At 67.3% G+C, this 53726-nt stretch carries 57 protein-coding genes and 1 pseudogene (1 of these 58 only partly in view); 31 read left to right on the top strand and 27 right to left on the bottom strand.

Going from position 1 to position 53726, the window contains the following annotated elements; all coding sequences use genetic code 11:
* Positions 1 to 448 carry the 3' end of an AEC family transporter gene (locus OCUBac02_RS01925; RefSeq protein WP_173043244.1) on the top strand. 470 nt of this gene lie to the left of the window's left edge, so the window shows 448 of its 918 coding nt (coding positions 471-918); the start codon falls outside the window, past its left edge; its stop codon occupies positions 446 to 448.
* 4 nt (positions 449 to 452) lie between these two features.
* Here OCUBac02_RS01925 and gluQRS read toward each other — a convergent pair whose 3' ends face one another.
* Positions 453 to 1334, bottom strand: a complete 882-nt coding sequence (gene gluQRS / locus OCUBac02_RS01920) for a tRNA glutamyl-Q(34) synthetase GluQRS (RefSeq protein ID WP_173043243.1) — start codon at positions 1332 to 1334, stop codon at positions 453 to 455.
* Positions 1335 to 1419: 85 nt separating this feature from the next.
* Between gluQRS and OCUBac02_RS01915 the strand changes: the two genes are divergently transcribed.
* Positions 1420 to 2064, top strand: a complete 645-nt coding sequence (locus OCUBac02_RS01915; RefSeq protein ID WP_173043242.1) for a DNA-3-methyladenine glycosylase family protein — start codon at positions 1420 to 1422, stop codon at positions 2062 to 2064.
* Positions 2065 to 2178: 114 nt separating this feature from the next.
* On the opposite strand, the gene OCUBac02_RS01910 is transcribed toward OCUBac02_RS01915, so the two are convergent.
* On the bottom strand, positions 2179 to 2958 hold the full coding sequence (locus OCUBac02_RS01910) for an HpcH/HpaI aldolase family protein (protein ID WP_173043241.1): 780 nt from the start codon (positions 2956 to 2958) through the stop codon (positions 2179 to 2181).
* Between the two features lie 208 nt (positions 2959 to 3166).
* Positions 3167 to 3490 (bottom strand): DUF1476 domain-containing protein, encoded by a 324-nt coding sequence (locus OCUBac02_RS01905; protein WP_047580921.1) that lies wholly within the window; start codon positions 3488 to 3490, stop codon positions 3167 to 3169.
* 321 nt (positions 3491 to 3811) lie between these two features.
* Here OCUBac02_RS01905 and purC point away from each other — a divergent pair, with 321 nt between their 5' ends.
* The 4 genes from purC (at position 3812) to purQ (ending at position 6261) form a co-directional block, all read left to right on the top strand.
* The gene (gene purC / locus OCUBac02_RS01900) at positions 3812 to 4606 is read left to right on the top strand and encodes a phosphoribosylaminoimidazolesuccinocarboxamide synthase (RefSeq protein ID WP_047580920.1); all 795 of its coding nucleotides are present in this window, start codon (positions 3812 to 3814) and stop codon (positions 4604 to 4606) included.
* 41 nt (positions 4607 to 4647) lie between these two features.
* Positions 4648 to 5235 carry a hypothetical protein gene (locus tag OCUBac02_RS01895; protein ID WP_173043240.1) on the top strand — a complete coding sequence of 196 codons (588 nt, stop codon included), beginning with the start codon at positions 4648 to 4650 and terminating at the stop codon, positions 5233 to 5235.
* Between the two features lie 84 nt (positions 5236 to 5319).
* Positions 5320 to 5562, top strand: a complete 243-nt coding sequence (purS, locus tag OCUBac02_RS01890) for a phosphoribosylformylglycinamidine synthase subunit PurS (protein ID WP_047580918.1) — start codon at positions 5320 to 5322, stop codon at positions 5560 to 5562.
* A 3-nt stretch (positions 5563 to 5565) separates the two neighbouring features.
* Positions 5566 to 6261 carry a phosphoribosylformylglycinamidine synthase subunit PurQ gene (gene purQ, locus OCUBac02_RS01885; RefSeq protein ID WP_173043239.1) on the top strand — a complete coding sequence of 232 codons (696 nt, stop codon included), beginning with the start codon at positions 5566 to 5568 and terminating at the stop codon, positions 6259 to 6261.
* 173 nt (positions 6262 to 6434) lie between these two features.
* Here purQ and OCUBac02_RS01880 read toward each other — a convergent pair whose 3' ends face one another.
* The 4 genes from OCUBac02_RS01880 to OCUBac02_RS01865 all read right to left on the bottom strand — a co-directional run bounded on the left by OCUBac02_RS01880 (position 6435) and on the right by OCUBac02_RS01865 (position 8404).
* A complete protein-coding gene (locus OCUBac02_RS01880) occupies positions 6435 to 7028 on the bottom strand; it encodes a DsbE family thiol:disulfide interchange protein (RefSeq protein ID WP_173043238.1) in 594 nt (197 codons plus the stop codon).
* Positions 7025 to 7210 (bottom strand): heme exporter protein CcmD, encoded by a 186-nt coding sequence (ccmD, locus tag OCUBac02_RS01875; RefSeq protein ID WP_173043237.1) that lies wholly within the window; start codon positions 7208 to 7210, stop codon positions 7025 to 7027. Before ccmD ends, OCUBac02_RS01880 begins: the two co-directional genes overlap by 4 nt.
* Positions 7207 to 7968: a heme ABC transporter permease gene (locus tag OCUBac02_RS01870; RefSeq protein ID WP_047580676.1), complete on the bottom strand. Its 762-nt coding sequence runs from the start codon at positions 7966 to 7968 to the stop codon at positions 7207 to 7209. The genes ccmD and OCUBac02_RS01870 overlap by 4 nt, the downstream gene beginning before the upstream one ends.
* Positions 7969 to 8077: 109 nt before the next feature.
* Complete coding sequence (locus OCUBac02_RS01865) at positions 8078 to 8404, bottom strand: hypothetical protein (RefSeq protein ID WP_348521642.1); 327 nt, start codon at positions 8402 to 8404, stop codon at positions 8078 to 8080.
* 119 nt (positions 8405 to 8523) lie between these two features.
* On the opposite strand from OCUBac02_RS01865, the gene OCUBac02_RS01860 reads away from it, so the two are divergent.
* Complete coding sequence (locus OCUBac02_RS01860) at positions 8524 to 8751, top strand: hypothetical protein (RefSeq protein WP_047580678.1); 228 nt, start codon at positions 8524 to 8526, stop codon at positions 8749 to 8751.
* 5 nt (positions 8752 to 8756) lie between these two features.
* Here OCUBac02_RS01860 and ccmB read toward each other — a convergent pair whose 3' ends face one another.
* Together ccmB and ccmA are read right to left on the bottom strand one after the other, a co-directional pair.
* On the bottom strand, positions 8757 to 9425 hold the full coding sequence (gene ccmB / locus OCUBac02_RS01855) for a heme exporter protein CcmB (protein ID WP_173043236.1): 669 nt from the start codon (positions 9423 to 9425) through the stop codon (positions 8757 to 8759).
* A gap of 175 nt (positions 9426 to 9600) precedes the next feature.
* A complete protein-coding gene (gene ccmA, locus OCUBac02_RS01850; protein WP_173049252.1) occupies positions 9601 to 10200 on the bottom strand; it encodes a heme ABC exporter ATP-binding protein CcmA in 600 nt (199 codons plus the stop codon).
* Between the two features lie 257 nt (positions 10201 to 10457).
* Here ccmA and acnA point away from each other — a divergent pair, with 257 nt between their 5' ends.
* From acnA to OCUBac02_RS01795, 11 genes are all read left to right on the top strand, one after another.
* Positions 10458 to 13157: an aconitate hydratase AcnA gene (acnA, locus tag OCUBac02_RS01845; RefSeq protein ID WP_173043235.1), complete on the top strand. Its 2700-nt coding sequence runs from the start codon at positions 10458 to 10460 to the stop codon at positions 13155 to 13157.
* A 204-nt stretch (positions 13158 to 13361) separates the two neighbouring features.
* Entirely contained in the window at positions 13362 to 13643 is a 282-nt protein-coding gene (locus tag OCUBac02_RS01840; RefSeq protein WP_047580420.1) for an acyl carrier protein, read from the top strand.
* A gap of 128 nt (positions 13644 to 13771) precedes the next feature.
* Positions 13772 to 14236 carry a 3-hydroxyacyl-ACP dehydratase FabZ family protein gene (locus OCUBac02_RS01835; protein ID WP_047580419.1) on the top strand — a complete coding sequence of 155 codons (465 nt, stop codon included), beginning with the start codon at positions 13772 to 13774 and terminating at the stop codon, positions 14234 to 14236.
* Entirely contained in the window at positions 14233 to 15366 is a 1134-nt protein-coding gene (locus OCUBac02_RS01830; protein WP_173043234.1) for a beta-ketoacyl-ACP synthase, read from the top strand. The genes OCUBac02_RS01835 and OCUBac02_RS01830 overlap by 4 nt, the downstream gene beginning before the upstream one ends.
* A 10-nt stretch (positions 15367 to 15376) precedes the next feature.
* A complete protein-coding gene (locus OCUBac02_RS01825; protein ID WP_173043233.1) occupies positions 15377 to 16657 on the top strand; it encodes a beta-ketoacyl-ACP synthase in 1281 nt (426 codons plus the stop codon).
* Positions 16654 to 17400 (top strand): SDR family oxidoreductase, encoded by a 747-nt coding sequence (locus OCUBac02_RS01820; protein WP_173043232.1) that lies wholly within the window; start codon positions 16654 to 16656, stop codon positions 17398 to 17400. Before OCUBac02_RS01825 ends, OCUBac02_RS01820 begins: the two co-directional genes overlap by 4 nt.
* Before the next feature lie 55 nt (positions 17401 to 17455).
* Positions 17456 to 17707: a CopG family ribbon-helix-helix protein gene (locus tag OCUBac02_RS01815; protein ID WP_047572887.1), complete on the top strand. Its 252-nt coding sequence runs from the start codon at positions 17456 to 17458 to the stop codon at positions 17705 to 17707.
* Positions 17704 to 17988 (top strand): type II toxin-antitoxin system RelE/ParE family toxin, encoded by a 285-nt coding sequence (locus OCUBac02_RS01810; protein WP_173043231.1) that lies wholly within the window; start codon positions 17704 to 17706, stop codon positions 17986 to 17988. Before OCUBac02_RS01815 ends, OCUBac02_RS01810 begins: the two co-directional genes overlap by 4 nt.
* A gap of 15 nt (positions 17989 to 18003) precedes the next feature.
* On the top strand, positions 18004 to 19026 hold the full coding sequence (locus tag OCUBac02_RS01805; RefSeq protein ID WP_173043230.1) for a zinc-binding dehydrogenase: 1023 nt from the start codon (positions 18004 to 18006) through the stop codon (positions 19024 to 19026).
* Positions 19027 to 19180: 154 nt separating this feature from the next.
* Positions 19181 to 20116, top strand: a complete 936-nt coding sequence (locus OCUBac02_RS01800; RefSeq protein WP_173049250.1) for a lipid A biosynthesis lauroyl acyltransferase — start codon at positions 19181 to 19183, stop codon at positions 20114 to 20116.
* 68 nt (positions 20117 to 20184) lie between these two features.
* Complete coding sequence (locus tag OCUBac02_RS01795) at positions 20185 to 20952, top strand: DUF1223 domain-containing protein (protein WP_173043229.1); 768 nt, start codon at positions 20185 to 20187, stop codon at positions 20950 to 20952.
* Positions 20953 to 20966: 14 nt separating this feature from the next.
* On the opposite strand, the gene OCUBac02_RS01790 is transcribed toward OCUBac02_RS01795, so the two are convergent.
* The 3 genes from OCUBac02_RS01790 to OCUBac02_RS01780 all read right to left on the bottom strand — a co-directional run bounded on the left by OCUBac02_RS01790 (position 20967) and on the right by OCUBac02_RS01780 (position 23033).
* Complete coding sequence (locus tag OCUBac02_RS01790; protein WP_173043228.1) at positions 20967 to 21572, bottom strand: TPM domain-containing protein; 606 nt, start codon at positions 21570 to 21572, stop codon at positions 20967 to 20969.
* Entirely contained in the window at positions 21572 to 22339 is a 768-nt protein-coding gene (locus OCUBac02_RS01785; RefSeq protein ID WP_348521641.1) for a TPM domain-containing protein, read from the bottom strand. Before OCUBac02_RS01785 ends, OCUBac02_RS01790 begins: the two co-directional genes overlap by 1 nt.
* Positions 22340 to 22430: 91 nt before the next feature.
* The gene (locus OCUBac02_RS01780) at positions 22431 to 23033 is read right to left on the bottom strand and encodes a LemA family protein (RefSeq protein WP_047572869.1); all 603 of its coding nucleotides are present in this window, start codon (positions 23031 to 23033) and stop codon (positions 22431 to 22433) included.
* Between the two features lie 124 nt (positions 23034 to 23157).
* Between OCUBac02_RS01780 and ggt the strand changes: the two genes are divergently transcribed.
* Positions 23158 to 24894 (top strand): gamma-glutamyltransferase, encoded by a 1737-nt coding sequence (ggt, locus tag OCUBac02_RS01775; RefSeq protein ID WP_173043227.1) that lies wholly within the window; start codon positions 23158 to 23160, stop codon positions 24892 to 24894.
* Positions 24895 to 25020: 126 nt separating this feature from the next.
* Here ggt and OCUBac02_RS01770 read toward each other — a convergent pair whose 3' ends face one another.
* From OCUBac02_RS01770 to OCUBac02_RS01760, 3 genes are all read right to left on the bottom strand, one after another.
* Entirely contained in the window at positions 25021 to 25500 is a 480-nt protein-coding gene (locus OCUBac02_RS01770) for a hypothetical protein (RefSeq protein WP_173043226.1), read from the bottom strand.
* A 3-nt stretch (positions 25501 to 25503) separates the two neighbouring features.
* Positions 25504 to 26730, bottom strand: a complete 1227-nt coding sequence (gene rlmN / locus OCUBac02_RS01765) for a dual-specificity RNA methyltransferase RlmN (RefSeq protein WP_173043225.1) — start codon at positions 26728 to 26730, stop codon at positions 25504 to 25506.
* 226 nt (positions 26731 to 26956) lie between these two features.
* On the bottom strand, positions 26957 to 27556 hold the full coding sequence (locus OCUBac02_RS01760) for a hypothetical protein (protein WP_173043224.1): 600 nt from the start codon (positions 27554 to 27556) through the stop codon (positions 26957 to 26959).
* Between the two features lie 185 nt (positions 27557 to 27741).
* Between OCUBac02_RS01760 and OCUBac02_RS01755 the strand changes: the two genes are divergently transcribed.
* A complete protein-coding gene (locus OCUBac02_RS01755) occupies positions 27742 to 28716 on the top strand; it encodes an NADPH:quinone oxidoreductase family protein (RefSeq protein WP_173043223.1) in 975 nt (324 codons plus the stop codon).
* Between the two features lie 111 nt (positions 28717 to 28827).
* Here OCUBac02_RS01755 and OCUBac02_RS01750 read toward each other — a convergent pair whose 3' ends face one another.
* On the bottom strand, positions 28828 to 29163 hold the full coding sequence (locus tag OCUBac02_RS01750; RefSeq protein ID WP_244639062.1) for a YkvA family protein: 336 nt from the start codon (positions 29161 to 29163) through the stop codon (positions 28828 to 28830).
* Positions 29164 to 29381: 218 nt separating this feature from the next.
* Here OCUBac02_RS01750 and OCUBac02_RS01745 point away from each other — a divergent pair, with 218 nt between their 5' ends.
* Positions 29382 to 30167: an SDR family NAD(P)-dependent oxidoreductase gene (locus OCUBac02_RS01745; protein ID WP_173043221.1), complete on the top strand. Its 786-nt coding sequence runs from the start codon at positions 29382 to 29384 to the stop codon at positions 30165 to 30167.
* Between the two features lie 116 nt (positions 30168 to 30283).
* Here the strand turns inward: OCUBac02_RS01745 and OCUBac02_RS01740 are convergent.
* The 4 genes and pseudogenes from OCUBac02_RS01740 to ftsY all read right to left on the bottom strand — a co-directional run.
* Positions 30284 to 30985, bottom strand: a pseudogene (locus OCUBac02_RS01740) (RES family NAD+ phosphorylase); the annotation flags it as partial.
* On the bottom strand, positions 30982 to 31395 hold the full coding sequence (locus tag OCUBac02_RS01735; RefSeq protein WP_047580319.1) for an MbcA/ParS/Xre antitoxin family protein: 414 nt from the start codon (positions 31393 to 31395) through the stop codon (positions 30982 to 30984). The pseudogene OCUBac02_RS01740 and the gene OCUBac02_RS01735, both read right to left, overlap by 4 nt.
* A 200-nt stretch (positions 31396 to 31595) precedes the next feature.
* Positions 31596 to 32219, bottom strand: coding sequence for a septation protein A (locus OCUBac02_RS01730; RefSeq protein ID WP_173049246.1), 624 nt, complete (start codon positions 32217 to 32219; stop codon positions 31596 to 31598).
* Between the two features lie 8 nt (positions 32220 to 32227).
* The gene (gene ftsY, locus OCUBac02_RS01725; protein WP_173043220.1) at positions 32228 to 33508 is read right to left on the bottom strand and encodes a signal recognition particle-docking protein FtsY; all 1281 of its coding nucleotides are present in this window, start codon (positions 33506 to 33508) and stop codon (positions 32228 to 32230) included.
* Positions 33509 to 33578: 70 nt separating this feature from the next.
* Here ftsY and OCUBac02_RS01720 point away from each other — a divergent pair, with 70 nt between their 5' ends.
* Positions 33579 to 34328, top strand: a complete 750-nt coding sequence (locus tag OCUBac02_RS01720) for an RluA family pseudouridine synthase (protein WP_173043219.1) — start codon at positions 33579 to 33581, stop codon at positions 34326 to 34328.
* A gap of 142 nt (positions 34329 to 34470) precedes the next feature.
* On the opposite strand, the gene OCUBac02_RS01715 is transcribed toward OCUBac02_RS01720, so the two are convergent.
* The 4 genes from OCUBac02_RS01715 to OCUBac02_RS01700 all read right to left on the bottom strand — a co-directional run bounded on the left by OCUBac02_RS01715 (position 34471) and on the right by OCUBac02_RS01700 (position 37304).
* Positions 34471 to 34767, bottom strand: a complete 297-nt coding sequence (locus OCUBac02_RS01715; RefSeq protein WP_047580255.1) for a 4a-hydroxytetrahydrobiopterin dehydratase — start codon at positions 34765 to 34767, stop codon at positions 34471 to 34473.
* Positions 34764 to 35336 (bottom strand): RNA 2',3'-cyclic phosphodiesterase, encoded by a 573-nt coding sequence (gene thpR / locus OCUBac02_RS01710; RefSeq protein ID WP_173043218.1) that lies wholly within the window; start codon positions 35334 to 35336, stop codon positions 34764 to 34766. The genes OCUBac02_RS01715 and thpR overlap by 4 nt, the downstream gene beginning before the upstream one ends.
* Before the next feature lie 208 nt (positions 35337 to 35544).
* Positions 35545 to 36600, bottom strand: a complete 1056-nt coding sequence (locus OCUBac02_RS01705) for an NADP(H)-dependent aldo-keto reductase (protein WP_173043217.1) — start codon at positions 36598 to 36600, stop codon at positions 35545 to 35547.
* Between the two features lie 95 nt (positions 36601 to 36695).
* Entirely contained in the window at positions 36696 to 37304 is a 609-nt protein-coding gene (locus tag OCUBac02_RS01700; RefSeq protein WP_197933302.1) for an arylesterase, read from the bottom strand.
* 180 nt (positions 37305 to 37484) lie between these two features.
* Here OCUBac02_RS01700 and OCUBac02_RS01695 point away from each other — a divergent pair, with 180 nt between their 5' ends.
* The 4 genes from OCUBac02_RS01695 to OCUBac02_RS01680 all read left to right on the top strand — a co-directional run bounded on the left by OCUBac02_RS01695 (position 37485) and on the right by OCUBac02_RS01680 (position 42419).
* Entirely contained in the window at positions 37485 to 38186 is a 702-nt protein-coding gene (locus OCUBac02_RS01695; protein ID WP_173043215.1) for an ABC transporter ATP-binding protein, read from the top strand.
* A 2-nt stretch (positions 38187 to 38188) separates the two neighbouring features.
* The gene (locus OCUBac02_RS01690; RefSeq protein ID WP_173043214.1) at positions 38189 to 40774 is read left to right on the top strand and encodes an ABC transporter permease; all 2586 of its coding nucleotides are present in this window, start codon (positions 38189 to 38191) and stop codon (positions 40772 to 40774) included.
* Positions 40775 to 40992: 218 nt separating this feature from the next.
* Complete coding sequence (locus OCUBac02_RS01685) at positions 40993 to 41775, top strand: Bax inhibitor-1/YccA family protein (RefSeq protein ID WP_047580891.1); 783 nt, start codon at positions 40993 to 40995, stop codon at positions 41773 to 41775.
* Positions 41776 to 41882: 107 nt separating this feature from the next.
* Positions 41883 to 42419, top strand: coding sequence for a GNAT family N-acetyltransferase (locus tag OCUBac02_RS01680; protein ID WP_173043213.1), 537 nt, complete (start codon positions 41883 to 41885; stop codon positions 42417 to 42419).
* Between the two features lie 84 nt (positions 42420 to 42503).
* Here the strand turns inward: OCUBac02_RS01680 and OCUBac02_RS01675 are convergent, their stop codons facing one another.
* The gene (locus OCUBac02_RS01675; protein WP_047580889.1) at positions 42504 to 42872 is read right to left on the bottom strand and encodes a DUF2794 domain-containing protein; all 369 of its coding nucleotides are present in this window, start codon (positions 42870 to 42872) and stop codon (positions 42504 to 42506) included.
* A 541-nt stretch (positions 42873 to 43413) separates the two neighbouring features.
* Positions 43414 to 43962: a peroxidase-related enzyme gene (locus tag OCUBac02_RS01670; protein WP_173049244.1), complete on the bottom strand. Its 549-nt coding sequence runs from the start codon at positions 43960 to 43962 to the stop codon at positions 43414 to 43416.
* A gap of 181 nt (positions 43963 to 44143) precedes the next feature.
* Between OCUBac02_RS01670 and OCUBac02_RS01665 the strand changes: the two genes are divergently transcribed.
* Positions 44144 to 48976, top strand: coding sequence for an NAD-glutamate dehydrogenase (locus OCUBac02_RS01665; protein ID WP_173049242.1), 4833 nt, complete (start codon positions 44144 to 44146; stop codon positions 48974 to 48976).
* A 174-nt stretch (positions 48977 to 49150) separates the two neighbouring features.
* Positions 49151 to 49348, top strand: coding sequence for a Trm112 family protein (locus tag OCUBac02_RS01660; protein ID WP_047580901.1), 198 nt, complete (start codon positions 49151 to 49153; stop codon positions 49346 to 49348).
* Between the two features lie 120 nt (positions 49349 to 49468).
* Here OCUBac02_RS01660 and OCUBac02_RS01655 read toward each other — a convergent pair whose 3' ends face one another.
* Positions 49469 to 50719 (bottom strand): ubiquinone biosynthesis hydroxylase, encoded by a 1251-nt coding sequence (locus OCUBac02_RS01655; RefSeq protein ID WP_173043212.1) that lies wholly within the window; start codon positions 50717 to 50719, stop codon positions 49469 to 49471.
* 123 nt (positions 50720 to 50842) lie between these two features.
* On the opposite strand from OCUBac02_RS01655, the gene tesB reads away from it, so the two are divergent.
* The 3 genes from tesB to OCUBac02_RS01640 all read left to right on the top strand — a co-directional run bounded on the left by tesB (position 50843) and on the right by OCUBac02_RS01640 (position 53659).
* Positions 50843 to 51709 (top strand): acyl-CoA thioesterase II, encoded by an 867-nt coding sequence (gene tesB, locus OCUBac02_RS01650; RefSeq protein ID WP_047582658.1) that lies wholly within the window; start codon positions 50843 to 50845, stop codon positions 51707 to 51709.
* Positions 51710 to 51947: 238 nt separating this feature from the next.
* Positions 51948 to 52286 (top strand): P-II family nitrogen regulator, encoded by a 339-nt coding sequence (locus tag OCUBac02_RS01645; protein WP_173043211.1) that lies wholly within the window; start codon positions 51948 to 51950, stop codon positions 52284 to 52286.
* A gap of 26 nt (positions 52287 to 52312) precedes the next feature.
* Complete coding sequence (locus OCUBac02_RS01640) at positions 52313 to 53659, top strand: ammonium transporter (protein WP_047582651.1); 1347 nt, start codon at positions 52313 to 52315, stop codon at positions 53657 to 53659.
* Positions 53660 to 53726: the final 67 nt, after the last annotated feature.

Genomic DNA, 53726 nt, shown 5'->3' with positions numbered 1-53726 from the left:
CAAGCGCCTGTTCACGCATCCGATCATCATCGGCATCATCCTCGGATCGGCGGCAAGGCCGGTGATTCATGTCATTCCCACGCCGGTCTGGACGCTGGTCGATCTGCTCGCCGGCGCGGCGGTGCCCTGCGCGCTGATTAGCCTCGGCATCGCGATGCGCCGCTACGGCCTCGAATCCGGCCTCGCCCTGCCGGCGGTCCTCAGCGGATTGAAGCTCGGCCTGCATCCCCTGCTGGTCTATTGGCTGGCGACGCGGGTCTTCGAGATGCCGGCACACTGGTCGGGCGTCGCCGTGCTGTTCGCCGCCTGCCCCTGCGGGATCAACGCCTATCTCTTCGCCGAGCGCTACCGGCAGGGCGTGGCCGACGCATCCAGCGCGATCACGCTCTCGACCCTGCTCTCACTCTTCACGACCGCCGCCTGGCTGACCTTCCTCGGCGTCGGCTGAGCCCTCACGCGAAGCCGAGCCGCCGGCGGATCTCCGCCGCGGTGACGCCGTCGGCGCGCAAGGCGGCCAGGCTTTGCGACTCCCGGCTCTTGGCGAGCTTCTGTCCGTCATCGCCGAGGAGCAGGCGGTGGAAATGATAGAAGGGCGTCGGCAGGCCGAGCAGGTGCTGCAGCAGCACGTGAACATCCGTCGCTGCTTCCAGGTCACGGCCGCGCACGACATGGGTGACCCCCTGCAAAGCGTCGTCGACGGTGACCGCGAGATGATAGCTCGTCGGCACGTCCTTGCGGGCCAGCACGACATCGCCCCAGCGTTCGGGTGCGATCGATACGGGTTGCCCGACATCCCCGTCATCGAAAACCGTATAGCTCAGCGGCTGCCTGATCGCGGCGAGCGCGGCCGCCATGTCGAGCCGCAGCACATGCGGCTCCCCCGCCGCGATGCGCCGTGCCGCCTCGATGGAGCCGAGGCCCTTGCAGAGGCCGGGATAGAGCGGGGCGCCGTCCGGATCGACCGGCCAGGGCTGGCCGGTTGCAGCTTCACGCGCAACAACCGCGTTTCTGATCTCCTGCCGTGAACAGAAGCAGGGATAGATCAGCCCGCGCTGGCGCAGACTTGCCAGCATTTCGGCGTAATCGCCGAAATGCGCCGACTGCCTGCGGAAACCGGGTTCGAACGGGATGCCGAGCCAGTCCAGATCAGCCTCGATCCCCGCGGTGAATTCCGGCCGGCAGCGCGTCAGGTCGATATCTTCGATCCGCAGCAGCAGGCGCCCGCCGAAACGACCCACCAGCGCCTCGTTGGTCAGGGCCGACAGCGCATGGCCGAGATGGAGCCGCCCGTTCGGGCTCGGCGCGAAGCGGAAAACGGGTGGAGCGGGCGGCATCGCTCCTGTCTAGGCATTGCGCGCATCCGCGCCAAGCGGCTCCTTGCTGACGAAAGTCGTCGCCTCTGCCATCGATAGCGGGATCATGATCGAGAGAATCACATCCAACGCCGATCTCGAAGAGGGCATGGCGGCGCTGGTCGCCCTGCATCCGGACTGGCAGCCGATCGTCGCGCGCACCGGCCTGCCGCCGCTCAGGCTGCGCGAGGGCGGCTTTCCCGGCCTCGCCGCGATCATCGTCTCCCAGCAATTGTCGGTCGCAAGCGCGCGCGCCGTCTGGAACCGCTTCGCCGGAGTCTTCGTGCCGCTGACGCCGGAGCGTGTCCTGGCTGCGAGCGATGACGACATGCGCCTCTCCGGCCTGTCGCGGCCGAAGCAGCGCACCTTGCTGGCGCTCGCAAGCGCCCTTGTCGAACGGCGCTTCGCCTTCGAGACGCTCGACCATGCCTCGCCCGAGGAGGTTCATGCGCAGATGACGGCGATTTCGGGCATCGGCCCCTGGACGGCCGATGTCTATCTGCTGTTCTGCCTGGGTCACCGCGACGGCTTCGCCGCCGGCGACCTCGCCATCCAGGAAGCGGCGCGCCACGCCTTCGGACTGGCGGCGCGCCCGAAGCCGGCCGAACTCCAGGCGATGGCGGAGGCGTGGCGGCCCTGGCGCGGCGTCGCGGCGCGATTGCTCTGGGCGGATTATGCTCTGCGGAAGCGCCGCGAGGGCATCAACGCCTGAGCGCATCACGCCTTCAGTAAGCGGGGCGGATCATCCCGGACGCAGCGCAGCGGAGATCCGGGATGACGGCGCGTTTCCTCGCCAGAACAGGAAGCGAGGCGACATGAACCGGGATCAGCCCCGCGTGATCTTCAGCGCCGTCTGCGCAGCCGCCTTCAGCATCCCGGAATCGCTCATCACCGTGACCATGCGGGCGCCCATTTCGAGGCCCTGCTTGGCGCGCTCCGCCGTCGCGCAATAGAAGGCGACCGGCTTGTTCACCGCCGCAGCGCGGGCGACGACATGCTTCAGCGCTTCGTCGACCTCGCGCGCGGTGGCGTCGACCTTCGCCCCGCCGGAAAGAGCTATCGACAGGTCGGACGGCCCGACGAAGAGCGCATCAATCCCATCCAGCGCCAGGATGTCGTCGACGATCGCCATCGCCTCGCGCGTCTCGATCATCGCGAAGGTCATCGAGAAGCTGTTGGCGGTCTTGAGATAGCTGTTCTGATCCAGGCCGGAGGCGCCGAGCCCGCCATAGCTGCCCCAGCTCCGCTCGCCCATTGGCGGGTACTTGGCATGGGCCGCGAAGCGGCGGGCATCCTCCATCGTGTTGATCATCGGCGCGATGACGCCGGAGACGCCGCTGTCGAACAGCTTCGAGACGTTCTGGAACTCGCCGACCGGAATGCGCGCGATCACCGGCTTGCCGGCGGCATTGATCAGCGGGATCGCGCGGATGACCTCGCCCAGCGTGATCGGCCCGTGCTGCATGTCGAGCGTGATCGCGTCGAAATCCTCCTGCGCCAGGGTCGCCGAGACGGAGGGGTCGGGCAGGCCGCACCAGGCCGAGACAACGCTGTCACCCCGAGCGAAACGATCGGCAAGGGAAGCAAGGACGGTGGGCTTGGCCATGATGCGTTCATCCGTGTCTGGCCGCATTTCGGGCGTTGCGGCGGTCGCTGCAGGTTGAACAGTGTCAGGCTGGAAAAGCAAACGGGCGCCCATGCGCCCGTTTCAAAGACGTCCTGCGTCAGCCGGGATACTGGAGCATCGGCCCGAGAAGTGGCATCCGGTTTTCGGACAAAGCCGATGCTAAAGCAAAAAAGCCGGCGATGAGCGCTCAGCGGCCGGCCTGGATGTCGTCGGCTGCCTTGATCAGCAGCTCGGTCATCACGGTGCGGATCTCGGTATCGGCGACGGTGACGCCGGCAAGCGCGAAGTCGTTCTTCACCTTGCGCACCACGTCCTCGTCACCGGCTTCCTCGAAATCGGCCACGACGACCGACTTGGCATAGGCTTCCGCGTCAGTGCCGCTCTTGCCGAGCTTCTCGGCAGCCCAGAGCCCGAGCAGCTTGTTGCGCCGGGCCGTCGCCTTGAAGCGCAACTCCTCGTCATGGGCGAACTTGTTCTCGTAGGCGTCCTTGCGCTGGTCGAAGGTCGTCATGCGGCGTCCATGTCCTTGTCTGAGGCGATATGCGGCCCAATCATATAGGCTGCCGGCGAGGCAAGGACCAGCCTCCATCGCGCCCGCTTCAGCGCTCTTTAAGCCTGCGGCGGCCGCGAAACGGCGATTTGTTGCGTTTGGGGCCGAGACGCTCCATATAGCAGGCGCGAGGGCGCCCCCGGCGCTTCCGCATGCAACCGGCTCCGTTACCGCCGCCTGGATTCGTCGCGCACGAGCCCGGCCGGCCGGTGGCGCCGGACAAGAACAGAACAGGGGCCAGATCCCGCCGCGACCCCATCGCGTCCAGAGAAGGGCCGACCTTTGGATTTCCTCAAGCCACGGTACATACCCATGAATCGCCGCCGTCGCATTTACGAAGGCAAGGCGAAGGTCCTCTATGAAGGACCCGAGCCCGGTACGCTGATCCAGCACTTCAAGGATGACGCCACCGCCTTCAATGCCAAGAAGCATGAAGTGATCGACGGCAAGGGCGTGCTCAACAACCGCATCTCCGAGCACATCTTCTCGAATCTCAACGATATCGGCGTGCCCACGCATTTCATCCGCCGGCTGAACATGCGCGAGCAGCTCATCCGCGAGGTCGAGATCATCCCGCTCGAGATCGTCGTGCGCAACATCGCCGCCGGCTCGCTGGCGACCCGGCTGGGCCTCGAGGAAGGCACCCAGCTCCCACGCTCGATCATCGAATTCTACTACAAGAACGATGCGCTGAACGATCCGATGGTCTCGGAAGAGCACATCACCGCTTTCGGCTGGGCGACGCCGCAGGAGATCGACGACATCATGGCGCTGGCCATCCGCGTCAACGACTTCCTCTCCGGCCTCTTCCTCGGCGCCGGCATCCGCCTCGTCGACTTCAAGATGGAGACGGGCCGCCTCTGGGAGGGCGAGATGATGCGCATCGTCGTCGCCGACGAGATCAGCCCGGATTCCTGCCGTCTCTGGGACATCAAGTCCAAGGACAAGATGGACAAGGATCGCTTCCGCCGCGACATGGGCGGCCTGATCGAAGCCTATTCGGAAGTCGCCCGCCGCCTCGGCATTCTCGGCGAGAACGAGAATCCCGGCCCGACCGGCCCGCGCCTCGTGCAGTGAGCGCCATCGCGCAGCCATTATCGCGCATGTCACGGGAGCGCATGCGCTCCCGTTTTCACGTCGCGGCCCTGCTTCTTGCCGGCAGTCTTCTGCTCGGTGCCTGCTCGCATCATTTCGGACCGGGTATCGCCGATCTGCCGGCCTCACAAGGCTGGCAGCCCTTGCCGATCGGCTCCTGGGTGCTGAATGACGGGCTCGAAGCCCGCTCGATGGTGTTCTGTCCGCGCGACACCTGCACGCGGCAGGGCTTTGCCGCCGTCATCGCCCTTCAAGGCGAACAGGCCCGCGGCATGGAAAAGGCCCTGTCGGAAAGCCCGGCCAGCCTCGGGCAGGCCTTCGCCCGGCTGGCGGCAGCGAAAGCGGCGGAACGCCGCAAGGCCCAGCGCAAGCTGAAGAAGAAGCCCGATGCGAAACCGGAAGCCCGCAGCGCGACCGATATCGCCCGCATCGATTCGAGCGAGGCCAAGGGCGTGCTCGTCACGATCCGCTCGCTCGACACGGTCGGCCGTCAGGCCGTCACCGCGATCCTCTATGGCCGCGAGGCCGACCGTCTCGTCCTGGCGCTCGCCGTGAGCGAGACCGCCGAGGCCGCCCGCCGCGACGCCGAGGCCGCCTGGCGCGGCCGCTGATTCACGTGAAACGGCGGGAAACGGTTGAGCCCACGGTGATTCACGGCTAAGGCAGCCCGTAACAATCCGCGTCCGGAGAACCCCATGAAAGCCCGCGTCACCGTCACCCTGAAGAACGGCGTGCTCGATCCGCAGGGCAAGGCGATCGAAGGCGCGCTGAAGTCGCTCGGCATCGCCGGCGTCGATTCCGTCCGCCAGGGCAAGGTCTTCGACATCGAGCTCTCGGGTTCGGACAAGGCCGCCGCCGAGGCCGCCCTCAAGGCCGCCTGCGACAAACTCCTCGCCAACACCGTGATCGAGAACTACCGCGTCGAGATCGGAGCCTGAGCGATGAAAGCCGCCGTCATCACCTTTCCCGGCTCCAACCGTGACGGCGACGTCGCCAAGGCGCTGAAGCAGGCCGGCGCCGAGGTCACCCATGTCTGGCATGCCGATAGCGAGCTGCCGGCCGGGACCGATCTCGTCGTGCTGCCGGGCGGCTTCTCCTATGGCGACTATCTGCGCACCGGCGCCATCGCCGGCCGCGCCCATATCATGGACGCCACCCGCGCCCATGCCGCCCGCGGCGGCTACGTGCTGGGCATCTGCAACGGCTTCCAGATCGCCTGCGAGGCGGGGCTCCTGCCCGGCATCCTCGTGCGCAACGCCCATCTGAAATTCGTCTGCAAGCGCCAGCACCTCAGGGTCGAGCGCAACGACACGCCCTATACCAGCGCCTATGCCAGGGGCCAGGCGATCGATGTCTGCATCGCCCATGGCGAGGGCAACTACATCGCCGATGCCGAAACGCTGGCCCGCCTCGAAGGCGAAGGCCTCGTCGCTTTCCGCTATGCGGATGCCGAGGGCAACGTCACCCCGGCGGCGAACCCGAACGGCTCGCTCAACAACATCGCCGGCATCTATTCGCCCGGTTTCAACGTGCTCGGCCTGATGCCGCACCCGGAGAACCTGATCGATTCGCTGGTCGGCGGCACTGACGGGCGCGGCCTGTTCCAGAGCCTGGTCGGTTCCAAGCGCGCGGCCTGAGGCGCACCTTCCCTGCTCCCCCTGCGGGAGAAGGTGGCTCGGCGAAGCCGAGGCGGATGAGGGGTCGCACAAGCCTCTCCGATCGGTGCACAACCAACCACAAAAAGATTCAGCGCAGCGCGACCCCTCACTCCAGCCCTCTCCCGCAAGGGGAGAGGGGGAGGTCGCGCCCTTCAACGCGCCTTCAGCGCCCGCCGCAGCAGCTTGCTCGCCGCATTCTGGTCGAGCGGGCCGACATGCTTTTCGAGGATATGTCCGTCCGGTCCGATGACGAAGGTCTCGGGCACGCCATAGACGCCCCATTCGATCGCCCCGCGCCCGGCGCGATCCACGCCGACGGCCGAAAACGGATTGCCGAGCGCGCCGAGGAAGCGGCGGGCATTCTCGGCCTCGTCCTTGTAGTTCATCCCGACCAGCGCGACCTTGCCCTGCTTCACCGCATCGGTCTCGGCGAGCCCCATCAGCACGGGATGCTCCACCCGGCAGGGCGCGCACCAGCTCGCCCAGACATTGACCAGCGTCGCCTTACCCACGGCGAGATCGGCGTTGCCGAAGGCGAGCACCGGCTTGCCGTCCCGCTGCAATCCCTCCAGCGGCGCGAGCGTGATCGCTGGCGCGACACGCCCGATCAGGGCGGAGGGCACCTTGCTCTTGTCGCCGGAAAACAGCCCGATGCCGAAGACGACTGCGAGCAGGCCGAAAATGATCAACGGCGCGAGGAAAACCAGCGGCGAGCGCCGCCGCGGCGCGGCTTCGATCTGGCTCATGCCGCCTCCCGGCCCGAGCGGCGGCCGGCGCCGCGGCGCTCCAGGGCATCGAGCGCGCGCTTCTGGGCGGCGTGATCGCGCAGGATCGCCAGCGTCAGCCCGGCGAGGACGAGCGTCGCTGCACCGTAGGAGGCCAGGATGAAGCCGGCATGCGGCCCGATTCCGTCGAGAAAGCCACTCATGCCGGCGCGCCCTGCGCCGCCAGCCGGTCGAGCCGCTCCGCCTCGAGGATCGTCAGGGTCCGCACGCGCCGGCGCATGATCTCGGCGCGCATCGCGACCATGTGGAGCGACAGCGCCATCAGCGTGAAGCCGATGGCCAGGATCAGGAGTGGCCAGAGCATCGAGGGATGGATCGTCGGCCCGCCCATGCGCAGCACGGAGGCCGGCTGGTGCAGCGTGTTCCACCAGTCGACCGAGAACTTGATGATCGGCACGTTGACGAAGCCGACCAGCGTCAGGATGGCGACGGCGCGCGCCGCGCGCGAAGGATCGTCGAGCACCCGCCAGAGTGCGATCAGGCCGAGATAGATCAGCAGCAGCACGAGCATCGAGGTCAGGCGCGCGTCCCAGACCCAATAGGTGCCCCACATCGGCTTGCCCCAGAGCGCGCCGGTGACCAGGCAGATCAGCGCGAAGCAAGCACCGATCGGCGCTGCCGCCTTCTGCGCGACATCGGCGAGCGGATGGCGCCAGACCAGCGTGCCCAGCGCCGAGAGCGCCATCATCGAATAGAACATCATGGCGAGCCAGGCGGCCGGCACATGGATGAACATGATGCGGATGGTCTCGCCCTGCTGGTAATCGGCCGGCGCCTCGAACCAGGCGAGATAGAGCCCGGCCACGATCAGGAGCGTCGCGGTCGCGGCGAGCCACGGCAGCAGCACGGCCGAGAATCGCATGAAGCGCGTCGGATTGGCGAGGTCGATCAGGCTGGCCATGATGCCGGCGATGTCAGTTGCGGGGGCTTGAGCGCCATGGCGAGAGCTTTAGCAATCTCGACGGGTTCCAAGCAATGGATGCCGACAGGCTGCGACAATCACGCTTCGGCTAGTTCCCGTCCTCGGCGGTGGACGCATCGGCCCCACCCTTGTCGACGATGCCGAACTGCTTGGATCGGACCCCTTCTCCGGCGAGGTCGAAACCCTCGGCCGCCAGCCCCCGCCGCAGCAATTCGCGCACGGCCGCTGCCCTGCTCGGCATGCGCTTGGCGAAACGCCAATCCTCCAGGGCGCGCAACTCCTCCTGGCTGAGCATGATCTGGAGGCGTTCGCCGCGTTCGTCGGACGACATCTTTGGTGCAGCCGCATCAAAATGAGTAAGCGACGATAACAGTGCCGGGCGCTGCGATGCAAGCAGTGCCCCAGATGCCGCCATCGGAGTCTCTTCCTGCAACTTGTTACTTTGCTAAAGTACTGAAAATATTACTCTTTTATGCGATCTGCCATTGCATCGGCCATCGGCCTGCGCTAACCTGGCAAGCAGGAGGATCGACCATGTTGATCAAGCTGTCGGAAGACATGCAGCGGGCCGTCGAGATGAAGGTGCGCAGCAGGATCGACGAAGTGCCCGTTCTCGACGTGAATGCCACCGCCGAGGAAATCCGCCTCGTCTTTGCCGAGCGCAACGTCGCGCATGAGGATATCGCGGCATCCGTCGCCAAATACGCGGCGCAGTGCGGCCACCCCGTCGAATTCGTCGCGCTGGCGCCGCAGCGCGACTGAGGCGTCTATTCTGCCGACCTGAGGGCAGCGGCGGCAGCCACGGTGCCGACCACGATCGCACCCAGCGAGATCGCGCAGAGGATCAGGAACGGCGTCAGGAAAGGCACGGTGCCGCCGACGGCGGCATTGGCGGCGGAAACACCGAAGATCAGCACCGGCACCGTGAGCGGCGCGACCAGCACCGGCACGATCAGACCGCCCCGCCTGAGGCTCGCGGCCAACGCCGCCCCACCCGCCCCGATGAAGCTCAGCGCCGGCGTGCCGACCAGGAGCGTCGCGACCAGCGGCAGCACGCCTCCACCCGGCAAGGCGACCAGCAACCCGAGCAGCGGCGAGACCAGCGCCAGCGGCAGCCCCGTCGTCAGCCAATGCGCCAGCCCCTTGGCCAGCACGGCGAATTCCAGCGGCAAGGCCGAGGCGCGGATCAGGTCGAGCGAGCCGTCCTCCTCGTCGCTCTGGAAGAGCCGGTCGAGCCCGATCAGCACGGAGAGCAGCGCGCCGAGCCAGAGGATCGCCGGCCCGATCCGTGAGAGCAGGTTGAGATCGGGCCCGAGCGCGAAGGGCACGAGCACGACGAGCGTCAGGAAGAAGACGAGCGCGAGTTCGCCGCCCCCGCCGGCACGGCCCGCGACGGCAAGGTCGCGCTTCAGGATGGCGAGGAAGGCGCGATTCACGGCACCTCTCCGTCATTCCGGGGCGCCCCGCAGGGGCGAGCCCGGAATCCAGAACCGACACCGCCGACTGGAGCACCGCAGCGGCACAGCTTTCCGGGATGCATCCTGCGGCTCTGGATTCCGGGCTCATCGCGACGCGATGTCCCGGAATGATGGCGGAGGACCGGGCGCATCATCACGGCCCGATCCTGACTTCGCGCGCGCCCTCGATCCCGAGCGGACCATGGGTCGCGGCGAGGATCGCGCCGCCCTCGGCGAGATGATCCCGCATCAACCCGGCCACCATCGCCTGAGAACCCATATCGAGCGCCGAAAGCGGCTCGTCGAGCAGCCAATAGGGCCGGCGCGACACGAGAAGCCGCGCCAGCGCCACGCGCCTACGCTGCCCAGCCGAGAGATAACCGGCGGGCAATTCCGCGGCATGACCGAGTCCGACGACGGCGAGCGCCTCCTCCGGCGTCGCGGCGGCATCGCCCAGCACATCCCTTGCGAAGGCGAGGTTTTCGCGGGCCGTCAGCGCCGTCTTCAGCCCGTCGCGATGCCCGACCAGATGCGACATCTCGGCAAGATCGGTCTCGTCCTCGACGCCCTCCAGCCGGATGCTGCCGCCATCCGGCCGCAGTTGCCCGCTGAGCATCGCGATCAGGCTCGACTTGCCGGCACCGTTGCGGCCGGTCAGCGCGATCGCCTCGCCAGGACGAAGCACAAAGCTCAGCCCCTCGAAAATCAGGCGGCCGCCACGGCGGCAGACAAGATTTTCGGCGTGAAGGCTGATCGGCGGGAGGAGAGCGGGTTTCAAGCCAGTGCTGCCGCAGATGCGTTCGAGCTCATTTCGTCCATACCCGGGGCAAACCCTAGCGCGCTTCTTGGAATTGCTCTATAGAACCGGCGGCTACGCCGCACGCCGATCCGGCGCGGGGCTCGGGCACTCCCGAGGCGGCGCGCGCGTCATGCGCATTAGGCCTTCGAACGGCGGTGTCCGCAAGGGCGCTCCGGTCGCGACCGCAACCCCTTGATCAGGATCAAGCCCGAATGGCCTCGCTCGACTCGTTCAAAGCCCGCAAGACGCTCACCGCCGGCGGCAAGACCTACACCTATTACTCCCTCCCCGATGCCGAGAAGAACGGCCTGCCCGGCATCTCCAAGCTGCCCTTCTCGATGAAGGTGCTGCTCGAGAACCTGTTGCAGTTCGAGGATGGCCGCTCCGTCACCAAGGCCGATATCGAGGCCTTCGTCGCCTGGCTCGACGACAAGGGCACGGCCGGCAAGGAGATCGGCTTCCGCCCGGCCCGCGTGCTGATGCAGGACTTCACCGGCGTTCCGGCCGTGGTCGACCTCGCCGCGATGCGCGACGGCGTGAAGGCGCTCGGCGGCGACCCGCAGAAGATCAACCCGCTCGTGCCCGTCGACCTCGTCATCGACCACTCGGTCATCGTCGACGAGTTCGGTACGCCCAAGGCGCTCTCGCAGAATGTCGAGCTCGAATACGAGCGCAATGCCGAGCGCTACAAGTTCCTCAAGTGGGGCCAGGGCGCCTTCGACAATTTCCGCGTCGTCCCGCCCGGCACCGGCATCTGCCACCAGGTCAACCTCGAGTACCTCGCCCAGACCGTCTGGACCCGCAAGGAGACCATCGACGGCGTCGAGGTCGAGGTCGCCTATCCCGACACGGTCGTCGGCACCGACTCGCACACCACCATGGTCAACGGCCTCGCCGTCCTCGGCTGGGGCGTCGGCGGCATCGAAGCCGAGGCCGCGATGCTCGGCCAGCCGCAGTCGATGCTGCTGCCGGAGGTGATCGGCTTCAAGCTGACCGGCTCGCTCAAGGAAGGCATCACCGCGACCGACCTCGTGCTGACCGTCACCCAGATGCTGCGCAAGAAGGGCGTCGTCGGCAAGTTCGTGGAATTCTTCGGCCCCGGCCTCTACAACCTGACGCTGGCCGACCGCGCGACCATCGCCAACATGGGCCCGGAATACGGCGCGACCTGTGGCTTCTTCCCGGTCGATGCCGAGACGCTGGACTATCTCACCACCACCGGCCGCAAGGCGGACCGCATCGCGCTGGTCGAGGCCTACAGCAAGGCTCAGGGCCTGTTCGCGACCCGCGAGACGCCCGATCCGGTCTTCACCGACACGCTCGAGCTCGATCTCTCCTCGGTCCAGCCCTCGATGGCCGGCCCGAAGCGTCCGGAAGGCCGCGTCGATCTCTCGGCCGTCAAGGCCGGCTTCGCCGCCGCCATGGACACCGATTACAAGAAGGGCGCCGAGATTGCGCGCCGCGTCCAGGTCGAGGGTGAAGACTTCGACCTCGGGCACGGCGACGTCGTTATCGCCGCCATCACCTCCTGCACCAACACCTCAAACCCCTCGGTGCTGATGGCGGCGGGCCTGCTCGCCCGCAACGCGGTCGCCAAGGGCCTCAAGGTCAAGCCCTGGGTGAAGACCTCGCTGGCCCCCGGCTCGCAGGTCGTCGCCGAGTACCTCGCCAAGTCCGGCCTCCAGACCGATCTCGACAAGCTCGGCTTCAACCTTGTCGGCTTCGGCTGCACCACCTGCATCGGCAATTCCGGCCCGCTGCCGGCGCCGATCTCGAAGACGATCAACGAGAAGGGCCTGATCGCGGGCGCCGTCATCTCCGGCAACCGCAACTTCGAAGGCCGCGTCTCGCCGGACGTGCAGGCGAACTACCTCGCTTCGCCGCCGCTGGTCATCGCCTATGCGCTCGCGGGCTCGGTCCAGATGGACCTGACGACGCAGCCGCTCGGCCAGGGCTCGGACGGCAGGGACGTCTATCTCAGGGACATCTGGCCCTCCAACAAGGAGATCCAGAGCTTCATCCGTGAGAACGTCACCCGCGCGATGTTCGAGGAGAAATACGCCGACGTCTTCAGGGGCGACGCGCATTGGCAGGCGGTCGACGCCCCCAGGAGCGAGACCTATGCCTGGGACGACGATTCGACCTATGTGCAGAACCCGCCCTATTTCCAGGGCATGGGCAAGAAGCCGGCCGCGATCGGCGACATCAAGGGTGCCCGCATCCTCGGCCTGTTCGGCGACAAGATCACCACCGATCACATCTCCCCGGCCGGTTCGATCAAGGCAGCCTCTCCGGCCGGCTCGTACCTGACCGAGCATGGCGTCGCGGTGGCCGACTTCAACCAGTACGGCACGCGCCGCGGCAACCATGAGGTGATGATGCGGGGCACCTTCGCCAATATCCGCATCCGCAACCACATGCTCGGCCCGAACGGCCGCGAGGGCGGCTACACCATCCACTACCCGACGAAGGAAGAGCTGCCGATCTACGACGCGGCGATGAAGTACCAGGCGGAGAAGGTGCCGCTGGTGATCTTCGCCGGCGTCGAATATGGCAACGGCTCCTCGCGCGACTGGGCGGCCAAGGGCACGAACCTCCTCGGCGTCAAGGCGGTCATCGCCCAGAGCTTCGAGCGCATCCACCGCTCGAACCTGGTCGGCATGGGCGTCGTTCCCTTCACCCTGCAGGAGGGCACGAGCTGGGCCTCGCTCGACCTGAAGGGCGACGAGATGGTCACCATCCACGGCCTCGCCAACGTCAAGCCGCGCCAGATGATGGAAGCCGAGATCACCTATGCCGACGGCTCGGTGAAGAAGGTACCGATCCTCTGCCGCATCGATACGCTGGACGAAATCGACTACTTCAAGAACGCCGGCATCCTGCATTACGTGCTGCGCGGCCTCGCCGCCTGAGCCAGAGAGCAGCGACAAGACAGCTTATGGCCGGCGCAAGCCGGCCATGACGCATGGGGGACGCCTCCCGGTTGTCCTCGCGCCCGCCGCAGTGTAAGGGGGCGGTTCAGTCATCCTCGGTGGCGACTTGGGGCAGGCGCAGGGCGATATCCCGCGCTCGGATGTCGTCCGCCATCACCGATACCAGACGGGAGCACCCGCAGCATGTCCGCCACGTTCGAGACGGTCGCCGGCATCATTTCCGAGACCTGCGATATTCCGCGGGAGAAGATCACCCCGCAGAGCCACGCGATCGAAGATCTCGGCATCGATTCCCTGGCCTTCCTCGACATCGCCTTCGCGATCGACAAGGCCTTCGGCATCAAGCTGCCGCTCGAGCAGTGGACGCAGGAAGTCAACGAGGGCAAGGCCCCGGCCGAGCAGTACTTCGTGCTGGAGAACCTCTGCAAGCGCATCGACGACCTCGTCGCCGCCAAGAAGGCGTAACAGCCTTCCGCCGCCGCCGGGCTTGAGCCGGCGCGCGGCTCCCGATAGAGCATAGGGGCCGTTGCGCGGATCGACCGATCCGTGTCGCGGCCTTGCGCCGTTCTGGCGCTCATCACATCAAGGATCGCATGCGCCTCGAATATTTCGACATGATCGACAGGGTCGTGACCTTCGATCCGTCGCAGAAGCGCATCGTGACGCGCTCCACCGTCCCCGCCGAGAGCCCGGTCTTCGAGGGCCACTTCCCCGGCCACCCGCTGGTGCCCGGCGTGCTCCTGACCGAGACGATGGCGCAAGCCTCGGGCTATCTCCTGCTCGGCCTCAACGGCCTCTCGCAGATGCCGTTCCTGATGACGGTCGACAAGGCGCGCTTCCGCACCTTCGTCGAGCCCCGCACCGAGCTGGAAGCGAGCGCCGAGCTGGTGATCGAGGGCTCCGGCTACGCCGCGACCAAGGTGAAGCTGACCAGCGAGGGCAAGCCGATCTGCGATGCCGAACTGCGCTTCCGCCTGATGCCTTTCCCCGCCGATATGCGCGCGCTGATGCTAAGCCGCATCGAAGCGATCGGCCTGACGCCGGAGCCTGCCCCATGAACCGCCGCGACGTGGTCATCTCCGGCATCGGCATCGCCTCCAGCCTCGGCGAAGGCGTCGAAGCCCATGCCGCCGCGCTCGCCGCCGGCGGCCCACCGGTCGTCGATACCGAGAGCTTCAAGCCCTATCCGCTCCACCCGCTGGCGCCCTTGGAGCTCGACCGGCAGATCCCGAAGAAATCCGACCAGCGCCAGATGGAGCCCTGGCAGCGCCTCGGCGTCTACGCCGCCGGCCTCGCGCTCGATTCCGCCGGGCTGAAGGACGATGCCGAGGCCAAGAGCGCCCTGCAGGTCATCGTCGCGGCCGGCGGCGGCGAGCGCGACCATGCCGTCGATGCCGCCATCCTCGAAGGCCTGCGCGGCGCCAATGAGCCCGGCGCCTTCCTCAACGAGCGCCTGATGGGCGATCTCAGGCCGACGCTCTTCCTCGCCCAGCTTTCCAACCTGCTCGCCGGCAATATCGCCATCGTCCACGGCGTCACCGGTCCGTCCCGCACCTTCATGGGCGAGGAGCAGGCCGGCGTCGACGCGATCCGCACCGCTCATGCCCGCATCGCCTCGGGCCAGTCCGACCTGATGCTGGTCGGCGGCGCCTATAATGCCGAGCGCCGCGACATGCTGCTGCTCTTCGAGCTCGGTGGCTATCTGCATCGCGACGATTTCCAGCCGGTCTTCGCGCGCGGGAATGCGCCCGGCCTGATCACCGGCAGCGCCGGTGCCTTCCTCGTGCTGGAATCGGCCGAGCGTGCCGCCGCCCGCGGCGCCAAGGCCTATGCGAAGCTGAGCCACACTGGGGCCGCCCGCAGCCGCCGCGAGGCCGGCACCGTCCAGGCGGCCCTGACGACGCTGCTCGGCGGCTTCGGTCCGATCGGCAGCGACGCGCTCGCCATCTCCGCCGCGACCGGCTGCGCCGGCATTACCGGCGAGGAAGCAGCCGCCATCGCCGCGGCAGCGCCTTCCGCCAAACGCATCGCGACCGGCGATCTCGTCGGCCACGGCGTCGAGGCTGCCTTCCCGGTTTCGGTGGCGCTGGCGGCAATCGCCCTGTCAGCCGGGCAGGCCGGGGAAGCGATCGTCACCGGCGCCGGTCACTGGCGTGGCGAGGGCGCCGCGCATCTCGTTCAATCGTGAGGTTGAAGCCATGAGCACGCATCGCGACGCCAAGGGCCGTCCGCTCGTCGCCGTCACCGGCCTGGGCGTCGTCACCTCGCTCGGCCAGGGCAAGGAGACCAACTGGCAGGCCCTGACCGCTGGGAAATCCGGCATCCACCGCATCGACCGCTTCCCGACCGAGGGCCTGAAGACCAGCATCGGCGGCACCGTCGATTTCCTGTTCGACGGCCCATTCACCGCGCCTCAGCTCTCCGAGAAACTCGCGACGCTCGCGGCCGAGGAGGCTGTCGGCCAAAGCGGCATCGGCTCGGCCGGCGATTTCCCCGGCGAGCTCTTCATGGCCGTCCCGCCCGTCGAAATGGAATGGCCGCAGAAGCAGGAGATGGCCCAGGCCACCTCCGGCGAAGCGGATTACGACGGCCTGCTGCGCACCGCCGCCACCGGGAAATTCCGGGCGATGCACGAGCTCTTCGTCTTCGGCGGCGTCGCCGACCATATCGCCGACCGGTTCGGCACCAAAGGCTCGCCGATCTCGCTCTCGACCGCCTGCTCCTCCGGCGCGACCGCGATCCAGATGGGCGTCGAGGCGATCAGAAGGGGCGATACCCAGGCCGCTCTCTGCATCGGCACCGACGGCTCGATCCACGCGGAGGCGCTGATTCGCTTCTCGCTGCTCTCGGCCCTCTCGACCCAGAACGATCCGCCGGAAGGCGCGGCCAAGCCGTTCTCCAAGAACCGCGACGGCTTCGTCATGGGCGAGGGCGCGGGCGCGCTGGTGCTGGAGGATTACGACCACGCGCTGGCGCGCGGCGCGACCATTCTCGGCATCGTCGCCGGCTGCGGCGAGCGCGGCGACGGCTTTCACCGGACACGCTCCAGCCCGGACGGCAAGCCCGCGATCCTCGCCATGCAGGACGCGCTGGCCGATGCCGGCCTGACGCCCGACGATGTCGACTACATCAACGCCCACGGCACCTCGACGCCCGAGAACGACAAGATGGAGGCGATGAGCTGCGCCGCCGTCTTCGGCGAGCGCATGGCCAAGCTGCCGATTTCCTCGAACAAGTCGATGATCGGCCACACGCTGACGGCGGCCGGCGCGGTCGAGGCGGTGATCTCCTTCATGACCATCGCCAACGGCACGATCCCGCCCACGATCAACTATGTGAACCCCGACCCGGCCATCGCGCTCGACGTCGTGCCGAACACGGCCCGCAAGGCGAAGGTCCGGACGGTAATCTCCAACTCCTTCGGCTTCGGCGGCCAGAACACCTGCCTCGTGCTGACGGCGCCCCCGGAGGCTGCATGACCAAGATTCTCGTTACCGGCGGCGCGAAGGGCGTCGGCGCCGCGATCGTGCGCGCGCTCGCAGCCGCCGGCCACGATGTCGACTTCACCTTCCGCTCCTCCGCCGACCAGGCGAAGGCGCTGGCGCAGGAGATCGCCGCGAGCCATCCCGGCCGCGCGGTCATCGCTCTGCCGCTCGACCTCTCCGACAAGGATGCCCTTGAAGCATTCTGCGAGGCGCGCGAGGGCGAGAGCTATTTCGGTCTCGTCCACAATGCCGGGCAGCCCTACGATTCGCTCGCCGCGATGATGGCGCAGGACAAGGCGGAAGCGGCGATGCAGGTCAATTTCTGGGCCTTCACCCGCCTGGCCAAGAGCCTGATGCGTAACATGATCCGTGCCCGTGGCGGCCGCATCGTCGCGATCGGCTCGGTCGCGGCGCTTCGTGGCAATCCCGGCAACGCCGCCTATGCGGCGTCCAAGGGCGCGCTGATCTCCTATGCCAAGACGCTGGCCGTCGAGACCGGCAAGCGCGGCGTCACCGTCAACGTGATCGCGCCCGGATTCGTCGATACCGACATGATGGCGCCCTACGCCGCCTATCGCGACAAGATGCAAGCGCAGATCCCGGCCGGCCGCTTCGCCAGGCCGGAGGAGGTCGCGGGCCTCGCCGCCTTCCTGATGAGCGAGCCCGCCGCCTATATCAGCGGAACCGTGCTGCCGATCGACGGTGGCCTGACCGCCCAGCTCGGCGTGCATCGCTGAGTTCGACCGGACTGCCATTCGTGCTATGGTTCATCTCGAACCGGAGTGAACCGACATGACGGCAGCCTTCACCATCCGCCTCGACGACGAGATGCTGGCCAAGCTAGACGCGCTGGCCGCCGACACCGACCGCTCGCGCAACTGGATCGCGGCAAAGGCGATCCAGGACTATGTCGAGCTGAACGCTTGGCAAATCGCCAAAATTAAGGAAGGCATTGCCCAGGCCGATCGTGGTGAGTTTGCGACCGAAGAGGAGCTGGATGCCATCGAGGCGGAGCTGCAAGCGCGGATTGACGCCGCTCGATGAAGCTGATCTGGACGCCTCGCGCGAAAGACGATTTACGCGAGATTGGCCATCATGTCGCTGATTTCAATCCGGCTGCGGCGCTTGCCCTGGCCCGAAAGCTCCGGCTTTCCGCCAAGGCGCTAGGCGATTACCCCGCCATAGGCAGGCCAGGCCGTGTCGAGGAAACGCGCGAACTCGTGGTCTCCGGCACGAACTATATCATGCCTTACCGCGTCCGCGATGGCCGTGTCGAAATTCTCGCTGTTTTCCATACCTCCCGGCAATGGCCGGATACGCTCTGAAAGACCGATCCCCTCATGCGTTCCCTCCAGCTTCATGGCGACCGTGACCTCCGTCTCGAGGAGATCGAGCCGCCGCCGCCGCCCGCTCCCGGCGAGGTGCAGATCCGCATCAAGGCGGTCGGTCTGAACTATCTCGACCTCTGGGGCTTCCGCGGCATGGCCTTCGCCAAGCGCAAGATGCCGCAGGCGGCGGGCGTCGAAGCGGCCGGCGAGATCGTCTGCGTCGGCGAGGGCGTGACCGGCTTCGCACCGGGCGATACCGTCACCGCCTATGGCGCCGATACCTGCGGCCAGTGCAAGGCCTGCCGCGAGGGTCGCGACAATCTCTGCGAGAACGTCGCCGGCATCATGGGCTTCCATATCGACGGCTTCGCCCGCGAATTGCTGAACCGCCCGGCGCGCCTCACCATCAAAGCGCCGAAAGGCGTCTCCTTCGAGGACGCCGCCTGCGCGCCGATCGGCTTCGGCACGGTCCAGCACATGCTCTTCGACAATGCTCGGCTTGAGCCGGGTGAATCCGTGCTGGTCCATGCCGGCGGCTCCGGCATCGGCACGGCCGCGATCCTGATGGCCAAGGCGATCGGCTGCACGGTCTACACGACCGTCGGCGACGACGAGAAGGGCGCCAAGGCCAAGGCGCTCGGTGCCGACCACGTCATCAACTATCGCGAGGATCGTTTCGAGGGTGTCGTCCGCAAGCTGACCGGCCGCAAGGGCGTCGATGTCGTGTTCGAGCATGTCGGTGCCGACACCTGGAACGGCTCGCTGCTCTGCCTGAAGCGCGGCGGCCGGCTCGTAACCTGCGGCGCCACCTCCGGCCCCTCGGCGACGATCAACCTGATGCAGCTCTTCCAGCAGCAATACCGCATCACCGGCTCCTTCGGCTGCCGGATCGAGAACATCGCCCAGTCGCTCGAGAAGATGGCCGGGGGCATGAAGCCGGTGATCGATTCGGTCTTCCCGCTGGCTGAATTCGAAAAGGGCCTCGCCCGGATTGAAGGCCGCAAGGTCTTCGGCAAGGTCGTTATCGCCTTCTGATCGGGACCTGTTTCCCGTCAAAGACTTGACGCGGGCGCGTTCCTGCCTCAGATCGCGCCTTTGAGGCCCGGTCTTGCTCTCGGCACGGGCGTTTCAGGTAGGACCGACCTTGAGACGATTGAAGGCTATCGCCGCGCGCGCCGGCGCCGCGGTGATGATCGGCGTGATCCGCACCCTGTTCGCGTTCCTGCGCATGCTCGGCCCCGAGCGTGCCAGCGATCTCGGCGGCTGGCTGCTGCGGACCGCAAGCCCGCTGATCCCGGTCAATCGCGTCGCGCTCGCCAATATCCGCGCCGCCTTCCCCGAGAAGGACGAGGCCGAGGTCAGGCGTATCGCACGCGGCGCCTGGGAGAATCTCGGCCGCGTCGCCGGCGAGTACGCCAATCTGAAGGCGCTCTTCGACTACGACTACCACAACCCCGACAAGCCCTCGCGCGTCGAGGTCAAGGGCATCGAGCATTTCATCGCGCTCAAGGACGACGACAAGCCCGGCCTGATCTTCTCGACCCATCTCGCCAACTGGGAACTGCCGGCGATCTGCGCGCAGACCTACGATCTCGAGACCACCGCGGTCTTCCGGGCCCCCAACGATCCCGCGATCGCCGCCGTCGTGCATGAGATCCGCTCCGGCGCGATGGGCGGTCTGGCCGCCGCGAAGCAAGGCGCGGCCTTCGCCATGCAGGGTGTGCTGGAAAATGGCGGCCATCTGGGCATGCTGATCGACCAGCATTTCACCCGTGGCGTCGTCGTGCCCTTCTTCGGCCGTCCGGCGCTGACCAATCCGATCATGGCCAAATTCGCCCGGCGCTTCGAATGCCCGGTCCATGGCGTGCGCGTCATCCGCCTGCCGAACCACCGCTTCCGGCTGGAGCTGACGCCGCCGCTCGACCTGCCGCGCGACGCCAATGGCGAGATCGACGTGCAGGGTGCGATGGCGATGATGACGGTCGTCGTCGAAGGCTGGGTGCGCGAATATCCCGAGCAATGGCTCTGGATGCATCGCCGCTGGCGGCCCAACATGATCTCCGCCGCGGCGCGCGAGGCTTTCGATCACGCCAGCGCGACCGTGCCCGTTTTCAAGGCAACGTGATTTCCCTCGCGAGTGAATTGCGGGCTTTGGTAACCTCCGGAAAAGAAGTCGTCCGCAGAGTCCCGATCATGTTCCCGCGCCCGCGCCATCTCGCAGCGACCATCGCCGTCTTTGCCCTCGGCATGGCGGCCGCACAGGCGCAGACGCCGGCGAAGGCGCCCAAGGCGGTGATCGAGCTCTTCACCAGCCAGGGCTGTTCATCCTGCCCGCCGGCCGATGCGCTCGTCGTCGAGCTCGCCAGGGACCCCGAGCTGATCGCGCTCACCCTGCCGGTGACCTATTGGGACTATCTCGGTTGGAAGGACACGCTCGGGAAGGATTCCTTCGCCCGGCGCCAGAAATTCTACGCCAAGGCCCGCGGCGACGGGCAGGTCTACACCCCGCAGGTCGTGATCAACGGCGCAGCCCATGCGATCGGCTCCGAGCGCGGCGAAATCGAGAAGGCGGTGAACCAGTTCGCGACGACCGGCTTCGCTGCTCGCATCGCCTTGAAGGAGGAGAACGGCGCTCTCCAGATCAGGGTCGCCCCGACCGGCGGCGAGGGCGACGTGACGGCCGGGATCTGGATCCTGCCGACCACGCATCAGGCGGCGGTACCGGTGACGCGCGGCGAGAACCAGGGCCGCACGCTCGCCTATGCCAATGTCGTGCGCGGCATGGTTCGCGTCGGCGACTGGACCGGCAAGGAAGCGACGGTCACCGCGCCGCTTTCGGCAACCCAGGCGCCGGAGGCCGACGGCTATGTCGTGATCGTCCAGGCCGAGCGCCCCGGCAAATACGGCCATGTGATGCCCGGAGCGATCCTCGCCGCCGCCAAGGGGATGGCGAAGCGCTGAGCCTGCGAGTCAGGTCAAAGCAGGATCACCTTGTTCGAGAGCTCGTCGACATCGCCGGGCACGGGCGGCACATGCTGCCCCAGCACGGTCCCGACCGAACCCACGGCGGCGATCAGACCTTCGGTCAGGCGGTCCTCCCGCGCAGCGGAGAGCAGCGGCTCGATGATGCCGCGCCAGGTATCCTTCTCGACCAGCCCGTCGATGCCGGTATCGGCAAGGATCTCGGCATAGCGCTCCTGCAGGGCAATATAGAGCAGCACGCCGGTGCGGCCCTTCGTCCGGGTCAGGCCGCGCGCCGTGAACTCCCGCAGCGCCACGTCATGCGCACGCCGGCGCTTGACGAATCCGGGTACGAAACGCCCGCCCCGGCCGTACCAGAGCAGGCTCGCCAGCAGGCCCGCCGCACAGATGAGCTGAATCAGGAAAATCCGCTGCGCGCTCATCACCGTCAGCCAGAGCAGCGGCCAGGGCACGAACAGCGCGAGCGTCAGCGCCATCATCACCGGGACGTTGCGATAGCTCGACGCCGCCCGATCGATCACCACGACGATCTCGCCGGCCGTCTGCAGTTCGGCCCGGCGCACGGCTTCCGCGATCGCATCCCTGTCGGCTGCATCCATCACCAGTCTCCCGAAGCCCCGCCGCCGCCGGAGGAGCCGCCGCCACCTGAAAACCCGCCGCCGCCCGAGCTCCAGCCTCCTCCACCGCCGCTCCAGCCCGAGCTGGAACCCGAACCGGTGCTCCAGCCCGTGCTCTGCGGCAGCGTCACCCATTGCCCGTTGCGCAGCCGGTGACGGCGCACGCCGCCCTGCCGGCTCAGGCCGCGCAGGAAGGCGACGACGAACAGGAAGATGAAGATCATCGCGATGACGACGGCGATGTCCTCGCCCAGCGTGCTCTCGTCCGAGCGCACCTCGGCGCGCCGCTGCCATTCCTCGGCATCGCCCGCGAGGATCGTCAGGATGGCGTCGACTCCGGCCTCGATCCCCCCGGCGAAATCGCCGGTCTTGAACTTGGGCGCGATCGCCGTGGTGATGATGACCTTGGAGAGCGCATCGGTGAGCGCGCCTTCCAGCCCATAGCCGACCTCGATGCGGACCTTGCGCTCCTTCGGCGCGACGATCAGCAGGGCGCCGTTGTTCTTCGCCTTCTGGCCGAGCTGCCAGTGCCGGAAGAGTCCGTTGGCGAAATCCTCGATCGTGACATCCTGCAGCGAGGGCACGGTCGCGACCACGACCTGATCGGAGGTCTTGTCCTCATGCGCCTTGAGCTTGTCCTTGAGCTTCTGCCGGATATCGGGCGCGAGCAGATTGGCGCCATCGACGACCCGCCCGGTCAATGTCGGATAGGTCGGCTCGGCGGCGAAGGCGGAGAACGCGCAAAACAAAAAGAGGAAGAATGCGGAAACGCAACGCAGAACCCCTCTCCCACCCGGGAGAGGGGTTCCCCGCGCCTCTTCCGGCAAGGTCGTCACAACCTCAGAACTTCACCGCCGGCGGCCGCTCGGCGCCAGCGGTCGCCGTGAAGGTCTCCATCGGCTTGGCGCCCCAGAACAGCTTCGCCCAGATCACGCCCGGGAAGGTGCGGATCTCGGTGTTGAAGGCCTGCACGGCCTGGATGTAGTCGCGCCGGGCCACCGCGACGCGGTTCTCGGTGCCTTCGAGCTGCGACTGCAGGGCGAGGAAGTTCTGGTTGGACTTGAGTTCGGGATAACGCTCGACCGTGACGAGCAGCCGCCCGAGCGCGCCGGTAAGCTGGTTCTGCGCGTCCTGGTATTCCTTGAACTTCGCGGGATCGTTGATCGTCGAGGCATCGACCTTGACCTGGCTCGCCTTGGCACGGGCTTCGACCACGGCCGTCAGCACTTCGCGCTCCTGCGCGGCATAGCCCTTCACCGTCTCGACCAGATTCGGAATCAGGTCGGCGCGGCGCTGATACTGGTTCTGCACCTCGGACCAGGCAGCCTTCGCCTTTTCCTCCAGCGTCGGCACGTTGTTGTAGCCGCAGCCGGCGAGCGCGATTCCGAGCATGCCGAGGACGAGCCAGGTCAGCGGCCGGCGAAGTTGGGTCGAAAACGACATGCCGAAAACCCCTTTTGGCAACGTCAGAACAAGCGATTCGGACTTTAGCCGCCAGCGCCCATCCATCCAAGCTGTCAGGCCGCGACGAATAGCCTATCCTGCGCTCCTCACCGGAGCTTCGCCCATGCGCCTGTCTCTCTTCCTGTCCCTGTCATCCGCCCTGTTGGCCACCCAGGTTGCCATCGCCCAGCCGCAAGCCCCCGCCCCGGAGGCCGCGACCGGGCGGGCCGCCAAGACGCTCGGAACGGCGCAGCGCTTCATGGTCGCCGCCGCCAATCCGCTGGCCGCGACGGCCGGGCGCGACATCCTGCGCGCCGGCGGCAGCGCCACCGACGCCGCCATCGCCATCCAGCTCGTGCTCAATCTGGTCGAACCCCAAAGCTCCGGCATCGGCGGCGGCGCCTTCTTCGTCCATTGGGACGAGGCCGGCCGCAAGGTGACGACGCTCGACGGCCGCGAGGTCGCACCGGCCGCCGCCAGGCCCGACCGCTTCATGAAGGACGGCAAGCCGATGCCCTTCCGCGAGGCCGTGATCGGCGGCCGCTCGGTCGGCGTGCCCGGCACGCTGAAGCTGCTGGAGGAGGCGCATCGCCGCTGGGGCAAGCTGCCCTGGGCGGATGTCGTCGCACCGGCGCTGAAGCTGGCGGAGGAGGGCTTCGCGATCTCGCCGCGCCTGAACGGCCTGCTCGCCGGAGAGAAGGACCTGCCGAAGAGCGCGCTGGCCGCCGCCTATTTCTACGAGCCGGACGGCAAGCCCAAGGCCGTTGGTACCGTCCTGAAGAACCCAGCCTTCGCAGCAACGCTGCGGGCTGTGGCAGCGCAGGGCTCGGAAGCCTTCTACAAGGGCGCGATAGCCGAGGACATCGTCACGACGGTTACCGGTCACCCGACCAATCCCGGCGACATCACCCTAGCCGATCTCGCCGCCTACAAGGTCGAGGAGCGCGAGGCGGTCTGCGGCGCTTATCGCATCTGGCGCCTTTGCGGCATGGGCCCGCCGAGTTCGGGCGCCGTCGCACTCCAGCAGATGCTCGGCATCCTCGAAGCTCAGGACCTGCGCCGCATGGGGCCGGGCGCCGAGGCCGCGCACTGGTTCACCGAGGCCGGCCGGCTCGCCTTTGCCGATCGCGCGCTCTATCTCGCCGATCCCGCCTTCATCAGCGTGCCCGTGCGCGGCCTGATCGACCGCGGCTATATTCGCTCGCGGGCCGGCCTCGTCAGCCCAGAGCGCTCGATGGGCCGCGCCAAGCCGGGCAACCCGCCGCATCGGCGCGCACAGCTCCTCGCCCCCTCCGACGGTATCGAGAACGGCACCAGCCATATCTCCGTTGTCGATGCGGACGGCAACGCCATCGCCATGACCACGACGATCGAGGATGGCTTCGGCTCGCGCCTGATGACGAAGGGCGGCTTCCTGCTCAACAACGAGCTGACCGATTTCAACTTCGCGCCGGAGGAGGACGGCAAGCCTGTCGCCAACCGCGTCGAGCCCGGCAAGCGCCCACGCTCCTCCATGACCCCGACGCTCGTCTTCGATGCCTTCGGCCGGCTTTATGGCGTGGTCGGCTCGCCCGGCGGCAGCCAGATCATCGGTTATGTCGCCAAGACGCTGGTCGCGCTGCTCGACTGGAAGATGGACCCGCAACAGGCGGTTGATTTCGGCAATTTCGGCAGCCGCAACGGCCCGACCGAGCTGGAGAAGGGCACCGAGGCCGAAGCCTGGAAGGCCGCGCTGGAAGCGAAGGGCCACGAGGTCCGCCTGCTGGAAATGACCTCGGGCACGCAGGCCATCGTCAAGACGCCGGAAGGCTATCTGGGCGGCGCAGACGGCCGGAGAGAGGGTGTGGCGATCGGGGATTGAGCGGCATGAAACGCCGTCATGCTCGGGCTTGGCCCGAGCATCTCATCTCGAAGGAGGTTCCACGTCTTTTCCTACCTGAGATTCTCGGGTCGGCGCTTCGCTTCGCCCGAGAATGACGCGTGAAGGTCAAGGCTGCGCCGGGCGCTCGCCGCCGGCGCGGCGCCCGGCGATCAGCCAGTAGACGAAGCCCGTCGCCGCGCCGACCAGGAAGAGGCCGGAGATGATCTGGAGCTCGGCCGGGCTCGGCGCGCGCGACAGCCGCAGCATCGCAAGCGGCAGCAGCGCGGCCAACAGACCGGTGAAACCGCTCTGAAGCAGGCCGCTGCGCAGGCGGAAGAGTTCGGAGCCGACCGCGACCAGCACCACCGGCGCCACGATGATCGCCATGCCGAGCCTGCCGATCAGGGCGAAGGCCGCCTGCGCGGCCGGTGCCGGATCGGCACCGCTCTCGGCGAGCCCGAACAGGATATCGATGAGGCGCTCGATGCCACCGCCGATCAGCATGGCCACGGCGGGCGAAGCGAAGCTCGCCATACCCAGAAAGAACACGCCCGCACCCATCGCGACGAGGCAGGCGAACGGGATCAGCAGAATCCAGCGCAGCAAGGCTTATTCCGCCGCAACCGCGGGAGCCGCAGCCTGAGCCTCGTCCAGCATCAGGCGGGCGCGAGCCGAAAGCTTTTCCGTCTCGCTCTTGAGCTGGCCGCAGGCGGCGAGGATGTCGCGCCCGCGCGGCGTGCGCACCGGCGAGGCATAGCCGGCGCGGAAGACGATCTCGGAGAAGCGCTCGATCCGGCCCCAGTCCGAGCACTCGTATTTGGTGCCGGGCCAGGGATTGAACGGGATCAGGTTGATCTTGGCCGGGATGCCCTTGAGCAGGCGCACCAGCTCGCGCGCCTCGGCATCGGAATCGTTCACGCCCTTGAGCATGACATACTCAAACGTGATCCGTTTCGCATTCGACAGGCCGGGATAGTTCCGGCAGGCCTCGAGCAGGTCCTTGATCGGATATTTCTTGTTGAGCGGCACCAGCTCGTTGCGCAGGTCGTCGCGCACCGCATGCAGCGAGATCGCCAGCATCGTGCCCATCTCGTCGCCGAGCGGGCCGATCTGCGGCACCACGCCCGAGGTCGAGACCGTAATGCGCCGGCGCCCGAGCGACAGGCCCTGATCGTCGGTGATCACGCCGATCGCGTCGCGCACGCCGTCGAAATTGTAGAGCGGCTCGCCCATGCCCATGAAGACGATGTTCGAGACGAAGCGCCCGCCGTCATTCGGCACGAAGGCGCCGTCCGGCGCCTTGCGGTTCGGGAAATCGCCGAGCCGGTCGCGCGCGACCATGAGCTGGGCGACGATCTCCTCGGTCTTGAGATTGCGCACCAGGCGCTGCGTGCCGGTATGGCAGAAGGTGCAGGTCAGCGTGCAGCCGACCTGGCTGGAGACGCAGAGCGTGCCGCGATCGACCTCGGGGATATAGACGCATTCGATCTCGGCGCCGCGATCATGCGGGCCGGTCGAGGGCATGCGCATCAGCCATTTGCGGGTGCCGTCGGTCGAGACCTGCTCGGCCGTGACGGTCGGCAGGTCGAGCGAGAAATGCGCGGCGAGCTGCCCGCGCAGCCCCTTGCCGATCGTCGTCATCGCGTCGAATTCGCGCACGCCGTAATGATAGATCCAGTTCCAGAGCTGGCCGACGCGCATGCGCCGTTCCTTTTCGGGCACGCCGATCTCGGCCAGCGCCTCGGTGAGGCCGGCGCGGGTGCGCCCGACCAGCGAGGGGCGTCGCAAAACGGGTTCGGCCGCCGGAGCGGCGGTAGCGGGAACGGATGCGGTCATCGGAGCTCAGCTTGGGCAGGCCGCTATCGGCCCGGATTTGCGCGCCTCATAGCACGAAAAGCCCATTTACGAAATCGGCGAAGCCAAGGCTGGCGAAGGCCCGCATGACCTCGCCGTCATGCTCGCCCTTGTGGCGAGCATCCACGTCTTGAACACGGCCTTCGACAAGCGGAGACGTGGATGGTCGGGACAAGCCCGACCATGACGCGGTGAGGGTCGTTCCGCCCTACTTGCAGGCGTCCTCGGCCCGCTTCACGATCTGGCTGATGCCGGCGAGCGAATATTTGTCGCTGGTCGGGTTGCCGCGCTTCGAGGTGCCCTTGACCTCAAGGCTGGAGCCGCGGCGCAGCGAATCGAGCATGCGCGGTTCCTCGGCTGGATTCTTCAGCCACATGTTCTTGCCCTTCGCGACTAGCGCGAAACGCTCGCTGCCGATGATCGCCTGATGCTCGACCCCTTCCTTGAGATCGAAATTCATCACGAAGCTGATCTCGTTGCGCACGCCTTCACCGGGACGGCTGGAGACGAAGAGCAGCCCGTCGACGTCCTTCAGGTTGGCCGGCATGCGCGTCTCCGCCTTGGACAGGGCGTAGCAGACCTTGGAGCGGCCCTGCTGCGACGAGAAGGCCTGCCATTTGCCGGCGCTCTCCAGCAGCATGGCCTGGCCCTGTCCGGAGCTCGCGGCAGCGGTCGCGGCTGGCTTAGGCTTGGCGGGCGCGGCCTCGGCCGGCAGCGTGGCCACGCCGAGGATGGCGGCGACGAAGCCGGGCGCGAGAGCAAGAGGGGAAGGAGCGGCGTCGCGGATGCGGAGGAACGAGCTGATCATGGACCGCCATCAGTCACTAAAAATCTTAATACCGCGTTTACCACCTGCTGATCAGGCGCGCTCACGCGGGACGGCGGCATAGAGTGTCACGATCCTGGCGAAAATGCGAATGGCGGCAGGGCGGTTCCGTGCCACCGCCGGCCATGCCACAGTTCGGAAGCGAACATGACGAAGGCAAATCGACGATGAAGGCCCTGCTTTGCGACCATTCCGGCTCGGCCGAGGACCTGACGATCCGCGACCTGCCCGATCCGCAGCCGGGACCCGGCGAGGTCGTCGTCGCGGTGAGGGCCGCCGCCCTCAATTTCTTCGACACGCTGATCATCCAGGGCCGCTACCAGACCAGACCCGCCTTCCCCTTCTCGCCCTCGGCCGAATGCGCCGGCACCATCGCCGCCATCGGCGAGGGCGTGTCGGGCTGGCAGATCGGCGAGCGCGTCGCGGCCTGGCTGGGCTATGGCGCGGCGCGCGAGAAGGTCGCGGTTTCCGCCGACCAGCTCATCCGCATTCCTGAGCGGCTCGACGATGCGCAGGCCGCCGGTCTTTTCGTCACCTATGGCACCGCGATGCACGGGCTGATCCAGCGTGCAGGCCTCAAGGCTGGCGAGACGCTCGCGGTCCTTGGCGCTTCCGGCGGCGCAGGACTTGCGGCCGTCGAGATCGGCGCCCTGCTCGGCGCCCATGTCATCGCCTGCGCCTCCTCGCCCGACAAGCTCGCGCTCGCCAGCGAGCACGGCGCGCAGGAGGAGATCGACTATGCCCGCAACGATATCCGCGCCGAACTGAAGAAACTCACCGAAGGCCGCGGCGTCGACGTGCTCTACGACACCGTCGGCGGCGAGCTCGCAGAACCTGCTTTGCGCTCGATGGCCTGGGAGGGGCGCTATCTCGTGGTCGGCTTCGCCGGCGGCGAAATCCCGAAGATCCCGCTCAACCTCTTGCTGCTGAAGGGTTGCGATTTGCGTGGCGTGTTCTGGGGCGATTTCGTGCGGCGCGATCCGGCCGGCCATCGCCGCAACATGGAACGCCTGCTGGACTGGGCGGCGGGCGGCCACATCCGCGCCCATGTCCATGCCACGATCCCGCTGGAGCGCTGGACCGAAGCCTATGCGCTGATCGCCAACCGCAAGGCCAAGGGTAAGATCGTGCTGACCCTGTAGATCGGCACCACGTCATTCTCGGGCGAAGCAAAGCTTCGACCCGAGAATCTCAGGACGACAAGGTGCTGGTTTCCGAGATGCTCGGGCTTGACCCGAGCATGACGCGCTGGATCAAAGCTCTGCCAGCGCCTTCTTCGCCCTCTCGCGATGCTCAACCGTGATCGAGCCCGCGACGGCCGCGATGGCCGCGGCGATCACCGCCGCATCGTCGGTGAAGCCGAGCAGCGGCATGATATCCGGCAGTGCATCGATCGGCAGCACGAAATAGCCGAGCGCGGCGAGCAGCGTCATCCGCACGCGCCTCGGCGTCGCCGGATCGCGCGCGCAGAACCACGCGGCCAGCAGGTCTTCCGCAAACGGAATACGCTTCGCGACGCGCTTGAGCCGGGCCATGAAATCTGCGCCGAACTTCGCTTCGTCGCGCAGGCTCTTGCGGATCGCCTCCATCTCCTCGCGGCTGAAGCTTGCGCTGAACCCCTCGCTCATCCCTGTCTTGCTCCTTGGCGTTCGATGACGCCCATGATCGCGCGCTTCCCATCGAAGTGCCATGTCGAAAGATGGCCCCGGCGCAATCCTGCACAAGAGGTCCTCAGCAAAACCCGCTTGGAGCCATGCGAAACGCCCTCTAAACCGGCTGTCAGAACAGGATTGACGGGAAACGCGCCATGAAACTCGATTCCTCCCTTGCCGCCATCGTCACCGGCGGCGCCTCCGGCCTCGGCGAGGCCACCGCGCGCATGCTGGCGGGCCAGGGCGTCAAAGTCGCGCTGCTCGATCTCAATGCCCAGCGCGGCGAAGCGATCGCCAGGGAAATCGGCGGCGTCTTCGCCCTCTGCGACGTCACCAACGAGGCTTCGGTCGATGAGGCGCTAGCCAAGGCGCGGGCCGCCCACGGTGTCGCCCGCATCATCGTCAACTGCGCCGGCATCGCGCCCGGCCGCCGGGTCGTCTCGAAGAAGCGCGACACCGGCGAGCTCGTCGCGCATGACCTCGCCACCTTCGAGAAGGCGGTCGCGATCAACCTGAACGGCACCTTCCGCATCATCGCCAAATCGGCGGTCGCCCTTGCCGGGCTCGCCCCCGTCACCGAGGATGGCGGCCGCGGCGTCATTATCTGCACCGCCTCGGTCGCCGCCGAGGACGGCCAGATCGGCCAGGCCGCCTATGCCGCCTCCAAGGCCGGCGTCGTCGGCATGACCCTGCCGATCGCGCGCGATCTCGCCGGCGTCGGCATCCGCATCGTCACGATCATGCCCGGCCTGTTCGAGACGCCGATGTTCGCCGGCCTCCCCGACGACGCCAAGGCCTCGCTCGCGGTCTCGGTGCCACATCCCTCGCGCCTCGGCCGCCCGGCGGAATATGCCGCGCTCGCCCGCGGCATCATCGAGAACGACATGCTGAACGGTACCGCGATCCGCCTGGACGGCGCGATCCGGCTGGCACCGAAATAGCATCGGCCATCGCCGTCATGCTCGGGCTTGACCCGAGCATCTCCTGCAAGAGATTCTCGGGTCTGCGCTTCGCTCCGCCCGAGAATGACGCGCGGTTGCCTTGTCAAACGATCCGGAAAAACCTCGCCGGCGCTGCGGTCCCGGTAGAGGTCCACGCGCTCGCCGTTCCAGTGATAGTCGAGATGCCGCCCCTGCACGGGATGGCTCGCACCATCGGGATAGAACAGACCGGCACATTCGCCGCCGGGGCAGCGCACGCTGGGATAGGCGATGCCGGCCGACCCTATCGCCCGCAAGCCGATGCCAAGCGCCTGGCTCGCGGCATAGTCCAAGGGGTCGAGCACCGGCACAGCTTCGGCCCCGAGCGGCCGGATGTCATGAAGCGCCGCATCGACCTCCAGCACGATTTCGCGGAATTGCGAGGTCCAGCCCGGCGGCTGGGCCGTCGCCAGCATGAAACGGGCATGGTGATGGATCGTCTCCAGCAGCGCCACCTCGAAGCGGTCGCCGACATAGAGCACGCCGAAGCTGCCATCGCTGAAGCGGCTCGGCCGGTCCGGGCTGACATGGGTGAAGGGCGCCATCAGCCAGCTCGCACCCGACCCGGAGACGCGCCGCTCCGCCGGCACGAGATCGAGATTGCCGATCGTCTCCATCAGGCGTGGATTGGTCTTCTGCTCGGCCGCGATCAGCAGCGGCCAGTCGGCGGGATCGGCGATATCCTCGAACAGGTCGATCGGCGGGAAGATGCTGCGGATGATCCTGACCGCCCCGCGCCATTCGATCTCCGTGACCGGCAGGCTCGCCGGATCGATCACCAGGCGCCCCGCTCTGCATCGAGCAGGCGCCGCACCCGCATCAGGTCGGTGAGTTCACCGCCAAGCATCACAGCCAGCGCCGATCTGCCGCCGAAATCGGCATTGGCCCGCTTGATCCAGTCATAGCCGCGCTGCGGCTCGGTGAAGATCAGGCGCAGCGCCTTGTGGATGCCCATCAGGTTCGAGAGCCGGGCCTTGCCGTCGCGCGAGATGCGCCCGATCTCGCCGGCTTTCCAGCGCCGGTAGCTCCTGACCGGCAGATCGATCAGCACCGCCGCTTCCTCGTCGGTGATCCGCCAGAGCCGGAACAGGTTGACCGCGGCGCGGAACATCGCGGCCGCCTCGTCATCCGTGATCGGATCGGGGACGAAATCGCGTTGGGCCGTCTCGATGCGCAGCAGGCCCGTCATGGCATTACTCTCCATTTGGCATAAAATGGAGGCAATCCTGCCAAATGGCAAGAGACCCTACAACACCGCCGTCATCCCGGACAAGCTGCGTGAGCGGCGCCGACCCGGGATCCACGCCTGAACCTCCATCGGAAACGCGCCGGAATGGATCCCGGGCCTGCGCTTCGCTCCGCCCGGGATGACGGCGGAGGTTTCCGAACTTACTCCTCCGTCTTCGCCGGCTTGATCTCGTGCTTCAGGATCAGGGGCGTCTGCGCCAGCGCGAAGACCATGGTCAGCGGCATTACGCCCCAGACCTTGAAGGCGACCCAGAAATCCTGGGTCTGCGTGCGCCAGACCACCTCATTGATCGCCGCCAGCACGAAGAAGAACAGGCCCCAGCGGAAGGTCAGCTTGCGCCAGCCCTCCTCGTCGAGTTGCAGCACCGTCTCCAGCACCAGCGAAAGCAGCGAACGCCCGAAGAACAATCCGCCCAGTAGCACCGAGCCGAACAGCGCGTTCACGATGGTCGGCTTGACCTTGATGAAGAAGGCGTCGTCCAGCGCCAGGGTCAGCCCGCCGAAGACGGTGACGACGATCGCGTTCACGATCGCCATGCGCGGCAGATAGCCGAGCAGCGCCCGCGACAACGCCAGCGCGATCAGCGAGGCCGCGATGAAGATGCCGGTCGCGACGAAGATGCGCCGGTCCTCGGCCACGCCGAACAGTCGGTCGCCATAGGAATTGGCGAAGAAGAAGATCGCCAGCGGCCCGAATTCCAGCGCGAGCTTGAGCAGCGGATTGACCGCCTTACCCTTCTGCGCCGCCTCGGCCGGTTGCTGCATCGTCTCGCTCACGCCGCCTCTCCCGAAACTGATTCCATGCCCGCCACGGCCCGCGCGAATTCGCGCGCCGAGAACGGCTCCAGATCCTCGACGCTCTCGCCGACGCCGATGAAATGCACGGGCAGGCCGAACTGCGCCGCCAGCGCCACCAGGATGCCGCCGCGCGCCGTGCCGTCGAGCTTGGTCATGACCAGCCCGGTCACGCCCGCCGTCTCGCGGAAGGCCTCGACCTGGCTGATCGCGTTCTGGCCGACGGTGGCGTCGAGCACGAGCAGGGCCGCATGCGGGGCGCTCGGGTCCTGCTTGCGGATGACGCGCACGACCTTGGCGAGCTCGTCCATCAGACCTTGCTTGTTCTGCAACCGGCCGGCGGTATCGATCAGCAGCACGTCGGTATTGTTTGCCTTGGCCTTCTGCAGCGCCTCGAAGGCGAGGCCCGCCGCATCGGCGCCCTGCTGGCCATGGACGACCTCGGCCCCGGTACGCTCGCCCCAGACCCGCAATTGCTCAATCGCCGCGGCACGGAAGGTATCACCGGCCGCGAGCATCACGGATTTGCCCTCGGCACGGAATTTCGCCGCGAGCTTGCCGATCGTCGTGGTCTTGCCGGAGCCATTGACCCCGACCATCAGCAGCACGAACGGCTTTTTCGTGGCGTCGATCGCCAGCGGCTGCGCCACCGGCACGAGGATCGTCTCGACCTCGCGCGCCAGGATCGCCTTCACCTCGGCCGGATCGATCTGCTTGTCGTAGCGCCCGTCGCCGACCGCCTTGGCGATCTTCGCCGAGGTCGCAAGACCGAGATCGGCCTGGATCAGGATGTCTTCGAGGTCCTCCAGCGTGCCGGCATCGAGCTTGCGCTTGGTAAAGAGGTCGGTGATCCCCGTCGTCAGCGCCGAGGACGTCCGCGACAGCCCCTCGGTCAATCGCCGCCACCAGCTCCGCTTCGGCTGCGGGGCAGGTACGGGAGCCGGTTCGGGAATCGCAACAGGCTCAGGCTGCGGCACGACAGCGACGACGGGTTCCGGCTCGGGCTCGACCGGAAGCACAGCTTCTTCGACGGGAGCGGGCGGCGCGGCAGGTTCTGCAGCCGGCGCTTCGACGGCAGCCGCTTCCGCCTCGGCAACCGGTTGAGGAGCAGTCTCTTCAACGTCCGGCTTCGGCTCTTCGACCGGCTCGACGGCCTGTTCGGTCACCGCCTCCGGCGTGGGCGCGGGCTTGGCCGGTTCCTCGTCGCGTCCGAACAGCCTCGAAAAGAAGCCGCGTTTCTTCGGTTCGGTCTCGCTCATCGTCGTCCTGTCTTCGGTTCGGCGGGCATCTTCGGTTGCACCGCCGGGCCGGGTTGGGTAGCGCAATGCCATGGCAGCGCCGGACCGACCAGAAAATTCGCAACCTTCGGGGCAGGGCGACGCCGAATTGCCGGTGCCGCTGCTCTATCGCGACGCCATGATGCTCGTCATCGACAAGCCCGCCGGCCTGCCTTCGCATCGCGGCCCCCAGGCCAGGCGCCGGATCATCCCCGTCCTCACCGATTATCTGGATGCGCTGCGCTTCGGCCTGCCGCGCAAGCCGGAAGCGGCGCATCGGCTCGACAAGGACACCTCCGGCTGCCTCGTGCTCGGGCGGCATCCCCGCGCCATGGCCGAGCTCAACCAGATGTTCCGCGACGGGCGCATCGACAAGACCTATTGGGCGATCGTGCAGGGCAGCCCTGCGCAGGACGAAGGATTGATCGACCTCCCCCTCGCCAAGCGCTCGCCCGAGCGCGGCTGGTGGATGAAGGTCGATCCGACCGGCCTGCCCTCGCAGACCCGCTATCGCGTGCTCGGCCGCGGCGAGAACGAGCACGGCCCGCTCTCCTGGCTGGCACTGGAGCCCCTGACCGGGCGGACGCATCAGTTGCGCGTCCATTGCCAGGCCTCCGGCTGGCCGATGCTCGGCGACGATATCTATGGCGATGCCCCGCGCGAGGGCGGCCCCGGCCTGCAGCTTCATGCCCGCGCGATCACGATTCCGCTCTACAGGAAGCGCGATCCGATCGCGGTCGAAGCGCCGCCGCCGCCGCATATGCTGGCGGGGCTGCGAACTTGCGGGTGGGATCAGGAGTGACAACCCCGCGCGGGTCATCCCAGGCGACCGCAGGGAGACCCGGGATCCATGCCTGAGCCTTGATCGGAAACGCTTCGGCATGGATCCCGGATCGGCGCGGCTTCGCCGCTTGTCCGGGATGACTTGCGGAGAGGTTAAGGGTTTATTGCCCCAGCGCGTCGATCGCTTTGGCCAGCCTGACGTCGAGCTCCGTCAGCCCGCCGGCGTCATGGGTCGCAAGCACGACATCCACGGTGCGATAGACGTTCGACCATTCCGGATGATGGTTCATCGCCTCGGCCAGCATCGCGACGCGCGCCATCCAGCCGAAGGCCTCGCTGAAATCGCGGAAGACGAAGCGTTTGGCGATGGCCTCGCGCCCCTGAGCCAGCTTCCAGCCGGTCAGCGTCGCCAGCGCTTCGGCCTGCGCTTCCGGAGAAAGCCGCTTCGGCCGGGTCACCGCCGCATCTCCCGCGGCAGGCGATTCGGATAGGAGGGGCCCAGCGGATAGGCAGCCTCCAGCACATAGGGCCCGCCGCCGATCGAATCGCGCGACGACATCAGCGCCACCCGGCGGGCGGTGAAGCTGAAGGGACGGACGATCGGGTGAAGGCTGAGGAAATGCGCCAGCTCGACCGGGGTCGTATCCCGCAACCTTGCCAGCGTGACATGCGGCACGAATTTACGCGCTTCCGCCGGCAGGCCGAGACGGCGCATCTGCCGTTCGAGATCGGCCTGGAGATCGGTCAGAGCCTTGCTCGGCTGCGCCCGCGCGAAGACGGCACGCGGCTTGTCGCCGCCGAAACTGCCGAGCGCATCGAGCGTGATCTCGAACGGATAGGCGGTGAGATCGGAAAGCATGTGGTCGACATCGTTCGCCATGCGGCGGTCGACATCGCCCAGGAAGCGCAGGGTGATGTGATAGTCGGCCGGCTCGATCCAGCGCGCACCCGACAACCCGCCGCGATGCAATGTCAGCCCGGTCGCGACCTCGGCGGGGATTTCCAGAGCGATGAACAGCCTCGGCATGAGCGAATCCCTGCCAAGCGATTGTGACTCTGGCGAGACGGTAGAGCAGGAAGCCGGCTCAGGGGAATTCTTTTTGCACGGATCGCGCTGGCTGCAGGCTCGTCATGCCCGGGCTTGACCAGGGGCATCCCGGAAAGGAAAGGCGCCTTCTGTCGGAAGAGATTCTCGGGTCGAAGCGTTGCTTCGCCCGAGAATGACCTGTGTCAGCTTACGGGCAGGGATTGCCGACGAGCTGATGGATCGCGTCGATTCCGGCCAGAACCTCGGGCGAAAGCTTCACGTCGATCGAGGCGATATCGGTCTTGAGCTGCTCCATTGAGGTCGCGCCGATGATGTTGGCGGTGACGAAGGAACGGCTGTTGACGAAGGCGAGCGCCATCTGCGCCGGATCGAGCCCTGATTCGCGGGCCAGCGCGATATAGCGCTTGATCGCCTCCTCTGCTCCAGCCGTCTCGTAGCGCTGGCCACGGTCGAACAGCGTCGTGCGCGCGCCTGCCGGGCGGGCGCCGCCGAGATACTTGCCGGTGAGATAGCCCTGCGCCAGCGGCGAATAGGCGAGCAGGCCGACATCCTCGTGAATGGCGACCTCGGCCAGAGCCGTCTCGAAGGTGCGGTTGAGCAGGCTGTAGGCGTTCTGGATCGACTGCACGCGCGGCGTGCCGCGCGCTTCCGAATCGGTGACGAAGCGCATCGTGCCCCAGGCGCTCTCGTTGGAGAGGCCGAGATGGCGGATCTTGCCGGCCTTGACCAGCTCCGCGAAGGCGTCGAGCTGTTCGGCGATCGGGGTCTGGTCGGGCGCCGGGGTATAGGCTTCCCTGGAGAAGCGCGTGGGATTCGAGCCCCAGGGCATCGGCCGCTCGGGGAAATGCAGTTGGTAGAGGTCGATATAGTCCGTCTGGAGCCGCTGCAGGCTCTTGTCGACCGCCTCGAAGACCTGTTTGCGCGTCACCCGCGTCGGGCTCTTGTCGTCGCGGAACCAGGTGTTGCCGCCGCGCCCGCAGACCTTCGACGCCAGGATGACCTTGTCGCGGTTGCCGCGCGCCTTGAACCAGCTGCCGATGATCCGCTCTGTCGCCCCTTGCGTCTCCGGCTTCGGCGGGATGGCGTAAAGTTCAGCGGTGTCGAAGAAATTGATGCCCTGCTCGACGGCATAATCCATCTGGGCATGGCCTTCGGCCTCCGTGTTCTGCTCTCCCCAGGTCATGGTTCCCAGGCAGATCACCGAGACCTTGAGATCGGTGCGTCCGAGGCGGCGGTATTCCATGGCGAAGCAACTCCGGAAGCAGGGGCCGGCAGGCGGCGATGCAAGAATCGGGGATACGCGCGCGGAGAACCCGCAGGCGGATCGGGGCTTGGGAATCAGGACCTGGGCGGCAAGGTGGCGATGAAGCGCTCGACCGTCGGCAGGATGGTCCGGACGATGACGGCGACGCCATCGGCTGTGGGATGAAGCCCATCCGCCTGGTTCAGGGCGCGGTCGCCCGCGATGCCTTCCAGGAAGAAAGGGTAAAGCACCAGCCCGTGCTTCTTCGCAAGCTCGGGATAGATCGCATCGAAGCGTTTCGCATAATCCTCACCGAGATTGCGCGGCGCATACATGCCCGCGAGCAGCACCGGAATCTTCCGCTCGGTCAGGCGCGCGACGATGGCTTCGAGGTTCTTCCGGGTCAGGGCCGGATCGACCCCGCGCAGGGCATCGTTGGCACCGAGCTCGAGGATGACCCCGTCCGTCCCCTCCGGCACCGACCAGTCGAGCCGTTCAAGCCCGCCCTGCGTCGTGTCGCCGGAGACGCCGGCGTTCACGATTTCGACAGCGAGGCCCTTCTGGCGCAGGGCCTGCTCCAGGACGGTCGGGAAGGCGGCGCTGCCCGGCAGGTTGTAGCCCGCCGTCAGTGAATCGCCGAAGGCGACGAGCTTCAGCGAACGCCCCGCCCGCGAATCGGAGGGAGGAGTCTGGGCGCCGGTCATGTCGGAGGATCCGATGAAAAGCAGCAGGAAGGCGACGAAAAACGTCGCAGCCGATTGGATAAGCGCGATACGGCGCCCATATGGCCGCAAGCCGCGCAGCACGGTGGTTCCGCTCCGCTCGCAGCGCGATACGGTGCGAGCGGGGTTGGCGATGGAAGCATAAGTCGGGATCATGGCGTGATGAGCGAGAAGGCCGCTTCGGCAATCGAGTTGCAGGATGTGCACCTGAGTTTGGGGCGTGGCGCCGCCCGCGTCCATATCCTCAAAGGCGTCTCGGTGTCGCTGGCCGATGGCGAGGCGACCGGGCTCGTCGGCCCCTCCGGCTCCGGCAAGTCGACCCTGCTGATGACCATGGCCGGGCTGGAGCGCCCCGATTCGGGCCTCGTCAAGGTCGCCGGCCAGGATCTCGGCGCCCTCGACGAGGACGGTCTCGCGGTCTTCCGCGGCCGGCATATCGGCATCGTCTTCCAGTCCTTCCATCTCGTCCCCACCATGACGGCACGCGAGAACGTGGCGCTGCCGCTGGAGCTCGCCGGCCATCCCGACGCCTTCGTCCGCGCCGAGGCGGAACTGCGCAATGTCGGCTTGAGCCACCGCATGGACCATTACCCGGCCCAGCTCTCCGGCGGCGAGCAGCAGCGTGTCGCCATCGCGCGCGCCGTCGCGGCGGACCCGGCGATCCTCGTCGCCGACGAACCCACCGGCAATCTCGACGAATCGACCGGTCGCGCCATCGTCGACCTGATCTTCGCCCTCAAGCGCGAGCGCGGCGCGACGCTGGTCCTCGTCACCCACGACCTCTCGCTTGCCGCGCTCTGCGAGCGCACCGTCCGCCTGCGCTCCGGCGTGATCGAGGCCGAGCCCGAGACGGCGGTCGCCTGACGATGCACGCACCCGTCAAGCCGTCCCAAAGCCCGGCCCATCGCGCCCCCGGCATCGGTCTCATCCTGCGTCTCGCGATCCGCGACCTGCGCGCCGGCCTGCGCGGCTTCGGCATCTTCATCGCCTGCCTCGCTCTGGGCGTCATGACCATCGCCGCCGTCGCCTCCGCCTCGCGCGGCCTGACCGAGGGCCTCGCCCGCGAAGGACGCCGCATCCTCGGCGGCGACGCCGCCTTCAGCCTGATCCATCGTGAGGCGACAGCCTCCCAACTCGCCTTCCTGACCGCGCGCGGCACCGTCTCCAGCATCGCGACCATGCGCGGCATGGCCAATGCCGGCGAGAAAGGCGCGGCCCTGGTCGAGATCAAGGCGGTCGACGCGGCCTATCCGAGCATCGGCACGGTCGAGACCGACCCGCAGGCGCCGTTGCCCGGCCTGCTCGACCAGCGCGACGGAGCCTATGGTGCCGTCGCAGACCCCGTCCTGTTCGGTCGGCTCGACCTCAAGCCCGGCGACACCGTCACGGTCGGCGGCGCAAAAATCCAGCTCCGCGCCAATCTCCTCTCCGAGCCCGACAAGATCGCGGCCGGCGTCGGCTTCGGCCCGCGCCTCCTGATGTCGCAGGAGGCGCTGAAGGCGACCGGCCTGATCCAGCCCGGCAGCCTGATTCGCTGGACCTATCGCCTCCAGCTCCCGCCGGCCGCGACGACAGATGCCGATCTCGAGAAGCTCATCGCCGATGCCGGCGCGCAGCAGCGCGATGCCGGCTGGGAAATCCGCTCCCGTGCCAATGCCGCGCCGAGCTTCCAGCGCAATCTCGAACGCTTTACCCAGTTCCTGACGCTGGTCGGCCTCACCGCGCTGCTGGTCGGCGGCGTCGGCGTCGCGAATGCGGTCCGCCGTTTCGTCGAGGCCAAGAAGCTCGATTTCGCCACGATGAAGGCGGTCGGCGCCACCGGCGGTCGCGTCGTCGCGATCCACCTCACCGAGGTCATGCTCGTCGCCGCGATCGGCACCGCAATCGGCCTCGTGCTCGGCGCCGCCGCACCTTTCGGCCTCGGCGCGGTCGTCCAGAGCATCCTGCCGGTGCCGTTCGAGCCGACCTTGGCGCCAGGCGAGCTCGCCATCGCCGCGCTCTATGGCCTGCTGACCGCGCTCGTCTTCGCGATCATCCCGCTCGGGCGCGCCCATGACATCCCGGTCTCCGCCCTGTTCCGCGACAGGGTCGAGCCCGATCCGCGCCGCCCGCGCGCGATCTATCTCGTGCTCTGCGCGCTGGCGCTCGCGGGTCTCGCCGGCGTCGCCATCGGCTTCGCCTATGATCGCCGGATCGCGCTGATCTATATCGGCGTGATGTTCGGCGTCTTCCTGCTGCTGCGCGCCGTCTCGCTCGGCCTGATGGCGCTGGCACGGCGAATCCCGCGCCCGCGCCGCCCGGCTTTGCGCATGGCACTCGCCAACAGCCACCGGCCGGGCGCGCTGACGCCGGCGCTGGTGCTCTCGCTCGGCCTCGGCGTCGCGCTGCTCTCGGCGCTCTCCTTCATTGATGTCAGCCTGACCCGGCAGCTCACCGGCGCCCTGCCCGACAAGGCGCCGAGCTTCTTTTTCCTCGATGTACCCAGCCGCGATTCCGAGCGCTTCGACGCTTTCCTCGCAGCCGAGCGGCCGGGCGCGAAGACCGAGCGCGTGCCGATGATGCGCGGCCGCATCGTCTCGGTGAACGAGACCCGCGCCGAGGACATCAAGGCGAGCGAGCAATCCGCCTGGGTGCTCGACGGCGACCGCGGCATCACCTATGCCGCGACGCTGCCGGAAGGCTCGCGCGTCGCGGCCGGCGAGTGGTGGCCGGCCGATTATCGCGGCGAGCCGCTCGTCTCCTTCGACGCGCAGAATGCCGCCGGCATCGGCCTGAAGATCGGCGACCGACTCACCGTCAACGTGCTCGGCCGCAGCATCACCGCCCGCGTCGCCAATCTGCGCACGGTCGACTGGCGCTCCTTCGGCATCAATTTCGTCATGGTGTTCTCGCCCAACACTTTCGCCGGCGCACCGCACACCAACCTCGCCACCGTCGCATCGAGCCCGGACGGCAAGGGCGCGACCGATGCCGCCCTGATGCGCCGGCTCGCGCTCGACTTCCCGGCGGTGACGGCGGTGCGGGTCAAGGACGCGCTCGAAGCGGTGAATACCATCGTCGCCCAGCTCGCCATGGCGATCCGCGGCGCCTCGGGCCTCGCCATCGCCGCCAGCCTCCTCGTGCTCGGCGGCGCGCTCGCCGCCGGCCAGCGGGCGCGGCTCTATGACGCGATGATCCTGAAAACGCTCGGCGCCACGCGCCGCTTCATACTTTCGTCGTACGCCCTTGAATACGCCGCCATCGGCCTCGTCGCGGCCATCTTCGGCGTTCTCGCGGGTACAGCGGCGGGCTGGGGCATCGTCACGCAAGTGATGCGCATCGAGTTCGTCAGTGATCCCACCGGGGCTATACTGGCTGCGACTGCCGCCGTCGGGGTTACCGTCCTGTTCGGGCTCGTCGGTACGATAAAAATACTGACGAAAGCGCCGGCTTCTCATCTCAGGAATTTATGATGACTGTCTGAGAACGACTCTCGATAGACATTACAATCCTGTAATTCTGCCTGTGTGCGGCGCCGAACTTCTATGCCGGGCCCGGCCTTAACCATGGCGGGCTCTTGTAAGAACCGGCAAAGCCGCCCATATTCCGGTCATCGCGACTTTTCGTGCGCGAGGACGGCTGGCGCCTGCGCCCTCCGTCGTCCGAAACCACGTCAGGGGAAACTCTCTTAATGAGCAACTTCGACCGCAATGCTCCAGTCTGGGGTGCCGGCCGCGCACAGCAGACCAGCGCCGTCGAGATGGATCAGGGCCTGCGCTCGTTCATGCTCGGCGTCTACAACAACATGGTGATCGGCCTTGCGATCTCGGCGCTGTTCGCGCTGGGCATCAACAAGATGGCCGTGACCGATCAGGCCAACGCCGTCGCCAGGATCGGCAACACCTATCTCACCTCCTTCGGCCAGCTTCTCTATGGCACGCCGTTGATGTGGGTGGTCGCGCTGGCGCCGCTGGCCTTCATCTTCTTCTTCTCGTTCCGCGCCGACAGGATGTCGGCCTCGTCCGCCCGGACGATGTTCTTCGCCTTCGCGGCGGTGATGGGCGTCTCGCTCTCGACGATCCTGATCCGCTACACCGGCGCGTCGGTGGTGCAGGTCTTCTTCATCACCGCGGCGGCTTTCGGTGGCCTCAGCCTCTACGGCTACACCACCTCGAAGTCGCTCTCCGGCATGGGCTCGTTCCTGGTCATGGGCCTGATCGGCCTGATCCTGGCCTCGATCGTGAACATCTTCCTGGCCTCGGGCGCTCTGGGCTTCGTCATCTCGCTGGTCGGCGTCGGCATCTTCGCCGGCCTGACCGCCTGGGACACCCAGCGCCTGAAGGAGATGTATCTCTACTCCGAGCTCGGCCCGGAGGAAGCTGCGAAGCTCTCGGTGAACGGTGCGCTATCGCTCTACCTGAACTTCATCAACATGTTCCAGTTCCTGCTCTCGCTGATCGGCAACCGCGAGTGAGAACGACAGGCTCCTGAACGGGAGTGCAGCAGCCCCGGCCCCACGGCCGGGGTTTTTCTTTGGGCCGGGCCTTCCCTTCTGGCATGCTGATTGCTCATGCTTTGGGCATGACGACGCCTTCGATCCGCCCGGGCCATCCCGCCGACATCCCCGCCATCGCCGCGATCTATGCCCATGCGGTCCTGCACGGCACCGCCTCCTGGGAGCTGGAGCCACCGGGCGAGGCAGAGATGCAGCGACGCTTCGAGGCGATCCTGGCCGGCGGCTATCCCTATCTCGTCGCGGAGCGGGACGGCGACATCCTCGGTTATGCCTATGCCGGCGCCTATCGGCCACGCCCGGCCTATCGCACCACCGTCGAGAACTCGATCTATCTCGCGCCGACGGCGCAGGGACTGGGCATCGGCGGCCTGCTGCTCGACGCCCTGATGCAGGCCTGCGCCGCGCGCGGCTTCCGCCAGATGATCTCGGTGATCGGCGACGGAACCGGTGCCTCGGTCGGCTCGCGCCGCCTGCATGAGCGCGCCGGCTTCCGCCTGATCGGGGTCGCCGAGAAAGTCGGATTCAAGCACGGCCGCTGGCTCGACCAGATGCTGATGCAGAAGGAACTGGGCGAGGGGGATCGCTCACCGCCGGGCCTTTGACCAATCGAGAGTGAGCATCCTTCGAGACGCGCCTTCGGCGCTCCTCGGGATGAGGGCTCGAACACCTATCCGGTTCGTGACGCCTCAGCTCACGACGCTGAGCTTGTTGTCGAGCACCTTGAGCACGCGCGAGAGTTCCGAGCCGCGCTTCAGGATCAAACCCGTCGCCGCCACGACCGAATAGGCCCCCTGCCGTCGCGCCAATGCCGGATCCTTGACGATCCGGTAGAGCGGCATTTCCGACGAGCGCCGGAATACCGAGAACTGCGCCTTGTCCTTCAGGAAATCGATGGCGTAGTCACGCCACTCGCCGGCTGCGACCATCCGGCCATAGAGATTGAGCAATTCGCTGAGTTCGCGGCGGTCGAAGGTCACGGTGGTCGGCCGCGCCGGCGCCGGAAAGTTCACGACCGCGCTCGCGGCCTGCGGTTGTGGCGTATCGCTCTCGCTCATGGCGCCTCCCTGGTCGGGGCCTCACCGGACATGTGCGAATGATGCGCCCAGCATTCTTGGCTGGCAAGGGACCAGCGGAAGATCGAGCGCCGGCCCGGCCTTGTCGACGAATGCCCCATTTTCGCCGCGAGCGCGCCAAGCGAGCGCCAAGTTGCGACGTTCAACTCTCCCCGTTGCCTCGACGGCCCGGTTTCGCTGATCGCCGGTTTGTCAGCCCCCCAGCCCCCCGGAGTTCGGGCGGAGCCGGGCCACCTAGTCGAGGCCAACTAGCGGCTGGCATTGCGCCGGCCGTTTTTCTTTTTCGGGCTTCCGGCACCATCGCTGTCTTTCCGGGGCTTCGCGGAGCGAAGAACCCGGAACCCATGAGCACGACATTCCCGTCATGGTCGGGCTTGTCCCGACCATCCACGTCTTCGCTAGGCAAAGGTCGTGTTTAACACGCGGATGCTCGCCACAAGGGCGAGCATGGCGGGACTGGAATAAGCTGTGCTCTTGGGTTCGCGCCTGCGGCGCGCGCCGGAATGACAAACCTGGGTGCGCCCTACCGCGCCTGCCCGTGATACTCGGCGTTGGGCCGCATATCGACCGCCGAGGCCATCCGGTTCGACATGTTGTAGAAGGACGCGACGGCGCCGATATCCCAGATGTCGCGCTCGCCGAAGCCCGCCTTACGCAACGCTTCGCGGTCCTCCTCGCCGATCAGATGCGGCGTCTCCGTCAGCTTCACCGAGAAATCGAGCATGGCGCGGTGCCGTGCCGAGAGGTCCGCCACCCGATAATTCATCACCATCAGCTCGCCCAGCACCGGATCGCCGGAGAACTGGCGCACGGCCGCGCCATGGGCGGTGAGACAGTAATAGCAGCGGTTCACGCTGGAGACCGCGACCGCGATCATCTCCCGCTCCAGCTTCGACAGGCCCGACGGCGCCAGCATCAGGTCGTTGTAGAAGGCGGCGAAGGCCGTGAGCTTGGCGTCGTCATGCGCGTAGGAGGTCAACACGTTCGGCACGAAGCCGAGCTTTTCCTGGCATTTCGCGAAATAAGTCTGGTTTTCGGCCGAGAGCGTGCCTGGCTTCAGGTCCAGCGCCATGACGGCCGGTGGCGAATCCTGCCTTGCCGGCTCTTCTCCCACCTTGGGTTTGTCATGCTTTGTTGCCATGGTGTGTCCTGTCGGATCGGGGGGAGCGTCGGTTTGCCGCTTTTTCAGGCACGGCAAGTTGAAAGCCTACGCAGCCTATGTCATCGCTGCTGCAAAACAACTGGGGTATGCCATGGGCAAACGGGTGACGAACGCGACCGCAGGCGCGATCGCAGCGATCGAGGCCGCAGCCACCGGACTGAAGAGTTCGATGCCCGCCGAATTTCCCCGCCTGCTCTTTGGCCGCTCCGTCGCGGAGGATCTCGAAGCCCTTCCGCCCGAAATGCTGGCCCGCACCGCCGCCGCCGCCTTCGAGCACCTCTCCCAGCCGCGCAAGCCCGACACGATCAATCTCCGCTTCCGCGACGAGGAATACGGCGAGGGCGAGCGCAGGAACCAGCTCACCGTCCTCGAGGTCGTCAACGACAACAAGCCGTTCCTGCTCGATTCGACGCTCGCCGAGCTGCAGGAGCAGGGCCATGAGCCGCGCCTCGTCGCCCACCCGATCCTGGCCGTCGCCCGTGACGCCAAGGGCAAGTTCGCCTCGCTCGCCGGCGAGGCCGCCGGCCGCGCGCCCGAGGGCACGCGCCGTGAGAGCCTGCTCCACATCCATGTTCCGCGCATCGATTCGCCGGAAGCCCGCGAAAAGCTGCGCACAGGACTCGACCACGTCTATGGCGACGTTGCGCTCGCCGTCGACGACTGGGCCGCGATGCGCGGCCGCATCACCGAGGTGATCCAGGCCTATCGCGCCAATCCGCCGCCGCTGCCGGAGGACGAGATCAACGAGGCGCTGCAATTCCTCGAATGGATTGCCGGCGACAACTTCACCCTGCTCGGCATCCGCGCCTATCGCTTCCCGGGCGGCGATGTCGCCGCCGACCCGATCGAAGGCTCGGGCCTCGGCATCCTGCGCGACCCCACGGTCAAGGTGCTGCGGCGGGGCCGCGAGCTGGTCACGGTCACGCCGGAGCTGCGCTCCTTCCTGGCCAAGCCGCAGGCGCTGATCATCACCAAGGCCAACGTCAAGAGCCGCGTCCACCGGCGCGTCCATCTCGACTATGTCGGCGTCAAGCTGTTCACGCCGGACGGCCGCCTCGACGGCGAATTGCGCATCGTCGGCCTGCTGACCTCCAACGCCTATACCGGCTCGGCCCGCGCCATTCCCTATCTGCGCCTCAAGGTCGCGCGCGTCGCCAAGAATATCGGCTTCGACCCGGCGAGCTATTCCGGCCGCGCCCTGATGAACGTGCTCGACGCCTATCCGCGCGACGAGCTCTTCCAGATCGACGTCGCGACGCTGGAGCAATTCGCGCTCGACATCCTCCAGCTCACCGAGCGGCCGCGCATCCGCGCGCTCGCCCGCGTCGACGAATTCGACCGCTTCGTCTCGATTCTCGTCTTCATTCCGAAGGACCGCTACGACACCACGGTGCGCCTGCGCGTCGGCGATTTCCTGGCGCGGGTCTATGGCGGGCGGCTCTCGGCCGCCTATCCGGCCTATCCCGAGGGCCCGCTCTCGCGCACCCACTACATCATCGGCCGCGACGAGGGTAAAACCCCGCGCGTCGAGCGCTCGACGCTGGAAGCGGGCATCAGCGCCATCGTCCGCACCTGGGGCGACGGTCTCAAGGACGTGCTCGACCAGGAGAAGGCCGGCCCCGCCGCGCGAGCCCTCGCCGAGCGCTACGCCGAGGCCTTCGGCGCCGCCTATCGCGAGCGCTTCTCGGCCGCCGATGCGCTCGTCGATATCGAGATGCTCCAGCAGCTCACGCCGGAGCGCGCCCGCGCCGTCAACCTCTACCGGCGCGAGGGCGACGACGCCAAGCGCGCCAATCTCAAGGTGTTCTCGCGCGGCACCCCGATCTCGCTCTCGGCCCGCGTCCCGGTGCTGGAGAACATGGGCTTCCGCGTCGTCAACGAGCGGACCTACAACGTCATGCCGCAGGGCAATGGCGATGCGGTCCGTATCTGGCTGCACGACATGACGCTGGAGCGCGCCGACGACGGCGAGATCGATATCGAGCATCTCGACCCGACGATCGAAGCCGCGCTGATGGCGCAGTTCCGCGGCCTCGCCGAATCCGACCGGTTCGACCAGCTCGTGCTGGTCGCCGGCCTCGCCTGGCGCGAAGCCGCCTTGCTGCGCGCCTTCGGCCGCTATCTGCGCCAGGCCGGCGCGCCCTATGCCCAGGGCTACATCGCCGACGCGCTGACCCGCCATCCCGACATCGCTTCCGGGCTCGTCGCCTATTTCGCCGCGAAGTTCGACCCGCGCGTGCCGCCGGCCGAGCGCGAGCAGCGCATGGCCCAAAAACATGCCGAGATCGAACAGGCGCTCGATGCTGTCACAAGCCTCGACGACGACCGCATCCTGCGTCGCCTCGTCAACCTCGTCGATGCTGCGCTCCGCACGAACTTCTTCCAGATCGGCCCGGACGGCCAGCCGCGCCAGACCATCACCTTCAAGTTCGACTGCGCCCGGGTCGATGGCCTGCCGCTGCCGCGCCCGCTCTACGAGATCTTCGTCTACTCGCCGCGCGTCGAGGGCGTGCATATGCGCTTCGGCAAGGTCGCCCGCGGCGGACTGCGCTGGTCCGACCGGCCGCAGGACTTCCGCACCGAGGTGCTCGGCCTCGTCAAGGCACAGCAGGTCAAGAACGCCGTGATCGTGCCGGTCGGCGCCAAGGGTGGTTTCTTCCCCAAGCAGCTCCCGCCGGCCTCCGACCGCGCCGCCTGGCTCGCCGAGGGCACCGAAAGCTACCGCATCTTCATCCGCAACCTGCTGGAACTCACCGACAATCTCGACGGCGAGACCATCGTGCCGCCGCCGGATACCGTGCGCCATGACGGCGACGATCCGTATCTCGTCGTCGCCGCCGACAAGGGCACCGCGACCTTCTCCGACACCGCCAACGCGATCTCGCTGGAGAAGCACCACTGGCTCGGCGACGCCTTCGCCTCAGGCGGCTCGCAGGGCTACGACCACAAGGGCATGGGCATCACGGCACGCGGCGCCTGGGAGGCGGTGAAGCGCCATTTCCGCGAGGTCGATATCGACATCCAGACCACGCCCTTCACCGTTGCCGGCGTCGGCGACATGTCGGGCGACGTCTTCGGCAACGGCATGCTGCTCTCGCCGGCGATCAAGCTGGTCGCGGCCTTCGACCACCGCGATATCTTCCTCGATCCCGATCCGGATACGGCGAAATCGCTGGCCGAGCGCCAGCGCCTCTTCGCCCTGCCGCGCTCCTCCTGGCAGGATTACGACAAGAGCCTGATCTCGAAGGGCGGCGGCGTCTTCTCGCGCCAGGCCAAGAGCATCCCGCTCTCCCCGGAAGTCCGTGCGCTGCTCGACCTCGACAAGAAGGAGGTCTCGCCGCTCGAGCTGATGACGGCGATCCTGAAGGCGCGTGTCGACCTGCTCTGGTTCGGCGGCATCGGCACCTATATCCGCGCCTCCGACGAGACCGACGCGCAGGTCGGCGACCGCGCCAATGACGCGATCCGCATCACCGGCAACGACCTCCGCACCCGGGTCATCGGCGAGGGCGCCAATCTCGGCGTCACCCAGCGCGGCCGCATCGAGGCCGCCCGCAAGGGCGTGAAACTCAACACCGACGCGATCGACAACTCCGCCGGCGTCAACACCTCCGACGTCGAGGTGAACATCAAGATCGCGCTCGCCGGCCCGGTGAAGGACGGCCGCCTGCAGGAAGACAAGCGTAACGAGTTGCTGGCGGCGATGACCGACGAGGTCGGCGATCTCGTCCTGCGCAACAACTACCTGCAGACGCTGGCGCTCTCGCTGACCGAAGCGCAGGGATCGGCGGCGACGCCGGGCCTGCGCTTCCTGATGCAGACGCTGGAGCAGGACGGCAGGCTCGACCGTTCGGTCGAGTACCTGCCGAGCGACGCCCAGCTCGCCGAGCGCGAGAAGCGCAGCGAAGGCCTGACGCGGCCGGAACTCGCCGTGCTGCTGGCCTATGCCAAGCTCTCGCTGCACGACGCGCTGCTCGAATCCTCGGTGCCGGACGATCCCTATCTCGCGACCGAGCTCGTCCGCTACTTCCCGAAAGCCCTGCGCGAGGCCTATCCGGACGCGATCGCCAGCCACAAGCTGCGCCGCGAGATCGTCGCGACGCAGCTCGCCAACGCGATCGTCAACCGCGGCGGCCCCGCCCTCGTGCCGGTGCTGGCGGCGCTGACCCGCTCGGACGCGCCGGCCATCGCCGCGGCTTACGCGATCGCGCGCGATTCCTTCGATCTCATCGCCCTCAACGGCGAGATCGACGCGCTCGATGCGAAGATTCCCGGCAAGACCCAGCTCGGCCTCTATGGCGCCGCGCAGGAACTCGTCACCAACCGCATGGGCTGGTTCCTGCGGCGTGGCGTCGCCAAGCCCGGCACGATCGAGCAGACCATCGCCCGCTATGCCAAGGGCGTGAAGGAATTGGCCGGCGAGCTTGGCACGCTCCTGCCCGAGGCCGCCTCCCAGGCGCGTCTCGCGCGCATCGCCGTGCTGACCTCCGAGGGCGTGCCGGAAGCGCTGGCGACGCGCGTCGCCAGCCTGCCCGCGCTCGCCGAGGCGACCGACATCGTCGACATCGCCGAACGCGGCAAGCGCAGGATCGGCGAGGTCGCCCGCATCCATTTCGGCATCGACGCGTTGTTCGGCCTGTCGAGCCTGAAGGCCGCCGCCGCGGCCGTGCCGGCGACGGACGATTACGAGCGCCTCGCGCGCGAGCGGGCGATCGAGACCCTCGACGATGCCCAGTCCAACCTGACGCAGGAGGTTTCGGCCTCGGCCAAGGGGCAGGGCACGCTGGAGAGCTGGCTCGGCGAGCGCGGCGAGGATGCGGAGCGCACCCGCAGCACCGTCAACGCGATCGCAAGCTCCGGTCTCACCTTGCCGAAGCTGATGGTGGCGGCCGGCATGCTGGCCGACCTGCCACGCAAGCGTTAGAAGCGTGGTGTTCTGGCGGTGAAACACACCGTCATTCCGGGCGTGACCCGGAATCCATCGTAGTGCGCCTCGGGCTTACGATGGATTCCGGATCGGCGCCGCTAACGCGGCTTGCCCGGAACGACGGCGGAGTTTCGACAAGCGAACCGCGCGCTCTTGAGAACGGAAAGACCAATGACCGGCGAAGCCGACACGACCACCCGCATCGACCCGAAGCTGCTCGAAATCCTGGTCTGCCCCCTGACCAAGGCGACGCTGGAATACGACGCGGCGAAGCAGGAGCTGATCAGCCGCCCGGCGAAGCTCGCCTATCCGATCCGCGACGGTATCCCGATCATGCTGCCGGAAGAAGCGCGTCCGCTGGAGGATTGAGGCGCGATCATACGGACTCCATCGACATGGCCGGGCTTGTCCCGACCATCCACGACTTCTCGATCGAGAGCCCTAGCAAGACGTGGATGCTCGCCACAAGGGCGAGCATGACGAAAAACCCTAAAGCGCCTCGCCCCTGAGCAGCCGCGGCGGCGCGCCTGCGACGCCCGCGGCCTCGCGGATGAAGAAACGCTTCAGTCCCGGCAAACGGTCGACGATACCGAGCCCGAGATCGCGCGCCAGCCTGAGCGGCGTCGCGTCGTTCGAGAACAGGCGGTTCAGCCCGTCGGTCACCGCGCCCATCGCCACCGTGTCGAAGCGCCGCGCCTTCTCGTAATCCTCCAGCACGTCGGCAGAGCCGGGATCGAGCCCGAGCCTCGCCGCATCGACGATTGCCTCGGCAAGCGCCGCGACATCCTTCAGACCGAGATTGAGCCCCTGTCCGGCGATCGGGTGGATCAGGTGCGCCGCATCGCCCAGCAGCGCCAGCCGTTCGCCGACGAAGTTGCGTGCCACGCCGAAGCCGAGCGGATGCGCGCTCACCGCGCTTTCCAGCGCGATCTCGCCGAGTTCGAGCCCGAAGCGCCGCTCGATCTCGGCCAGCATGTCATGGCTATCGAGCGAGAGCAGCGGCTCGACATTCTCCGTCCGCTCCGTCCAGACGATCGATGACCGGTGCCCGAGCGTCCCGCCATCGGCCAGCGGCAGGATGGCGAAGGGTCCCGACGGCAGGAAATGCTCGACAGCGCGGCCGTCATGCGGTCGCTCGTGGCCGATCGTCGCGACGATGCCGGACTGGCCGTAGCCCCAGCCGACCCAGCCGATACCCGCCTGCTCGCGCAGTTTCGAGCGGGCGCCATCGGCCGCGACCAGCAAAGCCGCTTCGCAGCGTGTTCCGTCAGCGAAAACGATCTCGACCGCCGCATCATCGGCGCTGAACCGCCGCACGCCGGTGCTGCGCAATTCCACGCCCACGGCCTCGCAGGATGCCTTCAGCGCCGCGACCAGGGCGGCATTCTCGACCATATGGGCAAAAGGCTCGCCGGGCTCGACCTCGCCATCGAAGGTCAGGAAGACAGGCCGGACCGCATCTTCGGTCCGGCTGTCCGAGACGATCATCTCCAGCATCGGCTGGGCGGCATGTGCGATTCCCTCCCAGATGCCGAGCGTCTTCAGCATCGCCCGCCCACCGGCCGCGACCGCATAGGCCCGGTTATCGGCACGCGGCGCGGCCGCCAGCGCCGGATCGGCCAGGATCACCGAAGAATCGGCGCCGAGCCCCTGCTTCAGCGCGAGCGCGAGCGCGAGTCCGGCAATGCCGCCCCCCGCGATGACGATGCGCATGGCACTGTTGCCCTGCTCGATAGCCATGTCGTCCTTCTCTCCGCGCCGACTTGACGCCACGGGATGCCCCGGTGCTGATGCCATACGAAACCGGTCGTCCCTCTGCGGGGTGCCGGCTCATCCGTCAACCAGACCGCGATACCGCCGACCATGTCCCAGATCAGCGCCTCCCTGACGGCGATCCTCGACCTCGAGCCACTCGAGCGCAACCTGTTCCGCGGTCGCAGCCCCAAGTCGAGCTGGCCGCGCGTCTTCGGCGGGCAGGTCATCGCGCAATCGCTTTATGCCGCCTGCAAGACGGTCGAGGGCCGGCAGCCGCACTCGCTGCACGCCTATTTCCTGCTAGCGGGCGATCCCGAGGTGCCGATCGTCTACGAGGTCGACCGCCTGCGCGACGGCCGCTCCTTCACCACCCGCCGCGTCCTGGCCGTGCAGAAGGGCGAGGCGATCTTCGCCATGTCCGCCTCCTTCCATATCGAGGAGACCGGCTACGAGCACCAGATGCCGATGCCGAAGGTGCCGATGCCGGAGGAACTGCCGGATCGTGAGCAGATGGCGCGACTGCTCGACGCGCCGGAGCACAACCCGCTCCAGACATTCTACCAGCGCAGGCGGCCGATCGAGATCCGCCCGGTCGAGCTCGAGCGCTATCGCGGCGGCGGCAGCCTGGAGCCGAAATTCAACGTCTGGATCCGCGCGATCGAGCCGCTGCCGGATGAACCGGCCTTCCACCGGAGCGTGCTCGCCTATGCCTCCGACCTGCTGCTGCTCGATTCCAGCCTGATCGCCCATGGCGCGACGGTCTTCGACCAGAAGATCCAGGCCGCCAGCCTCGACCACGCCTTGTGGTTCCACCGGCCGTTCCGGGCCGACGACTGGCTCCTCTACTCGCAGGACAGCCCTTCGACCTCGGGCGCGCGGGGCTTCTCGCGCGGCCTCGTCTTCGACCGGCAGGGCCGCCTCGTCGCCTCGGTCGCCCAGGAAGGTCTCGTCCGGCCCCGGCCCGATCTCGGCTGACCGTATTTCAGGCATCTGCGCAGAAACCAGTCTCATGCCTAGATATTAGGCAAAAGCGCCCGCCATTCTCCTGTTTCCACGATGATTCCGCCTCCGGAAGCGCCCAAGTCGCCTCCGGAGCGGGTTGGCACGTCCCTTGAATTGCATGCTGCGACGCAACTGCGGTCCCGCAGGCGCGAGAGGTGCAACGAGATCGCCGGGGCTGACGACCGGGCGGCGCAGACGGGGAAACCCAGCCATGAAAATCGTGATGGCGATCATCAAGCCGTTCAAGCTGGAGGAGGTGCGCGACGGGCTCACCGCCGTCGGCGTCCACGGCCTGACCGTGACCGAGGTGAAGGGCTACGGCCGCCAGAAGGGCCATACGGAAATCTATCGCGGCGCCGAATACGCCGTGAGCTTCCTGCCGAAGATCAAGATCGAGGTCGCGGTCTCCGACGAGCTCGTCGACCGCGTGATCGAGACGATCACCGCCGCTGCCCGCACCGGCCAGATCGGCGACGGCAAGATCTTCGTCTCGGCCATCGAGAAGGCCGTGCGCATCCGCACCGGCGAGACCGACGCCGACGCCCTCTGAGCCCCGACCTTCAGGAGTTTTCGACGATGATTTTCAGGACTTCCCTGCGGGCCGGATTGGCCGGACTCGCGCTGACCACCCTCTCCGCCGGCGCCGCGCTGGCTCAGGCTGCCGCCGAGACACCGGCCGCGGCCGCCCCCAACAAGGGCGACACGGCCTGGATGCTGGTTTCCACGCTGCTCGTCCTGTTCATGACGCTGCCGGGCCTCGCGCTGTTCTACGGCGGCCTCGCCCGTTCGAAGAACATGCTCTCGGTGATGAGCCAGGTCACCGCGACGGCCGCCGTCATGTGCATCGTCTGGGTCGTCTACGGCTACAGCCTTGCCTTCACCGGCGGCGGCTCGCTGACGAGCTTCATCGGCTCCTTCTCCAAGGCCTTCCTCGCCGGCGTGACCAACGAGACCACCTCGGACACCTTCACCAAGGGCGTGGTGATCCCGGAATACGTCTTCATCTGCTTCCAGATGACCTTCGCGATGATCACGCCCGCGCTGATCGTCGGCGGCTTCGTCGAGCGCATGAAGTTCTCGGCGCTGCTGGTCTTCGTCGTGCTCTGGGCGACGATCGTCTATTTCCCGATGGCGCACATGGTCTGGTTCTCGGAGGGCTATCTCTTCACCCTCGGCGCGCTTGACTTCGCCGGCGGCACCGTCGTCCACATCAATGCCGGCATCGCGGCCCTGGTCGGCGCGCTCGTGATCGGCAAGCGCATCGGCTACGGCAAGGAGCTGATGTCGCCGCATTCGCTGACGATGACCTTCATCGGCACCGCCGTGCTCTGGGTCGGCTGGTTCGGCTTCAATGCCGGCTCGAACCTCGAAGCCACGGCCGGCGCGGCGCTTGCGATGATCAACACCTTCACCGCGACCGCTGCGGCCGCGCTGGGCTGGCTCTTCATCGAATGGATCGTCAAGGGCAAGCCGTCGCTGCTCGGCATGCTCTCCGGCATCGTCGCCGGTCTCGTGGCGGTCACGCCGGCAGCGGGCCTTGTCGGTCCGATGGGTGCGATCGTGCTCGGCGCCGTCGCCGGCGTGGTCTGCTTCTTCTTCTGCACCACGGTGAAGAACGCGCTCGGCTACGATGATTCGCTCGATGTCTTCGGCGTCCATGGCGTCGGCGGCATCATCGGCTCGATCGGCACCGGCATCTTCGTCGCTCCGGCGCTGGGCGGTGTCGGCGTCGCCGATTACGCGATGGGCGTTCAGGTCTGGAAGCAGTTCGTCGCCGTGGTGGTTGCCGTCGTCTGGTGCGGCGTCGGGTCCTTCGTCCTGTTCAAGATCATCGATGTGGTGATCGGCCTGCGCGTCACCTCCGATCAGGAGCGCGAAGGCCTCGACATCGCCGAGCACGGCGAGCGCGCCTACAACATGTGATCCTCCCGCCGCTCCCAGCGGCGACTCGGCCCCGGCAGCGATGCCGGGGCCTTTTTTGTTCGGCACG

This window comes from Bosea sp. ANAM02 (genome assembly GCF_011764485.1).
Lineage (GTDB): Bacteria > Pseudomonadota > Alphaproteobacteria > Rhizobiales > Beijerinckiaceae > Allobosea.
This window is presented reverse-complemented; position numbering and strand designations above follow the sequence as displayed.

What these genes read in the sequence shown, in the direction of transcription:
- ggt (WP_173043227.1), top strand. Translation starts at nt 23,158, where the DNA reads ATGCGCCTGTCTCTCTTCCTGTCCCTGTCATCCGCCCTGTTGGCCACC.
- OCUBac02_RS01665 (WP_173049242.1), top strand. Translation starts at nt 44,144, where the DNA reads ATGGGCAAACGGGTGACGAACGCGACCGCAGGCGCGATCGCAGCGATC.
- OCUBac02_RS01830 (WP_173043234.1), top strand. Translation starts at nt 14,233, where the DNA reads ATGAACCGCCGCGACGTGGTCATCTCCGGCATCGGCATCGCCTCCAGC.
- OCUBac02_RS01735 (WP_047580319.1), bottom strand. Translation starts at nt 31,395, where the DNA reads ATGACGGGCCTGCTGCGCATCGAGACGGCCCAACGCGATTTCGTCCCC.
- OCUBac02_RS01840 (WP_047580420.1), top strand. Translation starts at nt 13,362, where the DNA reads ATGTCCGCCACGTTCGAGACGGTCGCCGGCATCATTTCCGAGACCTGC.
- OCUBac02_RS01865 (WP_348521642.1), bottom strand. Translation starts at nt 8,404, where the DNA reads ATGGCGGCATCTGGGGCACTGCTTGCATCGCAGCGCCCGGCACTGTTA.
- OCUBac02_RS01690 (WP_173043214.1), top strand. Translation starts at nt 38,189, where the DNA reads ATGCACGCACCCGTCAAGCCGTCCCAAAGCCCGGCCCATCGCGCCCCC.
- OCUBac02_RS01815 (WP_047572887.1), top strand. Translation starts at nt 17,456, where the DNA reads ATGACGGCAGCCTTCACCATCCGCCTCGACGACGAGATGCTGGCCAAG.
- OCUBac02_RS01700 (WP_197933302.1), bottom strand. Translation starts at nt 37,304, where the DNA reads ATGACCGGCGCCCAGACTCCTCCCTCCGATTCGCGGGCGGGGCGTTCG.
- OCUBac02_RS01685 (WP_047580891.1), top strand. Translation starts at nt 40,993, where the DNA reads ATGAGCAACTTCGACCGCAATGCTCCAGTCTGGGGTGCCGGCCGCGCA.
- OCUBac02_RS01880 (WP_173043238.1), bottom strand. Translation starts at nt 7,028, where the DNA reads ATGAGCCAGATCGAAGCCGCGCCGCGGCGGCGCTCGCCGCTGGTTTTC.
- purQ (WP_173043239.1), top strand. Translation starts at nt 5,566, where the DNA reads ATGAAAGCCGCCGTCATCACCTTTCCCGGCTCCAACCGTGACGGCGAC.
- OCUBac02_RS01640 (WP_047582651.1), top strand. Translation starts at nt 52,313, where the DNA reads ATGATTTTCAGGACTTCCCTGCGGGCCGGATTGGCCGGACTCGCGCTG.
- OCUBac02_RS01645 (WP_173043211.1), top strand. Translation starts at nt 51,948, where the DNA reads ATGAAAATCGTGATGGCGATCATCAAGCCGTTCAAGCTGGAGGAGGTG.
- OCUBac02_RS01780 (WP_047572869.1), bottom strand. Translation starts at nt 23,033, where the DNA reads ATGTCGTTTTCGACCCAACTTCGCCGGCCGCTGACCTGGCTCGTCCTC.
- OCUBac02_RS01655 (WP_173043212.1), bottom strand. Translation starts at nt 50,719, where the DNA reads ATGGCTATCGAGCAGGGCAACAGTGCCATGCGCATCGTCATCGCGGGG.
- OCUBac02_RS01910 (WP_173043241.1), bottom strand. Translation starts at nt 2,958, where the DNA reads ATGGCCAAGCCCACCGTCCTTGCTTCCCTTGCCGATCGTTTCGCTCGG.
- OCUBac02_RS01680 (WP_173043213.1), top strand. Translation starts at nt 41,883, where the DNA reads ATGACGACGCCTTCGATCCGCCCGGGCCATCCCGCCGACATCCCCGCC.
- ftsY (WP_173043220.1), bottom strand. Translation starts at nt 33,508, where the DNA reads ATGAGCGAGACCGAACCGAAGAAACGCGGCTTCTTTTCGAGGCTGTTC.
- OCUBac02_RS01795 (WP_173043229.1), top strand. Translation starts at nt 20,185, where the DNA reads ATGTTCCCGCGCCCGCGCCATCTCGCAGCGACCATCGCCGTCTTTGCC.
- OCUBac02_RS01660 (WP_047580901.1), top strand. Translation starts at nt 49,151, where the DNA reads ATGACCGGCGAAGCCGACACGACCACCCGCATCGACCCGAAGCTGCTC.
- OCUBac02_RS01760 (WP_173043224.1), bottom strand. Translation starts at nt 27,556, where the DNA reads ATGATCAGCTCGTTCCTCCGCATCCGCGACGCCGCTCCTTCCCCTCTT.
- OCUBac02_RS01895 (WP_173043240.1), top strand. Translation starts at nt 4,648, where the DNA reads ATGCGCTCCCGTTTTCACGTCGCGGCCCTGCTTCTTGCCGGCAGTCTT.
- acnA (WP_173043235.1), top strand. Translation starts at nt 10,458, where the DNA reads ATGGCCTCGCTCGACTCGTTCAAAGCCCGCAAGACGCTCACCGCCGGC.
- OCUBac02_RS01860 (WP_047580678.1), top strand. Translation starts at nt 8,524, where the DNA reads ATGTTGATCAAGCTGTCGGAAGACATGCAGCGGGCCGTCGAGATGAAG.
- ccmD (WP_173043237.1), bottom strand. Translation starts at nt 7,210, where the DNA reads ATGAGTGGCTTTCTCGACGGAATCGGGCCGCATGCCGGCTTCATCCTG.
- OCUBac02_RS01825 (WP_173043233.1), top strand. Translation starts at nt 15,377, where the DNA reads ATGAGCACGCATCGCGACGCCAAGGGCCGTCCGCTCGTCGCCGTCACC.
- OCUBac02_RS01820 (WP_173043232.1), top strand. Translation starts at nt 16,654, where the DNA reads ATGACCAAGATTCTCGTTACCGGCGGCGCGAAGGGCGTCGGCGCCGCG.
- gluQRS (WP_173043243.1), bottom strand. Translation starts at nt 1,334, where the DNA reads ATGCCGCCCGCTCCACCCGTTTTCCGCTTCGCGCCGAGCCCGAACGGG.
- OCUBac02_RS01800 (WP_173049250.1), top strand. Translation starts at nt 19,181, where the DNA reads ATGATCGGCGTGATCCGCACCCTGTTCGCGTTCCTGCGCATGCTCGGC.
- OCUBac02_RS01870 (WP_047580676.1), bottom strand. Translation starts at nt 7,968, where the DNA reads ATGGCCAGCCTGATCGACCTCGCCAATCCGACGCGCTTCATGCGATTC.
- OCUBac02_RS01835 (WP_047580419.1), top strand. Translation starts at nt 13,772, where the DNA reads ATGCGCCTCGAATATTTCGACATGATCGACAGGGTCGTGACCTTCGAT.
- OCUBac02_RS01730 (WP_173049246.1), bottom strand. Translation starts at nt 32,219, where the DNA reads ATGCAGCAACCGGCCGAGGCGGCGCAGAAGGGTAAGGCGGTCAATCCG.
- OCUBac02_RS01750 (WP_244639062.1), bottom strand. Translation starts at nt 29,163, where the DNA reads ATGGAGGCGATCCGCAAGAGCCTGCGCGACGAAGCGAAGTTCGGCGCA.
- OCUBac02_RS01755 (WP_173043223.1), top strand. Translation starts at nt 27,742, where the DNA reads ATGAAGGCCCTGCTTTGCGACCATTCCGGCTCGGCCGAGGACCTGACG.
- OCUBac02_RS01810 (WP_173043231.1), top strand. Translation starts at nt 17,704, where the DNA reads ATGAAGCTGATCTGGACGCCTCGCGCGAAAGACGATTTACGCGAGATT.
- rlmN (WP_173043225.1), bottom strand. Translation starts at nt 26,730, where the DNA reads ATGACCGCATCCGTTCCCGCTACCGCCGCTCCGGCGGCCGAACCCGTT.
- thpR (WP_173043218.1), bottom strand. Translation starts at nt 35,336, where the DNA reads ATGCCGAGGCTGTTCATCGCTCTGGAAATCCCCGCCGAGGTCGCGACC.
- OCUBac02_RS01745 (WP_173043221.1), top strand. Translation starts at nt 29,382, where the DNA reads ATGAAACTCGATTCCTCCCTTGCCGCCATCGTCACCGGCGGCGCCTCC.
- OCUBac02_RS01675 (WP_047580889.1), bottom strand. Translation starts at nt 42,872, where the DNA reads ATGAGCGAGAGCGATACGCCACAACCGCAGGCCGCGAGCGCGGTCGTG.
- purS (WP_047580918.1), top strand. Translation starts at nt 5,320, where the DNA reads ATGAAAGCCCGCGTCACCGTCACCCTGAAGAACGGCGTGCTCGATCCG.
- OCUBac02_RS01790 (WP_173043228.1), bottom strand. Translation starts at nt 21,572, where the DNA reads ATGGATGCAGCCGACAGGGATGCGATCGCGGAAGCCGTGCGCCGGGCC.
- OCUBac02_RS01705 (WP_173043217.1), bottom strand. Translation starts at nt 36,600, where the DNA reads ATGGAATACCGCCGCCTCGGACGCACCGATCTCAAGGTCTCGGTGATC.
- OCUBac02_RS01915 (WP_173043242.1), top strand. Translation starts at nt 1,420, where the DNA reads ATGATCGAGAGAATCACATCCAACGCCGATCTCGAAGAGGGCATGGCG.
- OCUBac02_RS01905 (WP_047580921.1), bottom strand. Translation starts at nt 3,490, where the DNA reads ATGACGACCTTCGACCAGCGCAAGGACGCCTACGAGAACAAGTTCGCC.
- tesB (WP_047582658.1), top strand. Translation starts at nt 50,843, where the DNA reads ATGTCCCAGATCAGCGCCTCCCTGACGGCGATCCTCGACCTCGAGCCA.
- OCUBac02_RS01720 (WP_173043219.1), top strand. Translation starts at nt 33,579, where the DNA reads ATGGCAGCGCCGGACCGACCAGAAAATTCGCAACCTTCGGGGCAGGGC.
- OCUBac02_RS01695 (WP_173043215.1), top strand. Translation starts at nt 37,485, where the DNA reads ATGAGCGAGAAGGCCGCTTCGGCAATCGAGTTGCAGGATGTGCACCTG.
- OCUBac02_RS01805 (WP_173043230.1), top strand. Translation starts at nt 18,004, where the DNA reads ATGCGTTCCCTCCAGCTTCATGGCGACCGTGACCTCCGTCTCGAGGAG.
- OCUBac02_RS01670 (WP_173049244.1), bottom strand. Translation starts at nt 43,962, where the DNA reads ATGGCGCTGGACCTGAAGCCAGGCACGCTCTCGGCCGAAAACCAGACT.